General features: G+C 56.2%; 54 protein-coding genes and 2 tRNA genes (2 of these 56 cut by a window edge). 47 read left to right on the top strand and 9 right to left on the bottom strand.

Going from position 1 to position 57,671, the window contains the following annotated elements; all coding sequences use genetic code 11:
- From gspD to ACO0LO_RS01000, 6 genes are all read left to right on the top strand, one after another.
- Positions 1-1,353, top strand: partial view of a type II secretion system secretin GspD gene (gspD, locus tag ACO0LO_RS01025; RefSeq protein WP_422962330.1) — the 3' portion only. It extends 891 nt beyond the left edge of the window; the window shows 1,353 of its 2,244 coding nt (coding positions 892-2,244); the start codon falls outside the window, past its left edge; it ends in the stop codon at positions 1,351-1,353.
- Positions 1,350-2,780 carry a type II secretion system ATPase GspE gene (gspE, locus tag ACO0LO_RS01020; RefSeq protein WP_422962329.1) on the top strand — a complete coding sequence of 477 codons (1,431 nt, stop codon included), beginning with the start codon at positions 1,350-1,352 and terminating at the stop codon, positions 2,778-2,780. Before gspD ends, gspE begins: the two co-directional genes overlap by 4 nt.
- Positions 2,781-2,784: 4 nt before the next feature.
- Positions 2,785-4,005: a type II secretion system inner membrane protein GspF gene (gene gspF, locus ACO0LO_RS01015; RefSeq protein ID WP_422962328.1), complete on the top strand. Its 1,221-nt coding sequence runs from the start codon at positions 2,785-2,787 to the stop codon at positions 4,003-4,005.
- 83 nt (positions 4,006-4,088) lie between these two features.
- On the top strand, positions 4,089-4,652 hold the full coding sequence (locus ACO0LO_RS01010; protein ID WP_422962327.1) for a type II secretion system protein N: 564 nt from the start codon (positions 4,089-4,091) through the stop codon (positions 4,650-4,652).
- Between the two features lie 16 nt (positions 4,653-4,668).
- Complete coding sequence (locus tag ACO0LO_RS01005) at positions 4,669-5,466, top strand: uracil-DNA glycosylase (protein ID WP_422962326.1); 798 nt, start codon at positions 4,669-4,671, stop codon at positions 5,464-5,466.
- A 231-nt stretch (positions 5,467-5,697) separates the two neighbouring features.
- A complete protein-coding gene (locus ACO0LO_RS01000) occupies positions 5,698-6,933 on the top strand; it encodes an HD-GYP domain-containing protein (protein WP_422962325.1) in 1,236 nt (411 codons plus the stop codon).
- A gap of 52 nt (positions 6,934-6,985) precedes the next feature.
- On the opposite strand, the gene ACO0LO_RS00995 is transcribed toward ACO0LO_RS01000, so the two are convergent.
- Positions 6,986-7,966, bottom strand: a complete 981-nt coding sequence (locus ACO0LO_RS00995) for an NADPH:quinone oxidoreductase family protein (RefSeq protein WP_422962324.1) — start codon at positions 7,964-7,966, stop codon at positions 6,986-6,988.
- Positions 7,967-8,076: 110 nt separating this feature from the next.
- On the opposite strand from ACO0LO_RS00995, the gene surE reads away from it, so the two are divergent.
- The 5 genes from surE to rlmD all read left to right on the top strand — a co-directional run bounded on the left by surE (position 8,077) and on the right by rlmD (position 13,401).
- Positions 8,077-8,814 (top strand): 5'/3'-nucleotidase SurE, encoded by a 738-nt coding sequence (gene surE / locus ACO0LO_RS00990; protein ID WP_422962323.1) that lies wholly within the window; start codon positions 8,077-8,079, stop codon positions 8,812-8,814.
- Positions 8,811-9,740 (top strand): protein-L-isoaspartate(D-aspartate) O-methyltransferase, encoded by a 930-nt coding sequence (locus tag ACO0LO_RS00985; protein WP_422962322.1) that lies wholly within the window; start codon positions 8,811-8,813, stop codon positions 9,738-9,740. The genes surE and ACO0LO_RS00985 overlap by 4 nt, the downstream gene beginning before the upstream one ends.
- Positions 9,741-9,854: 114 nt before the next feature.
- The gene (locus tag ACO0LO_RS00980) at positions 9,855-10,814 is read left to right on the top strand and encodes a peptidoglycan DD-metalloendopeptidase family protein (protein WP_422962321.1); all 960 of its coding nucleotides are present in this window, start codon (positions 9,855-9,857) and stop codon (positions 10,812-10,814) included.
- A gap of 13 nt (positions 10,815-10,827) precedes the next feature.
- Entirely contained in the window at positions 10,828-11,868 is a 1,041-nt protein-coding gene (gene rpoS / locus ACO0LO_RS00975) for an RNA polymerase sigma factor RpoS (RefSeq protein ID WP_422962320.1), read from the top strand.
- Between the two features lie 198 nt (positions 11,869-12,066).
- Complete coding sequence (gene rlmD, locus ACO0LO_RS00970) at positions 12,067-13,401, top strand: 23S rRNA (uracil(1939)-C(5))-methyltransferase RlmD (protein WP_422962319.1); 1,335 nt, start codon at positions 12,067-12,069, stop codon at positions 13,399-13,401.
- A 90-nt stretch (positions 13,402-13,491) separates the two neighbouring features.
- Here the strand turns inward: rlmD and ACO0LO_RS00965 are convergent, their stop codons facing one another.
- A complete protein-coding gene (locus tag ACO0LO_RS00965) occupies positions 13,492-14,184 on the bottom strand; it encodes a Bax inhibitor-1/YccA family protein (protein WP_422962318.1) in 693 nt (230 codons plus the stop codon).
- A 265-nt stretch (positions 14,185-14,449) separates the two neighbouring features.
- Between ACO0LO_RS00965 and ndk the strand changes: the two genes are divergently transcribed.
- The 17 genes from ndk to ACO0LO_RS00880 all read left to right on the top strand — a co-directional run bounded on the left by ndk (position 14,450) and on the right by ACO0LO_RS00880 (position 31,220).
- Complete coding sequence (gene ndk / locus ACO0LO_RS00960; RefSeq protein ID WP_422962317.1) at positions 14,450-14,875, top strand: nucleoside-diphosphate kinase; 426 nt, start codon at positions 14,450-14,452, stop codon at positions 14,873-14,875.
- 84 nt (positions 14,876-14,959) lie between these two features.
- On the top strand, positions 14,960-16,117 hold the full coding sequence (rlmN, locus tag ACO0LO_RS00955; RefSeq protein WP_422962316.1) for a 23S rRNA (adenine(2503)-C(2))-methyltransferase RlmN: 1,158 nt from the start codon (positions 14,960-14,962) through the stop codon (positions 16,115-16,117).
- Positions 16,114-16,920 carry a type IV pilus biogenesis/stability protein PilW gene (gene pilW, locus ACO0LO_RS00950; protein ID WP_422962315.1) on the top strand — a complete coding sequence of 269 codons (807 nt, stop codon included), beginning with the start codon at positions 16,114-16,116 and terminating at the stop codon, positions 16,918-16,920. The genes rlmN and pilW overlap by 4 nt, the downstream gene beginning before the upstream one ends.
- Complete coding sequence (locus tag ACO0LO_RS00945) at positions 16,913-18,091, top strand: helix-turn-helix domain-containing protein (protein ID WP_422962314.1); 1,179 nt, start codon at positions 16,913-16,915, stop codon at positions 18,089-18,091. Before pilW ends, ACO0LO_RS00945 begins: the two co-directional genes overlap by 8 nt.
- Before the next feature lie 4 nt (positions 18,092-18,095).
- Positions 18,096-19,379 (top strand): flavodoxin-dependent (E)-4-hydroxy-3-methylbut-2-enyl-diphosphate synthase, encoded by a 1,284-nt coding sequence (gene ispG, locus ACO0LO_RS00940; protein ID WP_422962313.1) that lies wholly within the window; start codon positions 18,096-18,098, stop codon positions 19,377-19,379.
- Positions 19,380-19,489: 110 nt separating this feature from the next.
- Positions 19,490-20,851 carry a histidine--tRNA ligase gene (gene hisS / locus ACO0LO_RS00935; RefSeq protein WP_422962312.1) on the top strand — a complete coding sequence of 454 codons (1,362 nt, stop codon included), beginning with the start codon at positions 19,490-19,492 and terminating at the stop codon, positions 20,849-20,851.
- 12 nt (positions 20,852-20,863) lie between these two features.
- Positions 20,864-21,520, top strand: coding sequence for a YfgM family protein (locus ACO0LO_RS00930; RefSeq protein ID WP_422962311.1), 657 nt, complete (start codon positions 20,864-20,866; stop codon positions 21,518-21,520).
- A 12-nt stretch (positions 21,521-21,532) separates the two neighbouring features.
- Entirely contained in the window at positions 21,533-22,687 is a 1,155-nt protein-coding gene (gene bamB / locus ACO0LO_RS00925; protein WP_422962310.1) for an outer membrane protein assembly factor BamB, read from the top strand.
- 5 nt (positions 22,688-22,692) lie between these two features.
- Positions 22,693-24,036 carry a ribosome biogenesis GTPase Der gene (gene der, locus ACO0LO_RS00920; RefSeq protein WP_422962309.1) on the top strand — a complete coding sequence of 448 codons (1,344 nt, stop codon included), beginning with the start codon at positions 22,693-22,695 and terminating at the stop codon, positions 24,034-24,036.
- 173 nt (positions 24,037-24,209) lie between these two features.
- Positions 24,210-24,446 carry an RNA chaperone Hfq gene (gene hfq, locus ACO0LO_RS00915; protein WP_188568278.1) on the top strand — a complete coding sequence of 79 codons (237 nt, stop codon included), beginning with the start codon at positions 24,210-24,212 and terminating at the stop codon, positions 24,444-24,446.
- Between the two features lie 39 nt (positions 24,447-24,485).
- Complete coding sequence (gene hflX, locus ACO0LO_RS00910; protein ID WP_422962808.1) at positions 24,486-25,610, top strand: GTPase HflX; 1,125 nt, start codon at positions 24,486-24,488, stop codon at positions 25,608-25,610.
- A gap of 58 nt (positions 25,611-25,668) precedes the next feature.
- Positions 25,669-26,949, top strand: coding sequence for an FtsH protease activity modulator HflK (gene hflK / locus ACO0LO_RS00905; RefSeq protein WP_422962308.1), 1,281 nt, complete (start codon positions 25,669-25,671; stop codon positions 26,947-26,949).
- Positions 26,949-27,845 (top strand): protease modulator HflC, encoded by an 897-nt coding sequence (hflC, locus tag ACO0LO_RS00900; RefSeq protein WP_422962307.1) that lies wholly within the window; start codon positions 26,949-26,951, stop codon positions 27,843-27,845. The genes hflK and hflC overlap by 1 nt, the downstream gene beginning before the upstream one ends.
- Positions 27,846-27,971: 126 nt before the next feature.
- Positions 27,972-28,169, top strand: coding sequence for a DUF2065 domain-containing protein (locus ACO0LO_RS00895; protein ID WP_422962306.1), 198 nt, complete (start codon positions 27,972-27,974; stop codon positions 28,167-28,169).
- Positions 28,170-28,180: 11 nt separating this feature from the next.
- A complete protein-coding gene (locus ACO0LO_RS00890) occupies positions 28,181-29,332 on the top strand; it encodes an ATP phosphoribosyltransferase regulatory subunit (protein WP_422962305.1) in 1,152 nt (383 codons plus the stop codon).
- Between the two features lie 3 nt (positions 29,333-29,335).
- Complete coding sequence (locus ACO0LO_RS00885) at positions 29,336-30,649, top strand: adenylosuccinate synthase (RefSeq protein WP_422962304.1); 1,314 nt, start codon at positions 29,336-29,338, stop codon at positions 30,647-30,649.
- A gap of 25 nt (positions 30,650-30,674) precedes the next feature.
- Positions 30,675-31,220 carry a phosphoribosyltransferase gene (locus tag ACO0LO_RS00880; RefSeq protein ID WP_422962303.1) on the top strand — a complete coding sequence of 182 codons (546 nt, stop codon included), beginning with the start codon at positions 30,675-30,677 and terminating at the stop codon, positions 31,218-31,220.
- A 187-nt stretch (positions 31,221-31,407) separates the two neighbouring features.
- Here the strand turns inward: ACO0LO_RS00880 and ACO0LO_RS00875 are convergent.
- Positions 31,408-31,492, bottom strand: a tRNA-Leu gene (locus tag ACO0LO_RS00875).
- Positions 31,493-31,702: 210 nt separating this feature from the next.
- Positions 31,703-31,787, bottom strand: a tRNA-Leu gene (locus tag ACO0LO_RS00870).
- A 154-nt stretch (positions 31,788-31,941) separates the two neighbouring features.
- On the opposite strand from ACO0LO_RS00870, the gene rnr reads away from it, so the two are divergent.
- The 3 genes from rnr (at position 31,942) to cysE (ending at position 36,224) form a co-directional block, all read left to right on the top strand.
- Positions 31,942-34,452, top strand: a complete 2,511-nt coding sequence (gene rnr / locus ACO0LO_RS00865; protein ID WP_422962302.1) for a ribonuclease R — start codon at positions 31,942-31,944, stop codon at positions 34,450-34,452.
- Between the two features lie 131 nt (positions 34,453-34,583).
- Positions 34,584-35,330: a 23S rRNA (guanosine(2251)-2'-O)-methyltransferase RlmB gene (rlmB, locus tag ACO0LO_RS00860; RefSeq protein WP_422962301.1), complete on the top strand. Its 747-nt coding sequence runs from the start codon at positions 34,584-34,586 to the stop codon at positions 35,328-35,330.
- Positions 35,331-35,477: 147 nt separating this feature from the next.
- Complete coding sequence (gene cysE, locus ACO0LO_RS00855) at positions 35,478-36,224, top strand: serine O-acetyltransferase (protein ID WP_422962807.1); 747 nt, start codon at positions 35,478-35,480, stop codon at positions 36,222-36,224.
- Between the two features lie 28 nt (positions 36,225-36,252).
- Here cysE and ACO0LO_RS00850 read toward each other — a convergent pair whose 3' ends face one another.
- From ACO0LO_RS00850 to ACO0LO_RS00830, 5 genes are read right to left on the bottom strand one after another with little or no spacing between them, the layout of a single operon-like run.
- Complete coding sequence (locus ACO0LO_RS00850) at positions 36,253-37,074, bottom strand: UDP-2,3-diacylglucosamine diphosphatase (RefSeq protein WP_422962300.1); 822 nt, start codon at positions 37,072-37,074, stop codon at positions 36,253-36,255.
- 22 nt (positions 37,075-37,096) lie between these two features.
- Positions 37,097-37,585 (bottom strand): peptidylprolyl isomerase, encoded by a 489-nt coding sequence (locus ACO0LO_RS00845; RefSeq protein WP_422962299.1) that lies wholly within the window; start codon positions 37,583-37,585, stop codon positions 37,097-37,099.
- Between the two features lie 44 nt (positions 37,586-37,629).
- Positions 37,630-38,295, bottom strand: coding sequence for a peptidylprolyl isomerase (locus ACO0LO_RS00840; RefSeq protein ID WP_422962298.1), 666 nt, complete (start codon positions 38,293-38,295; stop codon positions 37,630-37,632).
- Positions 38,296-38,340: 45 nt separating this feature from the next.
- Positions 38,341-39,600 (bottom strand): L,D-transpeptidase family protein, encoded by a 1,260-nt coding sequence (locus ACO0LO_RS00835; protein ID WP_422962297.1) that lies wholly within the window; start codon positions 39,598-39,600, stop codon positions 38,341-38,343.
- Positions 39,600-40,634, bottom strand: coding sequence for a tetratricopeptide repeat protein (locus tag ACO0LO_RS00830; protein WP_422962296.1), 1,035 nt, complete (start codon positions 40,632-40,634; stop codon positions 39,600-39,602). The genes ACO0LO_RS00835 and ACO0LO_RS00830 overlap by 1 nt, the downstream gene beginning before the upstream one ends.
- Before the next feature lie 253 nt (positions 40,635-40,887).
- Between ACO0LO_RS00830 and cysS the strand changes: the two genes are divergently transcribed.
- The 16 genes from cysS to ACO0LO_RS00750 all read left to right on the top strand — a co-directional run.
- Positions 40,888-42,279, top strand: coding sequence for a cysteine--tRNA ligase (gene cysS / locus ACO0LO_RS00825; protein ID WP_422962295.1), 1,392 nt, complete (start codon positions 40,888-40,890; stop codon positions 42,277-42,279).
- Positions 42,280-42,284: 5 nt separating this feature from the next.
- Positions 42,285-42,926 carry a DNA-3-methyladenine glycosylase family protein gene (locus ACO0LO_RS00820; RefSeq protein WP_422962294.1) on the top strand — a complete coding sequence of 214 codons (642 nt, stop codon included), beginning with the start codon at positions 42,285-42,287 and terminating at the stop codon, positions 42,924-42,926.
- A gap of 91 nt (positions 42,927-43,017) precedes the next feature.
- On the top strand, positions 43,018-43,992 hold the full coding sequence (locus ACO0LO_RS00815) for an acetyl-CoA carboxylase carboxyltransferase subunit alpha (protein ID WP_422962293.1): 975 nt from the start codon (positions 43,018-43,020) through the stop codon (positions 43,990-43,992).
- Positions 43,993-43,997: 5 nt separating this feature from the next.
- Positions 43,998-45,434, top strand: coding sequence for a tRNA lysidine(34) synthetase TilS (gene tilS / locus ACO0LO_RS00810; RefSeq protein WP_422962292.1), 1,437 nt, complete (start codon positions 43,998-44,000; stop codon positions 45,432-45,434).
- An 84-nt stretch (positions 45,435-45,518) separates the two neighbouring features.
- On the top strand, positions 45,519-46,244 hold the full coding sequence (dnaQ, locus tag ACO0LO_RS00805; RefSeq protein WP_422962291.1) for a DNA polymerase III subunit epsilon: 726 nt from the start codon (positions 45,519-45,521) through the stop codon (positions 46,242-46,244).
- A gap of 671 nt (positions 46,245-46,915) precedes the next feature.
- The gene (gene flhD / locus ACO0LO_RS00800; protein WP_325398828.1) at positions 46,916-47,233 is read left to right on the top strand and encodes a flagellar transcriptional regulator FlhD; all 318 of its coding nucleotides are present in this window, start codon (positions 46,916-46,918) and stop codon (positions 47,231-47,233) included.
- Positions 47,234-47,286: 53 nt separating this feature from the next.
- Positions 47,287-47,838 (top strand): flagellar transcriptional regulator FlhC, encoded by a 552-nt coding sequence (gene flhC / locus ACO0LO_RS00795; protein ID WP_422962290.1) that lies wholly within the window; start codon positions 47,287-47,289, stop codon positions 47,836-47,838.
- Between the two features lie 21 nt (positions 47,839-47,859).
- Entirely contained in the window at positions 47,860-48,663 is an 804-nt protein-coding gene (locus ACO0LO_RS00790; protein ID WP_422962289.1) for a class I SAM-dependent methyltransferase, read from the top strand.
- Positions 48,664-48,825: 162 nt separating this feature from the next.
- The gene (gene motA / locus ACO0LO_RS00785; RefSeq protein ID WP_422962288.1) at positions 48,826-49,686 is read left to right on the top strand and encodes a flagellar motor stator protein MotA; all 861 of its coding nucleotides are present in this window, start codon (positions 48,826-48,828) and stop codon (positions 49,684-49,686) included.
- 22 nt (positions 49,687-49,708) lie between these two features.
- Complete coding sequence (gene motB / locus ACO0LO_RS00780) at positions 49,709-50,635, top strand: flagellar motor protein MotB (RefSeq protein ID WP_394778594.1); 927 nt, start codon at positions 49,709-49,711, stop codon at positions 50,633-50,635.
- Positions 50,636-50,685: 50 nt separating this feature from the next.
- A complete protein-coding gene (locus ACO0LO_RS00775) occupies positions 50,686-51,234 on the top strand; it encodes a chemotaxis protein (protein ID WP_422962287.1) in 549 nt (182 codons plus the stop codon).
- A 180-nt stretch (positions 51,235-51,414) separates the two neighbouring features.
- Entirely contained in the window at positions 51,415-51,780 is a 366-nt protein-coding gene (locus tag ACO0LO_RS00770; RefSeq protein WP_422962806.1) for a response regulator, read from the top strand.
- Between the two features lie 50 nt (positions 51,781-51,830).
- The gene (gene cheA, locus ACO0LO_RS00765) at positions 51,831-53,870 is read left to right on the top strand and encodes a chemotaxis protein CheA (RefSeq protein ID WP_422962286.1); all 2,040 of its coding nucleotides are present in this window, start codon (positions 51,831-51,833) and stop codon (positions 53,868-53,870) included.
- A gap of 73 nt (positions 53,871-53,943) precedes the next feature.
- On the top strand, positions 53,944-54,453 hold the full coding sequence (locus tag ACO0LO_RS00760; RefSeq protein ID WP_422962285.1) for a chemotaxis protein CheW: 510 nt from the start codon (positions 53,944-53,946) through the stop codon (positions 54,451-54,453).
- Between the two features lie 118 nt (positions 54,454-54,571).
- On the top strand, positions 54,572-56,317 hold the full coding sequence (locus ACO0LO_RS00755; RefSeq protein ID WP_422962284.1) for a methyl-accepting chemotaxis protein: 1,746 nt from the start codon (positions 54,572-54,574) through the stop codon (positions 56,315-56,317).
- Between the two features lie 189 nt (positions 56,318-56,506).
- A protein-coding gene (locus ACO0LO_RS00750) for a methyl-accepting chemotaxis protein (protein ID WP_422962283.1) crosses the window boundary here: on the top strand, positions 56,507-57,671 show its 5' portion. 386 nt of this gene lie beyond the right edge of the window; 1,165 of the gene's 1,551 nt are visible here — the first part of the coding sequence; it begins with the start codon at positions 56,507-56,509; the stop codon falls past the right edge of the window.

Genomic DNA, 57,671 nt, shown 5'->3' with positions numbered 1-57,671 from the left:
GCAGTCAAACTGGCACAGACCCTGCGTTCCATCATCACGCAGGACACCTCCTTGCCCAAGGATAGCGGCTCTACGTTGTCGCAGAATACGTCGTCAACGTCTGGCGGCGGTGGTAACTCGTCGTCGTTCTCGTCTTCTTCGGGCTCCTCCAGCAGCCTGAGCGGCGGTTCCTCGGGTTCGCTGCCATCGTCTTCAAGCAACACAGGTACATCGTCGGGTGGCGGCGCAGGCGGCTTCATCCAGGCGGACGCGGCGACCAATACGCTGGTGATTACCGCTAGCGAAGCCATGTACCGCAACATACGCGGCGTAATAGACCAGCTGGATGCGCGTCGCGCCCAGGTGTATATAGAAACGCTGATCGTTGAAGTGACGGCAACCAAGGCCAATGAATTCGGCGTGCAGTGGCTGGCGCTGACGGGCAACAGTAGCAGCAACTACCGTGTCGGTGGCGGCACGGCTTTTTCCACCGGCGGCGATAACCTGATCCAGTTAGCGGCCGGCGGCAAGGCTGCTGCTGCCTCAGTCAGCAATGGCCTGACGGTGGGGCTGTTCCGCCAGATCGGCGGCCAGCTTGGCCTCGGTGCGCTGGCGCATGCGCTGGAAAGCGCGGGCGGCACCAACGTGCTGTCTATTCCTACGCTGCTGACGCTGGATAATGAAGAGGCGCGCATCATTGTTGGTCAGAATGTGCCGTTCATCACCGGCCAGTTCACGACTTCGGCTGCCACGGGCGCGGCAGGCGTGAACCCGTTTCAGACGATAGAACGCAAGGACGTCGGTATCAAGTTACGCGTAAAGCCGCAGATTTCCGAAGGAGGCACCGTCAAGCTGAGCATCTTCCAGGAAGTATCCAGTGTGGATAGCGCCACCAACCCTGCCGGCATTATTACCAACCAGCGATCAATTGAGACCAATGTACTGGCAGAAGACGGCGACATTGTTGCACTGGGCGGCCTGATTGATGACAATTCCACCGAGTCCAACGAAAAAGTGCCGGTGTTGGGTGATATTCCTTTCGTCGGCAATCTGTTCAAATACCAGAGCGGCAAGCGTACCAAGACCAATTTGATGGTTTTCCTGCGGCCGACGGTACTACGCACTGGAGATCAGGGTACCAACGTATCGGTTGATCGTTATGACTACATGAAGGCGCAGATTGCTCCTGCAGAAGGCGGCGCCGCACCTTTGTTTCCGAACGTAGAGAAAGGTAGACTGATGGTAACGCCGTTGACGATACCAGCGAATAAACCGGCGGAACCGTTAGCAACAAAGCCGGCGCCGATACTCGTGCCGGTGCCAGTTCCGACTCCTGTTCCTTCCGATAACCCGGCGCCTGTGAACAAAGAATGATCGATAACCGTCTTTTGTCTTATGGTTTTGCGCGCGACTTTGCCATCCTGGCCAGCCGCGATGCAAACAATAGCGCGGCCCTGGTGGAGCTGTCGGTGTCTGCTCAGACCAAGCCGACCGCAATTGCCGAAGTGGGGAGGCGTTTCGGCAAGGTCAAGCTGAACGTGATGCCGCATGAAGAATTGCTGCAGGTGATCGCGCGCGCCTATGCCGGTTCCGGCGGCGATGCTGCCGATGTCGTCGGCGAGGTGGAATCCGATATGGATCTCGCCAAGCTGATGATGGATATGCCGGCGGTGGAAGACCTGCTGGAATCGGCAGACGATGCGCCGGTGATCCGCATGATCAATGCCTTGCTGACGCAGGCGCTGAGGGAAGGCGCGTCAGATATTCACATCGAGCCTTTCGAGCAGATTTCCATCGTGCGCTTCCGCGTGGATGGATCGCTGCGCGACATCGTGCGGCCCAAGAAGGCCGTGCATGCATCGCTGATATCGCGCATCAAGATCATGGCGCAACTGGACATTGCAGAAAAACGCCTGCCGCAAGACGGCCGGATTACGCTGCGCATAGGCGGCAGGCCAGTGGACGTGCGGGTTTCCACGCTGCCGACCGGCCACGGCGAACGCGCGGTGCTGCGTTTGCTGGACAAGGAAGCCGGCCGCATGGATTTGACCAGCCTGGGCATGAGCGACCATGTGCTGCCGCAGTTCGACAAGCTGATTGCACAGCCGCATGGCATCGTGCTGGTGACGGGGCCGACAGGCTCCGGCAAGACCACGACGCTGTATGCCGCCCTGTCGCGTGTCAACGCCGGCACCACCAATATTCTGACAGTGGAAGACCCTATCGAGTACGAACTGGCCGGGGTGGGGCAGACCCAGGTCAATCCTCGCATCGACATGACCTTTGCCAAGGCGCTGCGCGCCATTCTGCGCCAGGATCCCGACGTCATCATGATAGGCGAGATTCGCGATCTGGAAACGGCGCAGATTGCCGTGCAGGCGTCGCTGACGGGCCATCTGGTGCTGGCAACGCTGCACACCAACGATGCCGCCGCTGCGGTGACGCGGCTGCTGGACATGGGTATCGAGCCTTTCCTGTTGTCTTCTTCGCTGCTGGGCGTGGTCGCACAGCGCCTGGTCAGGAAGCTGTGTTCTCATTGCAAGCGTTTCGACGGCCAGTCCTGGCATGCGGTTGGCTGTGACCAGTGCGGGCAGACCGGCTACCAGGGACGGGTCGGCGTATATGAGTTGTTGTTGACTACCGACGCAATCCGGTCGCAGATACATCATCAGGCGGCAGAGGCGGAAATCCGGGCCGCGGCCCAGCGCGATGGCATGGCGACCATGCGCGAAGACGGCGAGCGCTGGCTGCAGGCCGGCATCACCACTCCCGAAGAACTGCTGCGTGTGACGAAAGAGTAAAACAGTGCCAGCATTCCGATATGAAGCCGTTGACGGCGGCGGCCAGACCAAGAAGGGCGTTCTCACCGCCGACAGCGCCCGCGCGGCGCGCGGAGACTTGCGCGCCCAGGGTTTGCTGCCGATTACCGTCGAGCTGATCACGACGCAGCTGGACAGCGCCGGCAAGCGCAAACGCAGCATGTTTGCCGAGCACTTGTCCACCGTGGAGCTGGCCTTGTTCACGCGCCAGCTGTCCAGCCTGCTGGAAGCCGGCCTGCCGCTGGAACAGGCCCTGTCTGCTTTGCTGGACCAGGCCGAGCGTCCTTATATCCGCGATCTGATTGCATCGATACGGTCCGAGGTCAACGCAGGTTCGTCGCTATCGGACGCGCTGAAGCAGCATCCCAACGATTTTGTCGATTTCTATCTCGGTCTGGTGGCGTCGGGCGAGCAGATCGGCCACCTGTCGCGCGTGTTGTCGCGGCTGGCGGACTACATAGAACGGCGCAATGCGCTGGTGCAAAAAGTCAAACTGGCGTTTACCTATCCGGCAATTGTTACCGTGGTCGCATTCGCGATCGTGATTTTCCTGCTGACCTATGTCGTGCCGCAGATTGTATCGGTGTTTGCCAATACCAAGCAGAAGCTGCCGTTCCTGACGGTGGCCATGCTGGCCATTTCAGATTTCGTGCGCAGTTACGGCCTGTTTGTCGCCGCGGCTGCTGTAGCAGTCTATTTCAGCTGGCGTTCTGCGCTGAAAAACGAGGCGATCAAATTACGCTGGCATACCTGGCTGCTGAACGTGCCGTTGTACGGCCGCTTCGAGCGCAGCCTGAATACCGCGCGCTTTGCCAGTACGCTGGCTATTACCACCGGTTCGGGCGTGCCCATCCTGCGCGCCTTGCAGACCAGCCGCGAGACGCTGGCCAACGTGGCGATGCGGATGCAGGTGGAAGAGGCGACGGCCAGCGTGCGCGAAGGCGTCGGCCTGGCGCGGGCGCTGTCTTCGCACAAGCATTTCCCGCCGATGCTGATCCACATGATACGGGCAGGCGAAGTGACGGGCGAACTGCCGGCCATGCTGGAGCGCGCGGCCAATACGCAGGAGCAGGATCTGGAGCGGCGCGCGCTGACGATGGCGGGTTTGCTGGAGCCGGTGCTGATCCTGGCCATGGGCGTCGTGGTGCTGCTGATCGTGCTGGCGGTGCTGATGCCTATTATCGAAATTAACCAGCTGGTCCGATAGGGCGATTTGCTCGGGCAGCTTGGGCAGCCCTGTAAACATCCGATGCCGACACTGACTATAAAAAAATATATGCAAGGAATGAAATGAAGCGCCTGCCTTTGTACGCCAGTTTTGCCGTGTTTATCGTACTGTGCATTTCACTCAGCTATTGGGGGCTGCGGATGTTCAGGCCACAGGTGCGGCCTTTGGCCATTCCCCAGGGTGCAGCTGTCTATGACCCCGCACCGGGCCAGTGGGGCAGCCTGTTCGGTTCATCGCAAGTGGCACAGGCTGCCAGCAATTACCAGTTGAAGGGTGTCGTCGTCGCAAAACGCGCTGAAGAAAGCGTCGCCATTATCGGCGTCAACGGCCAGGCGACGCTGGCGGTCGCTGTCAATCGGGAACTGTCGCCGGGAGTGAAGGTGACCGAGGTACACGATGGCTATATCATCCTGTCGGATTCCGGCGTCAACAAGCGCGTTGATCTGCCGCAGCCCAAGCCGGGTACGGCAATGATCTCCCCGGTGCCGGGTGCGCAATTCGTTGCACCTCCTCCGCAACAGGCCGTGCCCATGCAATCGGCTCCCCGCATGGGGCAGCCTCCTGCAATGCAAGTGGTGCCGCCGGCATCGCTGCCGGCAGCAATGCCTGGTGCACCTTTGCAATAATCAGCGAGATGCCGGCATGAAAAACAACGAGTTTTCCCCTTCCATCCAGCGGGCTCTGGAACTGGTCGATGCCTCCTGGCTACCGGCGGTGCAGGCGGGCCTGGCCGCAGTACAGGCGGCCAATCCTGCTTATTTGGCCGGCCTCATTGACGGCGAGTTCCTGCCCACTCATGGTCGCCTGTTTGCCGCGTTTGCGCTGCCTCTGGCGAAGGTGAGGCATGTGCTGATCGGCGAGGGGCCTTATCCGCGGGAAGACAGCGCCACCGGCTACTGCTTCATGGATGGCGCGGTAAAGGAATTATGGTCGCAAGAGCCGCAAGGAGGGCTTTCCAAGAAAGTCAACCGCGCGACGTCCCTGCGTAATTTCATGAAAATGCTGCTGGTCGCAGACGGCAGGCTGACGGTGGAAAATACGACCGGTCCGGCGCTGGCGGAAATTGCCGCGCTGGCGCGCCAGCCGGGGTCGGGCTTCATACAGACCTTGCCTGCGCTACAGGCCAACCTGGAGGGCCATGGCTTTCTGCTGCTGAATGCGTCGCTGGTGTTTCGCGCGGATGTTCCCCCCGCCAAGGATGCCAAAGCGTGGATGCCGTTTTTGCGGGAGATACTTGGCGCGTTGCTGGCCCATCACGGCGCCGCAAAAACGTTGCCGCAACTCGTGCTGTGGGGCAAAATCGCCGAGCAGCTGAAACAGGTTGAAGCCAGCCACTCCTTCCCGCATGTGCTTGCAGAACATCCCTACAATCTCTCCTTCATCGCCAATCGGGACATGCAGGCGTTTTTCGGCCCCATGCATCTGCTGAAGCACATCTGAGCGTTGGCGGCAGCTTCCCAGCCCCCTTTCATTCTCCCTTTTCAAAAAGCCATAGTTTGCACCGGCATGGTGCAAACTATGGCTTTTAACATAAGTTGACATGATTTTGCTATCGGTTGGCAGAAATTTGTATAATAATTGGCGCATGGAAACAAACTGCGCGTAGTTCATTATAAATATAAAGTATTGCGGCGGTATGCATCAGTTCAAAACATGACAGATCGGCTCAACATGTTAAAAAAAATTGATGTTAAGGAGTTGCGGGTGGGGATGTATGTCCATGAACTGGACAGCTCCTGGATCAATACCCCGTTCTGGCAGAAATCCTTCATGCTGGAAGACAAAGCGACGCTTGCCACCGTCTGGAAGACGGGTATCCGGCATGCATGGATCGATACGGGAAAAGGCCAGGATATACCCGTGGCGCTTGATGCCGTTTTAGCTGCGAGTCCCTCTGTCGAAGAAAAAATTCCAGTTACGGAAGTGAGCAAGCGGGCTGCCGTTTCCTTGCATGAGGAGTTGGGGCGCGCGGCGCAGATTGTCAATAAATCGCGTGAAGCCGTTTTTTCCATGTTCAACGAAGCGAGGATGGGCAAGGCTGTTGATGCGGAGGAGGCCATGCCGCTGGTGGAGGAAATCACCGCGTCGGTGATCCGCAACCAGGATGCACTGATCGGGCTGGCGCGCCTGAAAAGCAAGGACGACTATACCTACATGCATTCGGTTGCCGTGTGCGCGCTGATGGTGGCGCTGGCCAAGCAGCTGCGCCTGAGCCCGCAGGAGACCCGCGATGCCGGCGTGGCCGGGCTGCTGCACGACATCGGCAAGATGGCCGTTCCCGTCACTATCCTGAGCAAGCCGGGCAAGCTGACGGATGCAGAGTTCAGGTCCGTTAAAGCCCACCCGGAAGCCGGCTACAAGATGCTGCAGGGTGGGATAGGCGTCAGCGAAGCGGCAATGGATGTCTGCCTGCACCACCATGAAAAAATGGACGGCACCGGCTATCCCCACGGCCTCAAGGGCGAGGAAATCAGCCTGGTGGCGCGCATGGGCGCCGTCTGCGATGTGTACGATGCGATTACCTCCGACCGCCCTTATAAACAAGGCTGGTGCCCGGCGGATTCACTACGCAAGATGGCAGAATGGAGCAAGAACAAGCATTTCGACGAACGGGTATTCCAGGCCTTCGTCAAGAGCATAGGCATCTATCCGTGCGGCACGCTGGTGCGCCTGGAGTCGGGCCGGCTGGGCGTAGTGGTGGAGCAGCAGGTAGGAAAGTCCTTGCTGCAGCCCAAGGTCAGGGTGTTTTTCTCAAGCAAATCGATGACGTATATCGTGCCTGAACTGCTGGATCTGGCAGGCCCCGGGGTGCAGGACAAGATTGCTGCGCGCGAAGATGCCGCGAAGTGGGGATTGACGGATATCCAGCGTTTCTGGCTGGGTGAAGCTGCCGAACTGGTGCACTGACACGTCGAAAAAAAGCCATCGCTGCAACTTGCAGGCGATGGCTCTTCTTTACTTATTTTTCCGGTTGTATCACTACTTTACCTGTGACCTTGCGCGCCGCGATGTCGTTCAGCGCAATCGCGGTATCCGCCAGTGCGTAGCGGCCGGAGATATGCGGCCGTATCTTCCCTTCCGCCAGCCAGCCCATCAGTTCGCGCATTGCAGCCTGGTTGGCTTTTGGTTCCCGCCTTGCATAGTCGCCCCAGAATACGCCAACCAGCGACGCGCCTTTCAGCAGCGTCAGGTTCAGCGGCAGTTTCGGGATTTCACCATTGGCAAAACCGACAACCAGGTAACGCCCGCGCCAGCCTATCGAGCGGAATGCAGGTTCAGCATAAATGCCGCCGACCGGGTCGTAAATAACGTCCGGGCCTTTGCCATCGGTTGCGGCCTTGATGGCTTCACGCAAATCAGCTGTGCTGTAGTTGATCAGGATGTCGGCGCCGTGGTCTTTGCAGATGGCCAGTTTTTCATCGGAAGATGCCGCTGCGATCACGCGCGCGCCCAATGCCTTGCCAATCTCTATCGCCGCCAGTCCAACGCCGCCGGCCGCTCCGAGCACGAGCATGGTTTCGCCGGCCTTCAATTGCGCGCGGTCCACGACTGCGTGGTGCGATGTGCCATAGGTGAGGGTGATCGCTGCGGCAGTATCGAAATCCATTCCCGGCGGCATGGGCATTACCGCGTTGGCTGGCGCCGCCACCTGCTGTGCGAACGCGCCGTGGCCGATGAAGGCAATGACCTTGTCGCCTACTTTGACGTTGGAGACGCCTTCACCGATTGCGCGCACGATGCCGGACAGTTCGCTGCCAGGTGTAAACGGTAACTCGGGCTTGAACTGGTATTTGTTCTGGATGATCAGCACATCCGGGAAATTAACGCCCGCTGCCTTGACGTCGATTGCCACCTGGCCGGGGCCGGGCACTACGTCGGGCAACTCTTCCACTACCAGTGTGTCGGGCAATCCCCAGGCCTTGCAAACTATTGCTTTCATACGCTTGTCTCCTCGCTTAAAAATAGTACGGTCGTTTGTTTTTAACGATTATGCCTTAAAAAAATAATTGCTGTATAAAATTGTAATGAGGCATCAGGTAAAATGCCTGTATGAAAATCCTGATCAGCAATGACGATGGTTATCTCGCGCCCGGTATCGCGGCTTTGGCCGACGCACTGGCGCCCATCGCCGACATTACCATAGTTGCGCCGGACAGCAACCGCTCCGGTACGTCCAATGCCCTTACGCTGGACCGGCCGCTGTCGGTTTTTCGCGCGGCCAACGGCTATTATTTTGTCAATGGTACGCCTTCAGACTGTGTGCATATCGCACTGACGGCGATCATGCAGGACAAACCCGACCTAGTCGTCTCCGGCATCAACCAGGGGCAGAACATGGGCGACGATACGCTGTATTCCGGCACGGTGGCGGCTGCCACCGAGGGCTATCTGTTCGGGGTACCGTCGATCGCTTTTTCTCAGCTGGATAAAGGCTGGACAAACCTCGATGCAGCGGCCCGCGTAGCGCGCGAAATGGTGGAGCGCAAGTTCGATTCGCTGGCGCGGCCTTTCCTGCTGAACGTCAATATTCCCAACTTGCCGTATGAGCAAATCAAGGGAGTGCGTACTGCCAGGCTGGGCCGCCGCCACATGGCGGAAGGCGCGATCAGGGCGAAGGATCCGCATGGCCGCGACATCTTCTGGATAGGCCCCCCCGGCAAAGCCAGGGATGCAGGCGAGGGCACCGATTTTTTCATTGCAGCACAAGGCTACGTATCCGTGACTCCTTTGCAGATAGACCTGACCGATACCCGGCAGATGGACCAGCTGGGAGCAGACCTGGCATGAGCGGTAAAGACAAGCGTTTTCCTTTGCCTCTGTCATCCATCGTGGACAAGGGGCGCGGCATAGGGGCGTCGCATTCGCCAAAGACCGCGATGCCGCAGACGGCGATGCAAAACCAGAATGCGTCCAGGGGCTTGGCGCCTAAGCCGCTGACGGCAGGCATAGCCGGCGCCTACGGGAGCACAGGCACGCCCGCAGCCGCACGAGCAGCTGCGGACATCCGCGGCCTGCAACATTCTCAACATTCGCCGCAATCAAAGCCCCTGCCGCAGCAAGTGAGCGCAGGGTCCCGGCCGCTGGTATCGGACGCTGTGCGCCGGGCAATGGTCGCGCGCGTGGCGCAGCAGGGTGTCAAGGACAGCCTGGTGCTTGCCGCGATGGAAGCGGTGCCGCGGCACCTGTTCATTGAGTCAGGGCTGGTCAGCCAGGCATATATCGACGCCTCTTTGCCCATAGGACATCATCAGACCATCTCCCAGCCATATATCGTTGCGCGCATGATAGAAATCATGCGTAACGGCGGCACGTTGAACCGTGTGCTGGAAATAGGCACGGGCTGCGGCTATCAGGCGGCGGTACTGTCGCTGGTAGCCAAGGATGTCTATTCGATAGAACGCATCAAGGCGCTGCATGAATTGGCAAAAACCAATTTAAGACCGATGCGCATTGCCAATATTCGGCTGCATTATGGTGACGGCATGCTGGGAATGCCTCAAGTTGCCCCTTTTGACGGTATCATATTGGCTGCGGCAGGAATGGAAGTGCCGCAAGCCTTGCTCGACCAGCTCAGCATAGGGGGCAGGCTGATTGCGCCGGTTGGCGGCAGAAACCAGGTTTTGCAACTGGTACAGCGCGTGGCAAAAAACGAATGGAGCAGCACCGTCATGGAGCAATGCCATTTTGTTCCCTTGCACAAAGGCGTGATCTAGTTGGCTGTAGCAAAGACAGTCCTCTAGATGGATAAAGAAAGTCCCGATGAAGGGCTAGCGCTCCCAGGCGAGCGGCCCGTTTCATCCAATAATATGAAGTGACTAGCAATGAGAATGAAGAAAATACAGTTTATCGGTGTGGGTTTGATGATGGCTTTGCTGGCAGGTTGCCAGACCACAGGCAAGGCACCGGTGGTAGAGCGCGGCACGGAAAGCATTCCGGTGGAAACGCCAAAGGCGGATGCGGTGAAACCAGCCAAGCCGGCAGATACGCGCGGTACCTACGTCGTTAAAAAGGGGGATACGCTGTACCGGATCGCGCTGGACCATGGCCAGAGCTACAGCGACATTGTGACCTGGAATAACCTGAAAAATCCCAACGACATTAAAGTGGACCAGGTGCTGCGCGTTGCTCCACCGGATGGCGCGGCGCAGACCGGTAGCGTGACGGTCGGTAGCGGCGTGGAAGTGCGCCCACTGACGCCGGTGCCGGCAACGCCTGTGCCTTCGGCGAATAATAAAACCGGCCCGCGCGGCGACAAGAAGCCATATTCCGACACCAACCTCGCCGAATTGCAAAAGGCAGACAGCGCCGCTGCTGCCGGTGCTCCCGCCAGCGTCGCTGTAGCCAATATTCCGAAGCCGGATACGCCGCCGATAGCTCCCCCCGTCGTCAAGCCTGCGGAGGCGCCGGCATCGGATGCCGATGCGGTGGACTGGATGTGGCCCTCGGATGGTAAAGTTATTGCGACTTTTGACGAAGCAAAGAACAAAGGCCTGGATATTTCAGGTAAGCTGGGACAAGCGGTGTTGGCGGCCGGTTCGGGAAAAGTCATGTATGCCGGTAGCGGCATACGCGGATATGGTAATCTTGTAATTATCAAACATTCAAGCAATCTGCTGTCGGCATACGCGCACAACAAGTCCATCCTCGTGAAGGAAGGCGATTCGATCAGCAAGGGACAAAAAATAGCAGAGATGGGCAACTCCGATAGCGATGCAGTCAAGTTGCACTTTGAAATTCGCCAGCAAGGCAAACCTGTTGATCCTGCCAAGTTTTTACCGGGTCGCTAATTTTAGATAAAACATGCCCAATCCTACCAATTATCAAAGTCAGAATTCGGAAATGGACGATGACCTGGACCAGGTTGCCGATGCGGCGCCAGAGGAGCAGGCCGAGCTGTCCGATTTTTCCGACGGCGGCGATGATGCCAAGGAGGAGATGGGCGACAATCCCGCCGCGCTGATTGTTGCGCCGATTGATGAATTGAAGACGGTGCTGGCTGCGGAATTGTCAACCGACACGACGCAGCACTACCTGAACCAGATCGGTACCCGACCGCTGTTCGGTTCTGCCGAGGAGCTGCATTACGCGACACTGGCCAAGCAGGGCAATTTTGAAGCCCGCCAGAAAATGATAGAGCACAACCTGCGGCTGGTGGTCTCTATCGCCAAGCACTATATCAACCGCGGCGTGGCGCTGCTGGACATGATAGAAGAGGGCAACCTGGGGCTGATGCATGCAATAGACAAGTTTGAGCCCGAGCGCGGCTTCCGCTTTTCCACCTACGCTACCTGGTGGATACGCCAGAGCATAGAGCGCGCCATCATGAACCAGGCGCGCACGATACGCCTGCCGGTGCATATGGTGCGCGAGCTGAACCAGATATTGCGGGCGAAGTACCATCTGGAGTCGCAGCAGAGGGACGGCCGGGATGCGGCGCTGGAAGATATCGCGCACCTGGTGGACAGGCCGATTGACGAGGTGCAGGACATCCTGGCCTTATCCGAGCATGCCACTTCACTGGATACGCCGCTGGACAATGATCCGCAATCCAGCCTGATGGACATGCTGCCCGGTGATAGCGACGACGGGCCGGACATCAAGGCCGAGCATCATGAAATGACGATACTGGTGCGCGACTGGCTGTCCAAGCTGCCGGACAAGCAAAGGATTGTGATCGTGCGCCGTTTCGGCCTGGATAATGACGATCCTGCCACGCTGGAAACACTGGCGGACGAAATGGGCATCACCCGGGAAAGGGTGCGCCAGATACAGCAGGAAGCGCTGGTGAAGCTGAAACGTTCCTTTGCTTCACGCGGCGTGGGCAGGGATGCGCTTTTGTAAAATGCACCGGTAGCTCCCCATGGATGCTGCCTGCATTTTGCCGGTTTGCCGGCAGATACGTCTTGCCGCATCTCATCACGGTGGGTTCTCCACGCAGATTCCCTTATAATTCCGGTTTTCTTGCAATTCCTGTTGCAGGCTTTCTTACAAATAATATAAAACAGCGCCTAACTCCCATGAGGGGTGCTGCAGGCAATCATGAATACTATCAATATCCGCTCTTTTGACATGGACGCGCGCGGCGTGGGCCATTTGCTGAATGAAGACGGCAGCCAGGGCAAGGTTGTTTTTGTCGAAGGCGCTCTGCCGGGTGAAACAGTGGGCTTTCAGACCTTCAAAAAGAAAGCCAGCTGGGAGGCCGCGACGATGACTGCCTTGCTGAAAGAGTCGTCCCAGAGGGTGCAGCCTAAATGCGAATTCTTCGGCACGTGCGGCGGATGTTCAATGCAGCATCTGGAGCCGAATGCGCAGGTGGCGATGAAGCAGCGGGTGCTTGAGGATAATCTGTGGCACATCGGCAAGGTGAAGGCAGAAATCATGATGCGCCCCATCTATGGGCCTACCTGGGGCTACCGTTATCGCGCGCGCCTGTCGGTGCGTAATGTGCGTAAGAAAGGCACGGTGCTGGTCGGTTTCCATGAAAAGAAATCGCGTTACGTGGCCAATATGGAAAGCTGTGAGATCCTGCCGCCAAACGTATCGCAGATGCTGATGCCTTTGCGCGGTCTGATCGCTTCGCTGTCTATCGTCGAGCAGGTGCCGCAGATCGAACTGGCAGTCGGCGAGGGTGTCACTGCGCTGGTGTTGCGCATCATGGCGCCGCTCAGCGCTGATGACGAGTCGCTGTTGAGGTCTTTTGCGGACCAGTATCAGGTGCAATGGTGGCTGCAGACCGGCGGTCCGGATACGGCCGAGGTGTTTTATCCGACGACTCCCGACCTGCATTACACCTTGCCGGAATTTGGCGTGAAAATGCCTTTCAAGCCGACAGATTTTACCCAGGTCAATCACCATATCAACCGCGTGCTGGTGGCGCGCGCACTGCGTTTGCTGGACGCTCGCAAGGATGAGCGCATCGCTGACCTGTTCTGCGGCCTGGGCAATTTCACGTTGCCGATCGCCACCATGGCGAAAGAAGTGGTTGGTATAGAGGGTAGCACCGCGCTGACGGAGCGTGCGCTGGGTAATGCAAAAGCCAACGGACTGGACGCCAAAACCTCATTTGGCACCCGCAATCTGTTTGAAGTTACGGCGGAAGATTTTGTCGCCCTGGGCAAGTTCGACCGCTTCCTGATCGATCCGCCGCGCGACGGCGCGATGGCCGTCTGCCAGGCGCTGATCGATCTCGGCAAGTTCGCGCCGCAGCTCAGGCCGAAGAGGATCGTCTATGTGTCATGCAGTCCCTCCACGCTGGCGCGCGACGCCGGCATGCTGGTGAATGAAGGGGGGTATCGACTGACGCATGCCGGTGTGGTCAATATGTTCCCGCATACCTCGCACGTGGAGTCGATGGCGGTGTTTGACCTGGCATAACCGGTCGCAAATAAGGTTTAATCGCTCATGGATTAAAAAAGAGCCGGCATCATCATGCCGGCTCTTTTGCTTGGTGCTTGATATCGATCGTTAATCGCGGTTGCCGCCGAAGATGCCGAGCAGGGACAGCAGGTTGACGAAAATATTGTAGAGATCCAGATAAATATTCAGTGTCGCACTGATGTAATTGGTTTCGCCGCCATTGATCACGTTCTGGACGTCATACAGGATGTAGGCGGAAAAAATGAAGATTGCAATTACGGACATCGTCAATTGCAAGGCGGGTAATTGCAGGAAGATATTTGCAACTCCCGCTACGATCATGACCAGCAGGCCGGCAAACAGCCATTTGCCCATGCCTGAAAAGTCGCGCTTGGATACTGTTGCAATGGTCGCCATGACGCCGAAGATGGTCGCGGTGCCGCCGAACGCCAGCATGACAAGAGACGATCCATTGGAATAGCCCAGCGTGCGGCTGATCAGGCGCGACAGCAGCAGGCCCATGAAAAAAGTAAAGCCCAGCAAAATGGCGACGCCAAGTGCAGATTGCTTGGTTTTTTCTATGGCGAAGATAAAGCCGAATGCGATCGCCAGGATTGCAAACATGGCAATGCCAGGGTTGTTAGGGAAAAAAGCAAACTGCAGTTGTACTCCCAGCCATGCACCAAAGACGGTTGGAATCATCGACAAAGCGAGTAGCCAGTAGGTGTTGCGCAGTACGCGATGGCGCACTAATGCCGGATTGGCGCCAAATTCATAGGATTGTTGGACGGGTTGGTTCATTGCATTCTCCTTAAGGCGATCTATCCTGTGTGCATGGCATCAATATTGATCTTATGGATGAGTGTTTTGCCATGTGTATTTGGAAGGTTACCACGTAATCAGTATTTCCCGCGGCGGGCATTTAGTGCTAAATTGCAAAAGAATGCCTGCTGGTAATTATGATAATCGACGGGCTCCCTAGAAAGGCATGTTTCGTGGTAAAATCTAAGGTTAGATGAATTCTTGAGTTTTTGTCTTAACCCTTTCATTTTATTGGAGTTTTTAGATGGCTATCGAACGCACATTGTCTATTATTAAGCCTGATGCAGTTGCAAAAAACGTCATTGGTCAAATTTACAGCCGTTTTGAAAATGCAGGCTTGAAGATCGTTGCCGCTCGCATGATCCATTTGTCCCGCGCTGAAGCAGAAGGCTTCTACGCAGTACACGCTGCACGTCCTTTCTTCAAGGACCTGGTTGACTTCATGATCTCCGGCCCTGTCATCATTCAGGCGCTGGAAGGCGAAAACGCCATCCTGAAGCACCGCGACCTGATGGGCGCAACCGATCCTAAGAAGGCAGAAGCAGGCACTATCCGCGCTGATTTTGCAGACTCCATCGATGCGAATGCAGTGCACGGTTCCGATGCGGCAGAAACAGCGGCTGTTGAAATCGCTTATTTCTTCCCGGCTTTGAACGTTTACTCACGTTAATCATTGCGTTAATCAATATCAGTAATTAATGTACGTCGTCCTGCCTGCCTATCATGGCGAGGCGGGACTAGAAAGAAGAAGCAAATGACGGCACTCACCAATCTGTTGGACCTGGATCCCGCGCAACTCGTCGCTTATTGCGGCGAGTTGGGTGAGAAGCCGTTTCGCGCAAAACAATTGCAGCGCTGGATACACCAGTTCGGCGCCGGCGATTTTGAAACAATGACCGACCTTGCCAAATCCTTGCGCGAGAAGTTGGCGACGCGTGCCCATATTACCTCTCCCGCCATCATCAGCGACCATACCTCGACGGATGGGACACGCAAGTGGCTGCTGGATGTAGGGCAGGGCAACGCTGTTGAAACAGTATTTATCCCGGAAGAAAACCGCGGCACCCTGTGCATTTCCACGCAGGCGGGCTGTGCGGTCAACTGCCGTTTTTGTTCTACCGGCAAGCAGGGCTTCAACCGCAACCTGACTGTCGGTGAAATCATCGGCCAGTTGTGGATGGCCGAATTTGAACTGCGCAGGACCAAGGGTATTGCGCCCGGCCCCAAGGGCGAACGCCAGATCACCAACGTGGTGATGATGGGCATGGGCGAGCCGCTGCTGAATTTTGAGCCGACCGTGACTGCCTTGCGCCTGATGCTGGATGACAATGCCTATGGCTTGTCGCGCCGCCGCGTGACGCTGTCCACCAGCGGCGTGGTGCCGATGATAGACAAGCTGTCCAAGGAATGCCCGGTAGCGCTGGCTGTGTCGCTGCATGCATCCAATGATACCTTGCGCGATGGGCTGATTCCGCTGAATAAAAAATATCCGCTGCGGGAATTGCTGGATGCGTGCAGGCGTTACCTGGACTACGCGCCGCGCGATTTCATTACGTTTGAATACTGCATGCTGGATGGCGTCAACGATAGCGACCAGCACGCGCGCGAGCTGGTGGCGCTTGTCAAGGACGTCCCATGCAAGTTCAACCTGATCCCGTTCAATCCTTTCCCGGAGTCCGGCCTGAAGCGTTCGCACAACCCCAGGATCAAGGCTTTTGCGCAGGTGCTGATGGATGCCGGTCTGGTGACCACCATACGCAAGACCCGTGGCGATGATATCGATGCGGCCTGCGGCCAGCTGGCCGGCGAGGTGCAGGACCGGACGCGCGTGCAGGAGCGCATGCAGAAGATGGCGGAGTACAAAAAGAAGTTTGGCGAAAATTTTGGCAAAATCGTGGAGATCACTCAGTGAAAATTTTTGGAATGCACTACCGTTTTGTATTCGGCGCAGTTTGCTGTGCGCTGGTCTTATCCGCATGTGCAACCAAATCCACGCTGGAGGGCCCGAAGAATGACGGCCTGTCCGGCACTGAGAATATGGACAAGCAGAAGCGCGCGTCGATACGGATGCAGCTCGCCATCGACTACTACCAGCAGGGCCAGCAGAAGGTGGCGCTGGAAGAGATCAAGCAGGCGCTGATATCGTCACCTGATCTGGTCGATGCGTATAACGTGCGCGGCCTGATCTTCATGGACATGGGTGAAAAGAATCTGGCCGAAGACAACTTCCTGTATGCATTGAAGCTGGCGCCGAATAATTCCGACGTGGCGCAGAACTATGGCTGGTTTCTATGCCAGAACGGCCGCGAGAAGCAGGCAATGGCTTATTTTGAGCAAGTGCTCAAAGACCCCAAATATACCGGTGTCGGCAAGACGCTGAATACCGCCGGCATCTGCAGCATAAAAATGAAAGACGATGCGGCGGCCGAGCGCTATTTCATGCAGGCCTTCCGTGCTGATCCGTCCAACCCATCGGTAAACATCAATTTGTCCAAGATGCTGTTTGAGCGCGGCGACTATGAAAAAGCGCATTTCTATATCGAGCGCATGGTCAAGGCGGAACAGCTGACGCCGGAAACACTGTGGCTTGCCATCAAAATAGAAAACAAACGCGGCGACCAGCTTTCCGTCAGCAGCCTGGGAACCCAGCTAAGGCGCCGTTACCCCAATTCCAAAGAATACGACTTATTGCAGCGAGGAGCTTTTAATGAGTGAGGTAGGTCCGAATTTGTTACCGGAACAATTGAATACCTCGGAGCCTGAACTGGACCCGGCGGCAGAAGAAGCGTCCGTAGCCGACGTAGTTGAAATGACCGTTGTGACGCCGGTCGCCGTTGCGGACCTTTCCGCCGGCGGGCAGCTGGCCGCGGCCCGTCATCAGAGAAACATGTCGGTACAGCAGGTCGCCGACCAGTTGAAGCTGTCGCCCCGTCAGATCGCGGCGATGGAAGCGAACCAGTTCGATGCCTTGCCGAAAGCAGTCATCGTGCGTGGTTTTGTACGTTCTTACGCCAAGTTGTTGAGAATAGAAGCTGAGCCGATTATCGCCTTGCTGCCACAGGATGCAACACCGGCCGGCGCCCAGGTCAGCGCGTTAAAGCCGGCCATGGCCACGCCTTTCATGGAGTCCCGCCTGCCGCTGCTGGGCCGGCCGGATGCGAACAACAATAAGTACATCTGGGGTGCGGGTTTTTTAGCTGTTGCGGCGATCGCTTTTTTTGCCTTCCAGAAGTTTGAGCATACCGGCTTCCTGAAGGACTGGCTGCCTGCGGCTACCCCGTCTGCAGCTAGCGCCAGTTCCAGTGTTACTAGCGAGTCTGCTGAAAACGCCGTCGTACAGCCGGCCGTACCGGCGACCGGCGATGAGCAGCAGTCCAGCGTTGCTCTGCCCATTGCTACCGGGCAGGAGGCAGGCAGTAAAATTGCCGATGCCGACAGTGCGGCGGCCAAGCCTGACCCTGAAAAAAAAGCCCCTGAGCCTGTAGCGCCTGTTGCTGTATCGAATGCCGCTGTGCCCACTCCGGTAGCGGCTGCGCCGGCATCTGCCGCCAATGCGCTGGCCAGGCCGGCAGCGGCCCCTGTACCGGCCGGCCAGCTGGCCGCCGCACCCGTGGCCGCTAATGTGCCTGCTGCTGTTGCTGCAGATCCCGCCAATGCGATGAAATTGAAATTCCGCCAGGATTCATGGATACAGCTTAAGCGCGCCAACGGTACTGTCGTGACATCCCACCTGGCCAAGGCCGGCACCGAAGAGACTTTCGATGTGAAGGAGCCTTTGCAACTCAGGCTGGGCAATGCCAGCGGCGTGGATGGCCAGTTGCGCGGCGCGTCGATGGATATCCAGGGCAGCAAGGATAGTAACGTCGTTAACCTGAATGTGAAGTAAGAGTATGACGTCTTCTCCATTTGCAATAACTTCCGGCCCTATTGCGCGCCGCACGAGCCGCAGCGCAAAGATCATCTATGGTAAGCGTGAAGTGATCATCGGCGGTAGTGCACCAGTGGTAGTGCAGTCGATGACCAATACCGATACCGCAGATGCGATCGGCACCGCTATCCAGATCAAGGAGCTGGCGCGCGCCGGCTCGGAACTGGTTCGCATCACGGTCAACAACGCCGAAGCCGCCGCTGCAGTCCCTGCTATCCGTGAGCAGTTGGACCGCATGGAAATCGATGTGCCGCTGGTCGGCGATTTCCATTACAACGGCCATACGCTGCTGAAAGATTTCCCTGATTGTGCCCGTGCCTTGTCCAAATACCGCATCAATCCGGGCAACGTCGGGCAGGGTGCCAAGCGCGATACGCAGTTTGCACAGATGATAGAGATGGCCTGCCTGTACGACAAGCCGGTACGCATAGGCGTTAACTGGGGTAGTCTGGACCAGGCACTGCTTGCACGCATCATGGATGAAAATGCGCAACGCGCGGCGCCGTGGAGTGCCCAGTCTGTGATGTATGAAGCGCTGATTACGTCGGCAATAGAAAATGCGGTCAGGGCTGAAGAACTGGGCCTGGCCGGCGACAAGATCATTTTGTCCTGCAAGGTGTCCGGCGTGCAAGACCTGATTGCGGTTTACCGCGAGCTGTCCAAGCGTTGCGACTATCCGCTGCACCTGGGTCTGACCGAAGCCGGCATGGGCAGCAAGGGTATTGTAGCCTCCACTGCGGCGCTGTCGGTATTGCTGCAGGAAGGCGTAGGCGACACGATACGTATTTCGCTGACGCCTGAGCCGGGCGGCGATCGCTGCAAGGAAGTGATCGTAGGCCAGGAAATTTTGCAGACCATGGGCCTGCGAAAATTCACGCCGATGGTGATTGCCTGCCCAGGCTGTGGCCGCACCACATCCACCGTGTTCCAGCAGCTGGCGGATGATATCCAGACTTTCCTGCGCGATCAGATGCCGCTGTGGAAGAAACAGTATCCCGGTGTGGAAAACATGAATGTGGCGGTGATGGGCTGTATAGTGAATGGCCCCGGGGAATCCAAGCATGCCAATATCGGCATCAGCTTGCCGGGAACCGGCGAATCGCCTGCAGCACCGGTTTTTATCGACGGCGCCAAGGCAATGACGCTGCGCGGTGACAACATCGCAGAAGAATTTCATGCCATCGTGCTCGACTATGTCAAAAGCCATTACACGCCGGCACAAGAAACTGCAAACGCAGTTGCTTAGTGCGCAGGCAGTGCAACCATACATCCAGTTTCAGCAAACCGGAACACACTAAAGCAGCATGAACAAAATGCAGCATTGCCTGCTGCAATATCAGAATCGGGTATTCAAGAATGTCGGAAAATAAGAAAATTGAAAAAATCGTCGGCGTCAAAGGGATGAATGACATCCTTCCCGCTGACGCGCCTTTGTGGGAGCTGTTTGAAAATACCGTGCAGTCGGTATTGAAGAGCTATGGCTTTCAGCAGATCAGGACGCCTATTGTCGAGCCCACGGCGTTGTTTGCGCGTGGCCTGGGCGAAGTGACCGATATCGTCGAAAAGGAAATGTATTCCTTCGAAGACACGATGAACGGCGACAAGCTGACGCTGCGCCCTGAAAACACCGCTGGTGTGGTGCGCGCCGCGCTAGAGCACAACCTGATCTACGACGGCCCAAAACGCCTTTGGTACAACGGCCCGATGTTCCGCCATGAGAAACCGCAGCGCGGTCGTTACCGCCAGTTTCATCAGGTTGGCGCGGAGGCGGTTGGCTTCAGCGGCCCGGACATTGATGCCGAGCTGATCATGATGTGCCAGCGCCTGTGGGATGACCTCGGCTTGCAGAATATCCGGCTGGAGCTGAATTCCATCGGCAACGCGGCGGAGCGCAACCTGCACCGCGCAGATTTGATCGCCTATTTTGAACAGCACAAGGATGTGCTGGATGCGGAAGCGCAAAGGCGCCTGCATTCTAATCCTCTGCGCATCCTGGACACTAAAAACCCGACCATGCAAGAGATGGTCAACGGCGCGCCTAAATTGCTGGATTACCTGGACGAAGAGTCCAAGGCTCACTTCGAAGGCGTGCAAAAGATACTGCGGCATAACGCGATACCGTACACGATCAATCCACGGCTGGTGCGCGGCATGGATTACTACAACCGCACCGTGTTTGAATGGGTAACCGACGAACTGGGTTCGCAAGGCACTGTCTGCGGCGGCGGCCGGTATGACCCGTTGATCACCATCTTCGGCGGTAAGCCTACTCCAGCCTGCGGTTTTGCGATGGGCGTGGAGCGTCTGCTGGAACTGATGAAGGCGGCGGGCGAAACCCATGCGCCCAGCCAATGCGACGTTTATCTGGTGCACCAGGGCGATGAAGCGCAGATGCAATCTTTTGTTCTGGGAGAGCGTTTACGCGATGCAGGGCTGGATGTTGTGTTACATTGCGCCACTGCGGCATCTGTCGGCAGCTTCAAGTCGCAGATGAAGCGTGCGGACGGCAGCGGCGCTGCCTATGCAGTCATCATCGGCGAAGATGAAGCGGCGGCCAATACCGTGACGGTAAAGGCCCTACGCTCCGAAGACATGGAAAACAACCAGGTCAGCGTGCCTTTCGATACCGCGGTCGACTACCTGGTGGACCAGATTACCGGCGCGGCGGATGCGGCGGATTGCTGCGACGATCCAAATCATATTCATATTCATCACTAGACTTATAACAACATGGCATACGATCTCGAAGAACAAGAGCAGTTAGACACGCTTAAAGCATGGTGGAAGCAATACGGCAATCTGGTTACCTGGCTACTGATCATCTGCCTGACGGCATTTGCCGGCTGGACCTACTGGAATAATTACCAGAGCGGGCAGGCACTGCAGGCTTCCCAGTTGTATGAGGAGTTGCAAAAAGCCGCGCAAGCCAAGGACAATGCCAAGGTGCAGCGCGCGGCCGGCGACCTGATCGATAAATTCGGCAAGACAGCCTATGCGCCCATGGCGGCGCTGTCTGCGGCAAAAAGCGCGTTCGATGCGAACGACCTGAAGGCCGCCAAGGCACGGTTGCAATGGGTCGTCGACCAAAGCGGATCGGATGAATACAAGGCGCTGGCCGGTATACGCCTGGCCGGCATTGCGCTGGATGAAAAAGCCTATGACGAAGGCCTGAAACTGCTGGCCGGCGATTTTCCAGCAGAATTCGCGGGCGAAGTAGCAGACCGTAAAGGCGATATCTACACGGCTCAGAATAAAATGACCGAAGCACGCACTGCGTATCAGACTGCACTGGAAAAGACCAATGAGAAAAATCCGGGACGCCAGTTGATACAGTTGAAGCTGGAAGCCATAGGCGGTACGGCTGCAGCCAAAGTGGCAAGCAAATAAAAGGGGTTATACATGCGTTTTTCTACCAAGATCGTTGGTATTGCAGCATTGCTGGCGATGGCAGGATGTTCCACCATTTCCAAATACAATCCGTTTTCCAGCAAGGAAAACAAGCACCCCCCTGCAGAGCTGCATGAGTTCAAGCAGACCATGGCCGTCAAGCAGGCATGGTCCGCTTCTGTAGGCAGTGCAGATATCTATGTGTTTGCTCCCGCGCAGGGAGGCGACTTTATTTATGCCGCCGGTGCGGACGGCACCCTGGTCAAGCTGGAAACAGGCAGCGGACGTTCGGTATGGCGTATCAATGCCGGCATGCCCCTGACCGCCGGTGTCGGCGCCAACGCTGACACAATTGCGGTGGTGGGTCAAAAAGGCTTTGTGATGGCGTTTGACAAGGATGGCAAGCAGCGTTGGAAAGTGCAGGCTTCCAGTGAAGTGCTATCCACTCCCGCCGTAGGGCAGGGGTTGGTCATTGTGCGTAGCGTGGACAACAAGATTTCTGCGTATGATGCAGAGTCAGGCGCCCGTAAATGGATGGTGGACCGTCCCTTGCCAGCGTTGACGCTGCGTACCGTGCCCGGCATCGCTATTGCAGACCAGCTGGTCGTCGTTGCCTTGCCCGGCGGCCGCATGGCGGCAATGTCAACAAATAACGGCGGCCTGCGCTGGGAAACCGCCGTTGGCGATCCCAAAGGGGCAACCGAGCTAGAGCGTGTTGCCGATGTGTCCGGCACGCCTTTCGTGGCCGGCCGCGAAGTATGTGCCGTATCCTATCAGGGCCGCGTCGGCTGTTTTGACTTGGTTTCAGGCGTAGTGCGCTGGACCAAGAATTTTTCCAGCGAAGTCGGCATCAGCGTCGATGAGCGCTTTGTCTTTGCGGCGGATGACCAGGGTGCTGTTTCTGCGTTCTCCCGCGGCGCGGGCGCCAGCGAGTGGAAAAACGACAAGCTGGCGCATCGCCGCCTGTCGGCGCCGATTTCTTTCGGCCGTTCGGTCGCCGTCGGCGATTCTTTCGGCTATGTCCATTTTCTCTCCAGGGAAGATGGTTCTTTCATCGGTCGTATCAGTACCGATGGCAGTCAGATAGTTTCAGCGCCTCTGGTGGCTGGCTCTGATTTGATTGTCCAAACCAAATCAGGGGCAGTGGTTGCGTTGGCAGCCGAGTAATTGAAATGAAGCCGGTTATTGCACTTATAGGCCGACCTAACGTCGGCAAATCCACGCTGTTCAATCGGCTTACTCGTTCTCGGGATGCATTGGTTGCGGACCTTCCTGGCTTGACCAGGGACAGGCATTACGGCGAAGGCCGTGTGGGCGAAAGACCTTTCCTGGTGATAGACACCGGCGGTTTCGAGCCGGTAGCCAAAGAAGGCATCATGCACGAAATGGCCAAGCAGACCAAGCAGGCGGTCGCTGAGGCTGACGTGGTCATCTTTATCGTCGACGGCCGCCAGGGCCTGACGCCGCACGACAAGACCATCACCGACTTCCTGCGCAAATCGGGCCGTTCGGTAATGCTGGTGGTGAACAAGGCCGAAGGCATGAAATATACGGCGGTGACGGCCGATTTCTACGAACTGGGCATGGGTGATCCGTATGTGATTTCCGCTGCCCATGGAGATGGCGTGGTGGATCTGGTGGAGGAGGCGCTGGATATCGCATTCGCGCAGCGCCCGCCCGAAGAAACCGAGCCGGAAGACATCGTCCGGGGCATCAAGATTGCAATCGTGGGCCGGCCCAACGTTGGCAAATCCACGCTGGTCAATACCTTGCTCGGCGAGGACAGGGTTATTGCGTTCGATATGCCGGGCACCACCCGTGATTCGATCGAGATCCCGTTCGAGCGCGACGGCAAGCACTACACGCTGATCGATACCGCCGGTATCCGCAGGCGCGGCAAGGTATTTGAAGCCATCGAGAAGTTTTCGGTCGTCAAAACGCTGCAGTCGGTTTCCGAAGCCAATGTCGTACTGCTGCTGCTCGATGCGCAGCAGGATATCTCCGAGCAGGATGCGCACATTGCCGGCTTCATCCTGGAATCCGGCCGTGCGCTGGTGGTCGGCGTGAACAAATGGGACGGCCTGCAAAGCGACAGGCGCGACGAAATCAAACTGGATATCGACCGCAAGCTGAGCTTCCTGTCGTTTGCCAAGTTCCACTATGTGTCGGCGCTGAAATCGACCGGCATTGCGCCGCTGATGAAATCCGTCGATGCTGCCTATGCGGCGGCAACGGCCAACCTGTCCACGCCTAAACTGACGCGCGCGTTGATTGAGGCGGTGGAGCACCAGCAGCCCAAGCGCAAGGGTTCAATACGCCCTAAACTGCGGTATGCTCACCAGGGTGGACAAAATCCGCCTGTCATCGTTATCCATGGCAATGCACTGGAAGCAATCGGCGATGTGTATAAAAGGTACCTCGAAAAACATTTTCGTGAAACTTTTTCACTGACGGGGACTCCATTACGTATCGAGATGCGATCGGGTAAAAATCCTTTCGCAAAAACCGAAAAGTAAGTGGTGCAGCGGTTCCGGGCGGCGGTTTGCGAAAGCAGCGCAGTCCGGTAGCGGCAAGTTTCTGGCACCAAAATGGAAAATCGATTACAGTTATATCGTAATCAACTTCTGGGACACTTGAGATTTTATAAATTGTCCCCAACTCCTGAACACAACAACACAATGGAGCTGTTATGAGCAACAAAGGGCAACTGTTACAAGACCCGTTCTTGAATGCACTGCGTAAAGAACATATTCCCGTTTCCATCTATCTGGTGAACGGCATTAAACTGCAGGGCCATATTGAATCTTTTGACCAATATGTCGTATTGTTGCGCAACACCGTCACGCAGATGGTTTACAAGCATGCGATTTCCACTGTGGTGCCAGCCCGCGCCGTAAGCATTAACCTTGAATCTGAAGCTGAGTAATCATTTGGTTTGTTGCAACCTGGAAAAATGTCTTTGACTATGCGCGCCGCTTTAGTCGGTGTTGACTTCGGTAAAGACGATTTTGCCGCTAGCATAGAAGAGCTCTCTCTGCTCTCCCAGTCTGCGGGGGCAGAGCCGATTACAACCATCACCTGCAAGCGTTCCAGCCCCGATGCCGCATTGTTCGTCGGCTCCGGCAAGGCGGACGAGATTGCGCATGCGGTGGCCGATGCCAATCTGGATATCGTCATCTTTAACCATGCGCTATCTCCGGCGCAGCAAAGAAATCTTGAGCGTCATCTGAAAGTGCGGGTGGTTGACCGCACCAGTCTGATTCTGGACATATTTGCGCAAAGAGCGCACAGCCATGAAGGCAAGGTACAGGTTGAGCTGGCCCAGTTGCAGCATCTGGCAACCCGCCTGATACGCGGCTGGACTCATCTGGAACGGCAAAAAGGCGGTATCGGCCTGCGGGGTCCCGGTGAGACACAGCTGGAAACCGATCGCCGCCTGCTGGGCGACCGTGTGAAGGCGCTCCGGGCCAAGATGGACAAGCTGCACAAGCAAAGGGAGACGCAAAGGCGCTCGCGCGGCAGAAGCCATACCTTTTCCGTCTCGCTGGTCGGCTACACCAATGCAGGCAAGTCTACTTTATTCAATTCCCTGACCAAGGCCGGCACTTATGCGGCAAACCAGTTGTTTGCAACGCTGGATACTACGTCGCGCCGCCTGTACCTCGGTGATGCCGGCAATGTCGTGATATCGGATACGGTAGGTTTTATCCGTGAACTGCCGCATCAGCTGGTGGCGGCTTTCCGCGCGACGCTGGAAGAAACCATTCATGCGGACCTGCTGCTGCATGTAGTGGATGCCAGCAGCCCTGTCAGGCTGGACCAGATAGAGCAGGTGAACCAGGTATTGAAAGAAATCGGCGCCGATCATATTCCCCAGTTGCTGGTATGGAACAAGATTGATCTGGCAGGCATGGAGCCGGGTTTGGAGCTGGGCGAGTATGATAAAATCCACAGGGTTTTTCTGAGTGCTCAAACCGGCGCTGGAATGGACATGCTAAGGCAGGCAATCGGTGAGTTTGCAAAAGAAGATGCGTTGAAACGTGTGAATCCTGTCCCGGCAGCAGAGTTGGACGACGTGCGTTTTAGCTAAAATAATTACAGTACGGCTTACTTGTAGTCCAACCTTTTATTCATTGGAAAACGACAGAATGGTTGTTTCATTTCTAAAAAAAATTGGTTTGACGCTTTCGTTGAACGATCCCCAATGGGGGCGCGGTTCAAAAAACGATAACCAGGATGGAAAAAAGCCGGCGGAAGGCCCGCCCGATCTGGAGCAGCTCTGGCGCGATTTCAATCAGCGCCTGAACCGCCTGTTCGGTAAAAAAGGCAATGGCGGCGATGGCGGCGGCGGTGGTGGTTTCACGCCGGATGCCGCAGGCGCAAAATTAGGCTTGGGCGTTATCGTTGCCGTGCTCGCGTTTATCTGGATGGTCAGCGGATTCTTTATCGTGCAGGAAGGCCAGACAGCAGTCATCACCACCTTTGGCAAATACAGCCATTCCACGGTCGCCGGTTTTAACTGGCGCTGGCCTTACCCTATCCAGGGCCATGAAATCGTTAACGTGTCGCAAGTGCGCACAGTGGAAGTCGGCTACCGTTCCAATGTAAAAAACAAGCAGCCGAAAGAAGCGCTGATGCTGACCGACGATGAAAACATCATCGACATCCAGTTTGCGGTCCAGTACACGCTGAAGAGTGCGGCTGAGTGGCTGTATAACACGCGCGATCCCGAAGAGGCGATGCGCCAGGTCGCCGAAACGTCCATCCGCGAGATCGTCGGCAAGAGCAAGATGGACTTCGTCCTGTATGAGGGCCGCGAGAAAGTCGCGCTGGATGTGCAGACGCTGATGCAGCAGATCCTGGACCGGTATAAAGCCGGCGTGCAGGTCACCAACGTGACGATGCAGGGCGTGCAGCCGCCGGAGCAGGTGCAGGCCTCGTTCGACGATGCTGTCAAGGCAGGGCAAGACAGGGAGCGCCAGAAGAATGAAGGCCAGGCCTATGCGAATGACGTCATTCCGCGGGCGCGTGGCGAAGCTTCCCGCCTGCTGCAGGATTCCGAAGGTTATAAATCCCGTGTAGTCGCGAATGCCGAAGGCAATGCCGAGCGCTTCAAGCAGGTGCTGACCGAGTACCAGAAGGCGCCGGCGGTGACCCGTGACCGTATGTACATCGATGCCATGCAGCAGATATTTTCCAATACAACGAAGTTGATGGTGGATACCAAGAATGCTAACAACATGATTTACCTGCCTCTGGATAAACTGATTTCGCAATCCGATCCGGCGAAAGCTGCACAGCCCGCACCCGCGCCGGTCGTACCTTCCGGCAGCCAGCTGACGGACACCGTGCCCACGGTAGAGATGCGCTATAACAGGGATGCCCGCAGCCGTGATTCCAGGGATTCACGCGACAGGGAGAGCCGATAATGAACAGGCTGATATCCACGATCATTGCGATCGCGATCGCGTTGATGATCCTGTACTCGACTATCTTCGTCGTTGACCAGCGTTCCTATGCCATCGTGTTTGCGCTGGGCGAAGTCAAATCCGTCATCAGCGAACCCGGCTTGCATTTCAAGCTGCCGCCGCCGTTCCAGAACGTGTTGATGCTGGACAAGCGCATCCTGACCATTGATTCTCCGGAAACCGACCGTTTCATCACGGCGGAAAAGAAAAATATCCTGGTCGATACCTATGTCAAATGGCGTATCACCGCGCCGCGCCTGTACTTCGTCAGCTTCGGCGGCGACGAACGTCGCGCGCAGGACAGGATGTCGCAGATCGTCAAGGCAGCGCTGAACGATGAAATTACCAAGCGCACCGTGCGCGAAGTAATCTCCGGCGAGCGCGGCAAGGTGATGGAAGCGATTCGGACCAAGGTCACAGAAGAATCCAAGCAGATCGGCGTTGAAATCATCGACGTGCGCCTGAAGCGCGTGGACTATGTGGACCAGATCAACAATTCCGTCTACGACCGCATGAAGTCCGAGCGGGCCAGGGTGGCAAATGAATTGCGTTCCACCGGCGCTGCCGAGTCTGAAAAAATCCGCGCCGATGCCGACAGGCAAAGGGTGGTGATTTTGGCGGAAGCGTATCGGGAAGCGGAAAAAATGCGCGGCGCCGGCGATGCGGAAGCGTCGCAGATTTATGCGCAGGCGTTTGGCCAGAATCCCGAGTTTTACAAGTTCTACCGCAGCCTGGAGGCTTATCGAGCCAGCTTTAAAACGAAAAACGACGTATTGGTGGTAGACCCCAATTCCGAGTTCTTCAAATATTTTAAAGCGCCTGGAGCTGGCTCAGCAGGAGCAACAAAAGGGAAGTGACAATTTGAGGCTATCCGGACGCTGATGCAGCAATCCGGGTTGGCGAATATTAGGCAGGCGGCAATCTTTTGATTGCTGCCTGCTTACGTCTGTTCCGGTCTTTTGTTTATCTTGAGGGGCATAATAGTGGCGATCCTGGCCCTGGCATTTGGTTTGATGCTGATCCTGGAAGGCCTGCTGCCGTTCGTATTTCCGCGGCAATGGCGTAAGACCTGGGAACGTATAGCGCAATTTTCTGATGGGCAAATCCGTTTTCTCGGTTTATTGCTGGGTGGCTGCGGTTTGCTGATCGTTGTAATTGTTTCTTTTTTGACTGATTTCTGAATATATTTCTCATGCCGAATTGGCTTTTACCCGAAAATATCGCTGATGTCCTGCCGTCCGAGGCGCGCAAGATAGAAGAGCTGCGCCGTGTACTGCTGGATAACTTCCGGCTGTATGGCTACGAACTCGTGATGCCGCCTATGCTGGAATACCTGGAGTCGCTGCTGACCGGCGCCGGCCAGGACATGGATTTGCGCACGTTCAAGTTGGTGGATCAGATGTCCGGCCGCACCATGGGTGTTCGCGCCGACATGACGCCGCAGGTGGCCAGGATAGACGCCCATTTGCTGAACCGCGCGTCGGTAACCCGCCTTTGCTATGCCGGCAGTGTGCTGCAAACGCGCCCGTCAGGCCTGCATGCAACCCGCGAGCCTATACAGATAGGTGCGGAGATATATGGCCATGCAGGGCTGGAGGCGGATGCAGAGGTTCAGGAGCTCGTGCTGGCCTCTCTGGCGCTGGCCAATATTTCTGAAGTACGGCTCGACTTATGCCATGTAGGCGTGCTGCGCGCCTTGCTGGCAGATGATGCAGAAGCGAAAAAGCATGAGTCCCGCTTGTTTGCATTGCTGCAAGCCAAGGACACCCCTGCGCTGGATGCCATTTCCCGGGATTTTTCGCCGGTGGTCAGGAAGGCATTGCTGGACCTGCCAGGCCTGTACGGCGATATCTCGGTGCTGCAGCGCGCCCGTCAGGTGTTGCCGCAGCTTGCTGGAATTGCAACGGCGCTGGACGAACTGGAATACCTGGTGACGCTGGCCGGTAGCGCGCAGGTAACGATAGATTTGGCTGATCTGCGTGGTTACCACTATCATAGCGGGGTAATGTTCAACGCGTTTGTGCCGGGACTGCCGAACCCCGTCGCGCGCGGCGGCCGGTATGACCACGTTGGCGAAGCCTTCGGCAGGGCGCGCCCTGCAACAGGTTTTTCGCTGGATTTGCGCGAGCTGGCACGGCTGATGCCGGTGGCGGAGCGTAAGGATGCGATCCTGGCGCCGTGGAGCCGCGATGCAGCCCTGCGTCAGAAAATTGCCGAACTCCGCAAAGCGGGTGAAATTGTTATTCAAAGCTTGCCGGGGCATGACAGCGAGCAGGACGAATTTGACTGTAATAGGGCAGTCGTATTTGATGGTGGAAACTGGATTCTTAAAAACGTAGGCTGAGTGATGTCACAAACTAAAATCGCAAAAAACGTCGTTGTCATTGGTACCCAGTGGGGTGATGAGGGCAAGGGCAAAATCGTCGACTGGCTGACGGACCACGCGCAAGGCGTCGTGCGCTTTCAGGGAGGCCACAATGCCGGCCATACACTGGTCATCGGTGGCCAGAAGACTGCATTGCAGCTGATCCCTTCGGGTATCATGCGTGCCGGCGTGGCCTGCTACATCGGCAACGGCGTCGTGCTGTCCGTGCCCGATCTGCTGCGCGAGATCGACAAGCTGCAGGCCGTCGGCGTGGAAGTCGCTTCGCGCCTCAAAGTGTCTGAAGCCTGCCCGGTCATCCTGCCTTACCATACGGCGTTGGATGCTGCCCGCGAAGCAGCGCGTGGCGCAGCCAAGATTGGCACTACCGGCAAGGGCATAGGCCCTGCGTACGAAGACAAGGTTGCACGTCGCGCGATCCGCGTGGCCGACCTGCTCAACGCAGAGCGTTTCGCCGAAAAGCTGAAGGAAAACCTGGATTACCATAACTTCGTGCTGGTGAACTACCTGAAAGCTCCTGCCGTCGATTTCCAGAAAACTTTGGACGATGCGCTGGCCCTGGTGCCACGCCTGCGCCCCATGGTATCCGATGTGTCCAGCGATCTGTATGCTGCACATAAAGCCGGCGCCAGCCTGCTGTTTGAAGGCGCCCAGGGCAGCCTGCTGGACGTGGACCACGGCACTTATCCATTCGTCACTTCCAGCAATTGTGTGGCAGGTAATGCCGCCGCCGGCAGCGGTGTGGGTCCGAACATGCTGCACTACATCATGGGTATCACCAAGGCTTACACGACCCGTGTGGGCTCCGGTCCTTTCCCTTCAGAACTGCCTACCGACCAGGGCGTCGGCAAGCATCTGGCGAGCGTCGGCCATGAGTTCGGCACGGTCACCGGCCGCGCCCGCCGTTGCGGCTGGTTCGATGCTGCGCTGCTGAAGCGTTCCATGCAGATCAACGGTGTGTCCGGTATGTGCCTGACCAAGCTGGATGTACTGGACGGCCTCGAGACATTGAAATTGTGCACCGGCTATATCGTGGACGGCAAGGCTGTCGATATCTTCCCGGTCGGCGCCGAAGAAGCGGCACGCTGCGTGCCCGTCTATGAGGAAATGCCGGGCTGGACCGAGTCCACGGTCGGCGCCAAGAGCCTGGATGCATTGCCGGTTGCCGCCCGCAATTACATCAAGCGCATCGAAGAACTGGTCGGCGCCCCTGTCGATATGATCTCCACCGGTCCGGACCGCGAAGAGACTATCGTTTTGCGCCACCCATTTGTATAAGCCAGAGAGAAAAAGAAGGTAAAGTATGAATACGCCAGTTTCAGACGATAAGCATCTGTGGGTCAGCTGGGATGCCTATCACCGCTCAATTGAGCAGCTTGCTTCGAAGGTGCATGAATCAGGCTGGAAGTTTGACCAGGTGCTGTGCCTTGCGCGCGGCGGCTTGCGCCCGGGAGATATTTTTTCTCGTATATTCGACGTGCCGCTGGCGATCCTGTCGACCAGCTCGTACCGCGAAGAATCGGGAACAGTACAGGGCCAACTGGACATCGGTAAATATATTTCGATGACGCGTGGGGCGCTGGAGGGTAAAGTGCTGGTCGTGGATGACCTGGTCGATTCCGGCGTGACGCTGGAAAAGGTGCTGCATCACCTGCGCGAAAATTTCCCGGCGGTGACCGACGTTAAATCGGCAGTGATCTGGTGCAAGGGATGCTCGTCCATCAAGCCGGATTATTACCTGGACTATCTGCCCAGCAATCCATGGATACACCAGCCGTTTGAAGAATACGACAGCATCAGGCCGCATCAGTTGAACGCCTGGTTGAAAAAAGGCGCTGCGAAAGAGTAGCAATACAGAACGGAAGCAAATGAAAGTTTGCTTCCGTTTTTTTTTAGTCTGCGCACCTGAAAATTGAGTTGCATCTGCAGATGGGCAGAGGCGTGGCCGGTGGGGCGAGTGCAGGGAAGCAAGTGCTGTGGAACGGAAATGAAAAAGCCCGCTGATCTTTAACAATCAGCGGGCTTTCAATATAGCTTGGTGCCCACGGAGGGACTCGAACCCCCACACCCGAAGGCACATGGACCTGAACCATGCGCGTCTACCAATTCCGCCACGTGGGCAACGAAAGGCGAGATTATAAACCATTTTCAGGAAACGTCTACAATTATTTTCAATCATAGCGGCGCGCCGGAAATATGCGGAAAAGAGAAGGGTGGGGCGGCGAAAGACTTCGGGACAAGATCGCCGCAGTGCAGCGATTGAAGGTAGAATTGTTGCGACAATGAAAAAGCCCGCTGATCTTTAACAATCAGCGGGCTTTCAATAAAGCGTGGTGCCCACGGAGGGACTCGAACCCCCACATCCGAAGACACATGGACCTGAACCATGCGCGTCTACCAATTCCGCCACGTGGGCAGCGAAGAACAACATTATAGATGATCTGTTAGAGATGTCAAGAGATTTGCTTCTAATAAAACAAGAATTGTTAGGTGATTATTGCACTGTCCGGTAAACTAGGGATGCCGCGTTGGTCGGCATGTATTTCAACTATAGAGAACACTTTCCGCTTTTGAATAAACATTCATACCCCATTCCCAGCCGCGAGGAAATTCTCGGCATACTGCGCACCTCCACGGGCAAGCAGACAGTGGAAACGATTGCAGGCAAACTGGGCGTCAAGCCCGAGGAGTTTGATGGCATGGTGCGACGACTGAACGCGATGGAAAGAGACGGCCAGATCAAGCAGGACAAGTCAGGCAATTACGTGCTCGCCAACCAGGACAGCTTTATCACCGGCCGCGTCAACAGCCACAGGGATGGCTACGGCTTCCTGATCCCGGAAGACGGTAGCGAAGACCTGTTCCTGCCCGAGCGTGAAATGCAGCGCGTATTGCATGGCGACAAAGTCACCGCGCGCATTGTCGGCACCGACAGGCGTGGCCGCCTGGAGGGGGGCATAGTAGAAATCCTGGAGCGTGCCAACAGCCACGTCATAGGTCGTCTGCTGAATGAAAACGGCGTCTGGATTGTCGCCCCTGAAGACAAGCGCTTCAGCCAGGACATCCTGCTGGCCGGTTCGCCGGGCAAGGCCAAGTCGGGCCAGATCGTCAGCGTGGAGTTGACTGAGCAGCCGACCAAATACGCGCAGGCAGTAGGCAAGATCGTTGAAGTACTGGGCGATGTCGATGACCCCGGTATGGAAATCGAAATCGCGGTCCGTAAGTTCGGCGTGCCCCATGAATTCACGGCAGAAGCCAAAAAGGCTGCCGAAAAGCTGCCGTCACAGATACGTCCTGCCGATCTGGAAGACCGCGTGGATTTGCGCGATATTCCCTTTGTCACCATTGATGGCGAGGATGCGCGCGATTTTGATGATGCTGTCTACTGCGAACCGGTCAAGGTTGGCCGCACGAAAGGCTATCGCCTGCTGGTCGCGATTGCCGACGTCAGCCATTACGTCAAGCCCAATGATGCGCTGGACCACGATGCGCTGCTGCGTAGCACCTCGGTTTACTTTCCGCGCCGTGTCATACCGATGCTGCCTGAGAAGCTATCCAACGGCCTGTGTTCGCTGAACCCCGATGTGGATCGCCTGACGCTGGTATGCGATATGGTCATTACGCCGGATGGCGAAGTCACTGCCTACCAGTTCTATCCGGCCGTCATCCATTCCGCCGCGCGCTTCACCTATACCGAGGTGGCTGCGATCCTCGGCAATACCAAGGGGCCTGAGGCCAACAAGCGCATGGTGCTGGTGCCACACCTGCTGCATCTGTATGAGGTTTTCCATGCGCTGCTGCGCGCCCGCCATGCTCGCGGCGCGATCGACTTTGAAACAACCGAAACCTATATCGTCTGCAACCCGTCCGGCAAGATAGAAAAAATCCTGCCGCGCACCCGTAATGATGCGCACAAGCTGATTGAAGAATGCATGTTGGCAGCCAACGTCTGTGCTGCCGATCTGCTGATGGAATACAAGCATCCCGGCACTTACCGCATCCACGCCAGCCCCACCAAGGAAAAGCTGATGCAGGTCAGGACTTTCCTGAAGCAGGTCGGCCTGTTCCTGGGTGGCGGCGATACGCCTTCAGCGTCCGACTATGCGGAACTGATGAAAAAAATCAAGGGCAGGCCGGATGCGCCGCTGCTGCAAACCATGTTGCTGCGCTCCATGCAGCAGGCGGTATACAGCCCGGACAACATCGGCCACTTTGGCTTGTCCTACGACGCCTACGCCCATTTCACCAGTCCGATCCGGCGCTATCCCGATCTGCTGACGCACAGGGCCATCAAGGCCATCCTGCAAGGCAAGAAGTATGAGCCCAAGGGGATAGACCCTAGTCTGTTGAACACCACCATTTCCAATGCAGCGCGTAAGCAGCAGATATTGGACAAGGCGGCCGGCAAGAAAAAGCCGGAAAAAGATCTGACGGTCTGGGACGCGCTGGGTGTGCACTGCTCCGCCAACGAGCGCAGGGCCGACGAAGCATCCAGGGACGTAGAAGCCTGGCTGAAGTGCTACTTCATCCGCAACAAGATAGGCGAAGAATTTACCGGCACGATTTCCGGTGTCACGCAGTTCGGCATCTTTGTGCAACTGGACGATATCTATATCGAAGGCCTGGTGCATGTCACCGAGCTGGGCGCGGATTACTTCCAGTATGACGATGCGCGGCATGAGCTGCGCGGCGAACGCACCGGCAAGCGCTATCAGCTGACTGACCGCGTTACCGTCGAAGTCAGCCGGGTGGATCTGGATGCGCGCAAAATCGATCTGTCCATCGTGCAGCCTACCGGCATGCGGCCGCCATTGGCGGCGGATACGCGCGGCTCAGCGGCCGAGCGTGGCAAGCAGTCCGGTGTGGCGGCGAAGGCCGGCGCCAAACAGGGTAAGGGCGTTGCTACGACCAAAAATGTAGCGCCGGTCAAGGAAAAAAGCAGTGGCGGCAATAGCGCTTCCAAAACCAGGGCCAAGGCATCTCCCGCCAAGCCTTCGGTGCGCCAGCCTGCAGCCAATACGCCTGTGGGCAAGCGCGCCACCAAGGCGGCAGCATCCAGGACAGGGAAGAAAAAGCGTTAACAGCAAGTAGTGAGTAAAGAAGCCGCCGCAGCCAGCAACTTTAGCGAATGGCAACTGGAAGTGGCAGGCAGCGGCTGGCAGCGGCAAGCAGAGTAGTACGCAGTAAATTATCAAGATAGTGAAGAGCAATAATGAAAAGTAAAATGATTTTCGGCTTCCATGCCGTGACGTCCCGCATACGGCATGAAGCCTCGTCGGTGGAAGAGATTTATGTGGATTCCGGCCGCTCCGACGGCCGCATGCAGGAGCTGCTGCACGCAGCCAAGGCAGCAGGGGTGCGCATTATCCAGACCGATGATCAGCGCCTTTCCAATATAGTCGGCACGCGCCGTCATCAGGGTGTCGTCGCCAAGGCCGGCGAGCTGTCGCTGGCACGCAACCTGGATGAGCTGCTGGACGCCATCGAAGGCCCTCCTTTACTGCTGGTGCTGGATGGCATTACTGATCCGCACAACCTCGGCGCCTGCCTGCGGGTGGCTGACGGGGCCGGTGCGCATGCGGTGATTGCACCCAAGGACAGGGCTGTCGGCCTGAACGCCACCGCGGCGAAAGTCGCCAGCGGCGCCGCTGAGACAGTGCCTTATATTACCGTCACCAATCTGGCGCGTACGCTGCGCGAGTTGAAAGAGCGCGATATCTGGCTCGTCGGCACCACCGATGAAGTGGAAAAAAATATCTATGATGTCGATTTCACTGCGGCCGGCGGCAGCGCGCTGGTCATGGGTTCAGAGGGCGAGGGTATGCGCCGCCTGACCCGGGAAACCTGCGATATGCTGGTCAGTGTGCCGATGTTCGGATCGGTGGAAAGCCTGAACGTTTCGGTCGCCTCCGGCATCTGTCTCTACGAGGCCCGCAGGCAGCGCCTGGTGCGCAAGTAATTCCTAAAACGCATTTCATCCATCGCATCCTGCTCCCGCTGATGAAATGAGTTTCCATTCCTTTGTTGCATAAGCATATTCGGGGAGGCCTGCAGGCTTTCCCCGAACGCGCTAATATGCATGTCCGATTTTCTCTTTCCTGTCCCCATGTTCAGCCGTTTGCGTGACGATATATCCAATATCATCCAGCGAGATCCTGCCGCCCGCAATGCATGGGAGGTCGTCACGTGCTATCCCGGCTTCCAGGCAATCATGATGCATCGCTGGGCAAGCTGGTGCTGGAAGCGCGGACTCAAATGGATGGGGCGTTTTACTGCTCACGTGGCGCGTGTGCTGACCGGTATAGAGATTCATCCTGGCGCGACCATAGGCCGCAGGGTCTTCATCGACCATGGCTTCGGCGTGGTGATAGGGGAGACCGCAGAAGTCGGTGATGACTGCACGATCTATCAGGGCGTGACGTTGGGTGGCACATCGCTGTCAAAAGGCGCCAAGCGTCATCCTACGTTGGAGCAGGGCGTGATCGTCGGCGCCGGCGCCAAGGTGCTGGGTGGCTTCACTATCGGCGCGGGCGCCAAGATCGGCTCCAACTCGGTAGTAGTCAAGCCTGTGCCTGCAGGTGCAACCGCAGTCGGCAATCCTGCCCATATCGTTAAAAAGGAACCGGCTGCGGCGGGAATGGGGGCGACGCAGCTTTTCTCCGCATACGGTGTCACCGCCAATGGCGACGATCCAGTGTCCAAGGTGTTGCACAAGCTGATAGACCATGCCGCGGCGCAGCAGGAGCAGATAGAAAAATTGAGTGCGGCGCTGTCGGCTGCCGGCATCGCTTGCGACGCCAGACCCGAGGCCGTAGCGATAGATCCGACGCAGATCAATAGTCTGGTGGATTAGCCGGCTTCAATTGCCCGCTATGTGCCTGCTATGGGTGAGTGAGGGTGTGCGGGTATATCCCTTGTTCATCGACAAGGGCGCTGCCATCCAGTGCGTGCCTGACGATATCGCCATTCCCATAAATTGCCAGCCAGCCGCCGCGTGCGGGTTCGCTTTCGCAATCCCAGTCCGGCAACACGTAGCGTTGCTGTCCTTGTGGATAGCGGTGTAGTGCCGGCCTGTGCGTGTGACCATGGACCATCAGCATGGTGCCGCTGTCTGCAAACAATGTGGCGATCGCGCCCGGATTGACATCCATGATGGCGACTGTCTTTTCCTTTTGCTCCATCTTGCTGTCTTTGCGCAGGCCCTCAATGATGGCCTTGCGCTGTGCCAGCGGCATTGCCAGGAATTGTGCCTGCCACGCCGGTTGCCTGACTTGGGCGCGGAATGCCATATAGGGTGCGTCGTCCGTACATTGGGCGTCGCCATGCGTGATGACGATGCGTCTGCCGGCTACGTCGATAATGCTTGGGTCGGGTAGCAAAATAGCGCCACTGGCCTCGGCAAAGGCGCTGCCGACAAGAAAATCGCGGTTGCCGGCGATCCAGAATACCTGGGTGCCGCTGTCGCTGAGCGCGCGGATCGCATCGACAACCAATCGGTTATAGGGTGTGGCAATGTCGTCGTCGCCGGCCCAGTATTCAAACAGGTCGCCCAGAAGATAAAGCTGCCGGGCCCGCACCGCTTGTTTCAAAAAAGCAAAAAAAGCGCCGGTGGTGACCGGTAGCGAAGGGCGCAGATGGATGTCGGAAGCAAAAAGCGCAACCGGATCCGGTTGCGCATTTGCTTCGCCATGCAAGGTTTGCACTATTGTAGGCTCGCCTGTTGGCTTAGATGACTTCCGCTTTTTCGATGACGACGTTTTCTACAGGAACGTCCTGGAACATGCCCGTGCGCGTAGTCTTGACGGCCTTGATCTTGTCCACGATGTCGGTGCCTTCAGTCACGGTGCCGAATACGCAGTAGCCCCAGCCGTCCTGCCCTGGATAGTCCAGGAAGCTGTTGTTCTGCGTGTTGATGAAGAACTGGGCGCTGGCGGAGTGCGGATCGCCTGTGCGTGCCATGGCGAGTGTGTATTTCGCATTCTTCAGGCCGTTCTTGGCTTCGTTTTCGATAGGCGCGTTGGTCGGTTTCTGTTTCATGCCGGGTTCAAAGCCGCCGCCCTGGATCATGAAGCCGTCGATCACGCGATGGAAGATGGTGCCGTTGTAATGGCCGGCTTCCACATAGGAAATGAAATTTTCCACGGTTTTCGGCGCTTTTTCAGCGTCCAGCTCGATTTTGATGTTTCCGTGGTTGGTGGTCAGCAGTACGGCCATGATAAGTATCCTTCAGAAGTTAATAAGCTTTTTATGATTGTATATTATTTGATGATTTTGGCTGATTCGATGATGACAGGCTTGACCGGGATGTTCTGCATCTCCCCAGCGTCCTTGACTTCAACGGCCTTGATCTTTTCGACCACGTCCATGCCCTGTATCACCTTGCCAAAAGGCGTGTAGCCGGCGGTGGCCAGCAAGGCTTGCGAGCGCGGCAGGGTCTTGCTCACGCCGCGGCGGGTCACCTCGACAGGATCGCCATCCGGCAATATCTGGTGGTTCAGAAAATCGTTGTCTGCCACATTGATGAAAAACTGGGCAGTGGCCGAATTAAGGTCGTTGGTGCGCGCCATGGCGACTGTGCCCACATCATTTTTCAGGCCTTTGTCCAGCGCGTAGCGTGCTTCCAGCGCGATCGGCTTCTGTACCGGCTTTTCCTTCATATTTTTGTCGTAGCCACCGCCCTGGACCATGAAGCCATTGATGACGCGGTGGAAGATGGTGCCTTTGTAATGGCCCGCCTTGACGTAGCGCAAGAAGTTGTCCACGGTTTTAGGCGCCGCTTCAGGGTACAGTTCCAGCACGATATCACCCATGCTGGTTTTCAGTTCCACTTTTGGGTTGTCGGCAGCGGCAGCGGGCAGGGTATTCAGGGCAAAGGCGGAACCGGCGAGCACGGCTGCCAGCAAATGACGGCGGGTAATTGACATAGGTCTTCCTTTATTCATGGTTGCTTATCGGATAACGCCAGGGGGTTACACCAGGCCTTCATAAATGATTCTCCACCGCGAGGCTTCCTTCATCCAGTACTGGCGCTTGCGGATGCTGCTTTTGATCTTTCCTACCGAGGTTTCCTGGGTGAAAGTGCAGACGATCAACTCGTCCTTGCCGGGATACCTGAACTGCGTCACTTCCGTCAGCTTGATCGACGGATGGTGCTGCGCATCGAATTGCTGCTGCTTGCCAAACCAGGCATTGATATTGTCGCCCTGTGCATTTTTGAAATTGCGGGAATAGTTGGCAAGGAAGCGGTTGGCATCCGTACTTTCTGCATCGAGCCGCCAGTCGTCCAGCAACTTATTGGCAACCTGCTTGTCGCTGGCCCATTTTGCCTTGCTGACGAATTCTACCTGTTCGCTGATGATCACCGGTGTTTTGCCGACATCGACTGCCGCTGATATTTTCAGGAAATCCGGGTTGGTCAGCACCACGCAGCCATCGGATGCCAATGGCGGCCGGCTGAAATTGGCGGAAGGCATGCCATGCAGCCAGATGCCGGAACCGCTGCGGCCATTGACCTTATCCCATTCATTCGGATAATTGATCGGTAGCGCACCAGGGCCATAGAAGTCCGGCAGCTTTGCGCCGGCCAGCCGGCTGGTGATGTAGTAGATGCCTATCGGCGTCTTCTGGTCACCCTCGCTGCTTTTATTGATGCCGAACCGGCCCTGGCTGACATAGTAGTCCGTCACAAAGCGCGGCTGGCCGCCGTTGTTTTCGTAAAGGTAAAGCCGGGATTTTTTCGCATCCACCACCAGCGCCAGTTTCTGATCGTCGCGCAATTGCAGGATGGCGCGCGGGATCAGGTTGGGGTCGGGCTTCTGGGAGATGGATTTGATGCGGACCATCGCCTCATCGCGCAGGTCCTTGAGCTTTTCCGCCGGCGCATTCTTGATGGCGCCGAACGCCGTCACCGGCTGCGTATGCATCAGCAGCAGATCACCGCGTATCAGATGGCCTAGCTGAAAATGCGGATAGGCTTCCACCAGCTCGTCCGCCTTGGCTTGCGCCAGACGCAGATTGTTGGCAGAAAGGCTTTTGTAGACCTCAATCAGCAATGCATCGGGATTGGGCAGGGCCTGGCCGGACTCCGGAGGCTGGGAGGCTGCGCGGGTCTTGGCAAAAGCCGGGGAGGGCGGCAGGGCCGCCGCCGTCAGCAACAGGAAAAATGCGCAAAGAGCCTGCTTTCCGAACTTGCAGCGGATCGGAAGTGTATTTAAAGCAAAACGAAACATCAGCTACCCGCGCGCTCCTGCTTGATCTGCCATTTGCCGTCTTGTTTGGTCAGCACCAAAGTTTTACGGCTGTTGGCAGTCAGTTGATCTGAACTATAAATTTGCCTGAATTTGACGGTCGCCGTATTGCCGTCGATGCTAACTTGCGGCGACTCAATCTTGACGGTGATATGGCCCTTGCCTTCGATGCGCAAACGGCGTTCGTCAGCCCAGTTTTTGCGCGGCTCGCCCTTGGGCGTCTGGAAATCCTTGCCGTAGTACGCCAGGTAACTATTGGTTTCCTTGTTACTCCAGGCCTTGGCCCAGCCGTCGACGGCTTTTAGCACGTCATCCTGCTCGCCGCTGTTGGCCGGGGCTGCCTTGGCAGGTTTGGGCTCGGCTTTGGCGACTTCTGCCTTTGCCGGTTCAGGCTCTGCCTTGACCGGTTTTGTTGCCGCAACGCTGGCAGGGGTTGGTTTGGTCACAGGCGCGGGCACTGGCTTAGTCGCGGCTGGTGCAGGCGCAGGTGCTTGCGCGACGATGGTTTTCGGGGTATTGGCCCCGCCGGTGCCATTGCCGATCAGGTTACGCACCATCGTCAGCTTGAGTTTTGCGCCGGCATTGCCGGAGTCCAGTTGCAATGCCTTGTCATAGGCCTGGCTGGCCAGTTTGGCATAGACGTCGCCAAGATTTTCGTGTGCGGTACCGTAAGTCGGGTTGGTGCGTATTGCCATTTCCAGCGCTGCACGCGCCTTGTCGTACTGCCCGGTGGACGCATACAGCACCGCCAGATTATTGTAAGGCTCGGGCAATTCGGGATAATCGTCAGTCAGTTTTGAAAAAACCGTAATCGCTTCCGGTGTCTTGTTTTGTTCTGTCAGGATCAGGCCCTTCAAAAAACGCATCTGCGCATCTTTTGGCTTTTGGGCCAGCACCGCATCGACCTTTTGCATTGCTTCCGCATACTGGCCGGCGCGCAAAAACTTGCTCGCTTCGGCGGCATCGTCAGCCAGGGCCGGAGCCGCGGCCAGTGACAAACCGGTAAACAATCCCAAGGCGGCAAAAACGTTTCTTATGTTTTTTATGGTAGGGCGCATAGAGGTTGAGCTTTTGTTTAAGCTTCGTTTCATAAGGGAACAGAGGAACATCGGTTCAGCAATGTTATACTGCAAATAAAAGCGACATCTTATCAAATAAGTGCAGACAAAAGGGTTTTTGAGGCGCAATAGGATACAGAGCCGGAAAGATTTTCGGCAGATATTGTTCCCTCCACTCAAAAACCGGTAGATCAAACCCCACACGCAGCTCATGAGCAAGCAAAAAATATATAACACATTAAGCCGTGAAAAACAGGTATTCACCCCGATAGAGCCTGGAAAAATCCGTATGTACGTCTGTGGCATGACAGTCTATGACTATTGCCACCTCGGCCATGCGCGCGTGATGGTCGTATTCGACATGGTGCAGAGGTGGCTGCGCAGTTCCGGCTACGATGTCACCTATGTCCGTAATATCACCGACATCGATGACAAAATCATCAAGCGCGCGGTCGAAAACGGTGAAACCATTTCCGAACTGACTGGCCGCTTCATCCAGTATATGAACGAAGATGCCGCCGCCCTGGGTGTGCAGCCGCCGGATCACGCGCCGCGCGCCACGCAATATGTGCCGCAAATGCTGAACCTGATACAAAAGCTGGAACATAATGGTTTGGCGTATAAGGCCGACGACGGTGACGTCAATTTTTCGGTACGGGATTTTGAGGGTTACGGCAAGCTGTCCGGCAAAACTCTGGACGATCTGCGTGCCGGCGAAAGGGTGGATGTCAATACCGGCAAGCGCGATCCCCTGGATTTTGTGCTGTGGAAGGCGTCGAAGGAGAGCGAGCCGGAAGAAGTTAAATGGAATTCTCCTTGGGGAAGCGGCCGCCCGGGCTGGCATATAGAATGCTCGGCCATGTCGGGCGAATTGCTGGGAGAGCAGTTCGACATTCACGGCGGTGGCCAGGATCTTCAGTTCCCGCACCACGAAAATGAAATCGCGCAGTCCGAGGGCGCGCACAAGCATACCTTCGTCAATTACTGGATGCACAACGGCTTTGTCCGGCTGGACAATGAAAAAATGTCCAAGTCCCTGGGGAATTTTTTCACGATCCGTGACGTGCTGAAAAAATACGACCCTGAAGTAGTGCGTTTCTTTATTCTGCGGGCACATTACCGCAGCCCGTTGAATTATTCCGATGCGCACCTGGACGACGGTAAAACCGCGCTGACACGACTGTATACGGCGCTCAAGGAAGTTGCGCCAGACGGGCTGCCGCTGGATGCCAGCGAAGCGCATGCGCAGCGTTTTGCCGATGCCATGCTGGACGATTTCAATACGCCGATTGCCATATCGGTCTTGTTTGACCTGGCCAATGAGGTGAATAAAACAAAATCACCCGTACTGGCCCGTCAGCTGAAAGCACTCGCTGCGACAGTGGGCCTGCTGCAAAGGGCGTCTGTAGATTTCCTGCAGGCAACCCCATCTGTTGTGGATGGAAAATATGATGTTATGATTGCGGCAAAAATCGAAGCGCGGGCCCAGGCCAAAAAAGCAAAAAACTTTGCCGAATCTGACCGCATCCGTAATGAATTACTTGCTGACGGGATCATTCTTGAAGATAAAGCTGGTGGCATCACCGAATGGCGCAGGGCCTGAGCAACATGGATAATCCCGTGGATACGGCCGGCCGGGCGCTGGTTCCTGAGTATTGGGAAGATGCCAAGGTCGAGCTGATGAAGCGCGACCGGATCATGCGCAAGCTCATCCCCCAGTTTGGCGACCTTTACCTGGTAGGCCGGGATGATCCGTTTACGACACTGACCCGGTCTATCGTCGGCCAGCAAATTTCCGGCAAGGCTGCAGATGCCCTGTGGCAGCAATTTTTGGAATTGTCGCCAAAGTGCGTGCCGGTTCAGGTGTTAAAATTGGGCACCGACAAGCTGATTGCCGCGGGTTTGTCCAAAAGGAAGACTGAATACATCCTCGATTTAGCGGATCATTTCAAAGAGAAACGATTGCATGTCGATAAATGGGTGGAGATGGCCGATGAAGACGTTATTTCAGAGCTGATACAGATACGCGGCATAGGACGCTGGACAGCGGAGATGTTTTTGATATTTAATCTGCTCCGTCCAAATATTTTGCCTTTGGATGATCCCGGTTTGCTCAAAGGTATAAGTATTAATTATTTTTCAGGTGAACCCGTCTCTCGCAGCGATGCCAGGGAAGTCGCCGCCAACTGGGAACCGTGGCGCACCGTTGCCACCTGGTATTTGTGGCGCAGCCTCGACCCATCGGCATGAGCTTGCATGATGTCGAGGAAGCAGATGCACCTGCATTGACGTAAACATTCAGCATTATTTTTCAACTCGTGTTGAATTTGAAGGAGGCACGATGACTAAAACGACATTTCTGGGCTTTGAGCAATCTATTGCAGAGCTAGAGTCCAAAATCGAAGAATTGCGCTTTGTGCAAGACGATTCAGCGGTGGATATCTCGGAAGAGATCGACCGCCTGTCCAAGAAAAGCCAGATGCTCACCAAGGACATCTACGCTAAGTTGACCCCTTGGCAGGTTTCCCAGATTTCCCGGCATCCGCAGCGTCCATATACGATGGACTATGTGAACAACATCTTTACCGATTTCCATGAGTTGCATGGGGACCGCAGTTTTGCCGATGACCAGTCGATCATCGGCGGCATGGCGCGCTTCAACGGCCAGGCCTGCATGGTCATGGGTCATCAGAAGGGCCGTGACACCAAAGAGCGTGCTATGCGCAACTTTGGCATGCCCAAGCCTGAAGGCTATCGTAAGGCGATGCGCCTGATGAAACTGGCCGAAAAATTCAATCTGCCTGTATTCACCTTTGTGGATACCACTGGTGCCTGGCCCGGTATCGATGCGGAAGAGCGTGGCCAGTCTGAAGCCATCGGTCACAACCTGTATGTGATGGCGGAGCTGAAAGTGCCGCTGATCACCACCATCATCGGCGAAGGCGGCTCCGGCGGCGCGCTGGCGCTGGCAGTCGGCGATGCCGTGCTGATGCTGCAATATGCAACTTATTCCGTGATTTCCCCGGAGGGCTGTGCTTCCATCCTGTGGAAGACATCCGACCGTGCTGCCGATGCGGCAGAGGCGCTGGGTCTGACGGCGCACAGGCTGAAAGCCATGGGCCTGATCGACAAGATCATCAATGAACCTCTGGGCGGCGCGCATCGCGATCCAAAACAGATGTGCGCATTGGTCAAGCGCGCGCTGGCTGACACGCTGCGCCAGTACCAGGGAGTCAAGACCAAGGATCTGCTGACCGCTCGTCATGAAAAATTGATGGGCTATGGCAAATTCAAGGAAACCAAACTGGCGGAATAGCCTGAGTGAAAAGCCATACCGCAGGTTTGCAGCAGCAATTCGACACACGCCTAGAGTTTATTCTTTCCAGTTGCAGCGGCCAAGGCTGCCTTCCCGATGCCCAGGTGCGGGAAGGCACGTCGCGAGCGCAGACGCATCAATCCATTGCAGTTGCTTATAGCGGAGGACTGGATTCCTCCGTGCTGCTGCAGCTCGCCCGTGAATTTTGCACCAGCCGCGGCATCGATCTGTTTGCCTTCCATGTACACCATGGCATCAGCCCCAATGCCGGCAGCTGGCTGCTGCATTGCAAGGCGCAGGCGATGCATGCCGGCATACCGTTTGATTCCGCGCTTATCCAGGTAGACTCCGCATCCGGTGAAGGCGTAGAGGCGTCGGCCCGCAGCGGACGTTACCGCGCCCTTGGCGACATGTGCCGCGCCCGCAGCATACCTTTGTTGCTGACTGCGCACCATCAGGATGACCAGGCCGAAACGCTGCTGCTGCAATTGTTGCGGGGCTCCGGTGTGGCCGGCTTGTCCGGCATGGACCTGTACAACAAGGCGCCGCAGCTCCTTGGCACGGATGCCGTGGCAATTGCCCGGCCCTTGCTGGAGCAAAGCCGGCAGGCACTGCAGGAATTTGCAACAGCACGGGAAATCCCCTTTGTCGAAGATGAGTCCAATGCGGACAGCAAATATGCCCGCAATGCGCTGCGTCTGCAGGTGATGCCCATCCTGGCGGCCATTTCGCCCGGATTTACCGAGCGCATCGCCAGAAGCGCCCGCCACGCGCGATCTGCCCACCGTATGCTGCTGGAGCTGGCGCAGCAGGATGTGCATGCATGCACCGTGGATGGAGGCCTTGACATCAATAAAATGCAAGGCTTCAGTGATGACCGCATCGACAACCTGCTGCGTTTCTGGCTTTCCGAAACGGGCGTGCGCATGCCGACCACAGCCAGGCTGGCGGAGATGCGCAAGCAGCTGTTTGCTGCGCGCGATGACGCCAGGATTACCGTCACGCATGACGGCACGGGCATACACCGTTACGAAAACAGGATATATGCATCCCGCCATCTGCCGACCGATGTTCAGCCCCCGGCGCCGGTCCACTTCCAATGGGCAGGTGAAGATGAATTGCATTTCCCCGGATTCGGCGGCAAGCTGCACTTTGAGCGGGCGGACGTTGGCCTGGATAGCGAATGGCTGCGGCAGCAAAGTCTTACCTTGTGCCTGCGCGAAGGCGGCGAGCGGCTCCGGCTGGGGCTAAACCGTCCTAGTCGCGATATCAAAAGCCATTACCAGACTTTGCGTATCCCTTTCTGGCAGCGCCTGCGCCTGCCTTTCGTGGCGATAGGAAGCGAGTTGCTGTTTGCTGCCGGCGTTGGCCTGCATGCGGAGCACTGTACAGACAGCGCTTCAGATGCAATACAGCTGCGCTGGGAAGCCGACACGGCCTGAGTGCGACCTCGCCTGCATGGATAGCATGAGTGACTTTTTTAATGAATGGCGGCGTGACAGCCGCAGATTTCCGGACCATACCAAATGACGCGACAAATTGTCCTCGATACCGAAACCACAGGCCTGAATCCAAGATCGGGCGACAGGATCATAGAGATAGGCTGTGTGGAACTGGTCAATCGCAAGCTGACGGGCAATAATTTTCATCGCTACGTCAACCCGGAGCGCGATTCGGAAGAGGGCGCGCTGGCAGTCCATGGATTGACGACGGAATTCCTTCGCGACAAACCTAAATTTGCCGAAATCATTGATGAGCTGCGCGATTATGTCGCGGGCGCCGAAATCGTTATCCATAATGCCCCGTTCGACGTCGCTTTTCTGAATGCGGAATTCGCCTTGCTGGAGTTGCCTGAATTTACCCGGCATGTCGGTCAGGTGGTTGACACGCTGGTGCAGGCCAAGGAACTGCACCCTGGCAAGAAAAATTCGCTGGATGCCTTGTGCAGCCGCTACGGCATATCCAATGCGCACAGGAAGTTGCATGGCGCGCTGCTGGATGCGGAGTTACTGGCCGATGTGTTCCTGGCGATGTCCAGAGGGCAAAATAGCTTGACGATGGAGATGCAGGTTGAGGACGGCGGCCAGCAGGCGGGCGACCTGGCTCTGGATATCCCTTTGCCGGACGTGATAGTCGTTCTGGCATCCGATGCAGACATCGAGGCGCACAACGCGTTGTTGACCGGCCTGGATAAAGACTCCAAGGGCAAAACAATATGGCGCATGGAAGCCGGCGCTCCTGCCGCCGGTTAAATACCTGTGGCCAGTGGCCGCGCAGCAAGGATTGAAAATAGGGCGAATTTTTTTCGCCCTATTTTTTATCTTTTTTGTCTTTATGCCAAGGGATCATGCTTACATTTCCATTTCAGCGCCTATTTTTCAGGTGTTTTTATTTCTTCGATTCAAGAGAACAATAGCTTTTGTCAGACCAAATCGGGATTTTATTGTTTTTTTGATTATATTTTTCCAGCATAAATGCAACAGCAGTTACAGTTTCGACACAAATTTAAATAAATTTTGCATTCAGACCCTAAAGTTCTTGGCCTGCGGCACCGTTATAAATGACAGGTAAAAAGAATAAAAATATTTTTCGATTTACCCTAAAGTTCTGCAATTTGCTGCCGTTAATGTATTTGAGAGAGACGATATCCGCATGCGAATATTTGCTAACTCGTTGATTTAATATGGAATTTTCTTCTGAGGTCAAAGTTAAGAAAATTCTTCAAAAAATTTAATTTCTGCTTAGATTTATTTAGTGCAGATGCCAATATATAGCTTGTAGGGAATTTCCCTACGGGCTTATTCTGTTTTTCCTGTAAAAAAATACCGAGTTCTACCTATACACCGACGTTTTCCTAAGTCCCACAATGTATCTCACTGGCAACGAAATCAGCGCCAGGATAACAGTTTCGGGGGTAGGTAAAATGACACAGAACGATATGATGGCTGAGATTCGCGACGCAAATCTGAGTTACCTGATGCTCGCACAGCAAATGATCCGTGCCGACAAAGCAACTGCGATCTTCCGCTTGGGCATAGGCAAGGAAATCGCCGATCTGATCGAAGGCTTGAATAATGCCCAGATCTTGAAGCTGGCCGGTTCCAACATGATGCTGGCCCGTTTCCGCTTTGAAGATAGCGCGATCCTGTGCATGCTCACCAACTATAACAAAGAACGTGCACTGGCGCATTCGCACGCCGCTATCCTGATGGCAGGCCAACCGGTTGAAGAGATTCATTAATTCCCGGTTACGGTAGCATCCATCGGCAGAACGTGTAAATCAAGGTGATAAAAATGGCAAATAAAAGTGTAGTGAATGAAGCGCATGAAATCCAGTTGGCGATCGATCTGGTCAATCTTGGTGCGAGACTACAGCTTTTGGAATCCGAGACTTCCTTATCTCGCGAGCGTTTGCTGAAAATATACAAGGAATTGAAGGGCGTTTCCCCTCCAAAAGGGATGTTGCCGTTCTCTACCGATTGGTTTGTGACGTGGCAGCCGAATATTCACTCTTCGCTGTTCATGAATATCCATAAATACCTGCAGGACCATGCGGGTATTCGCGGCATTGACGCAGTGGTCAAGGCCTACCGGCTGTATCTGGAGCAGGCGCCCGTAGCCGCTGGTGAAGAGCCTGTGCTGTCGTTGACCCGTGCCTGGACCCTGGTGAGGTTCTTTGACGGAAAAATGTTAACGTTTGCAAAATGCCGCAAATGCAACGGCCAGTTTGTTGCACATACGCTGGATTTGCATGATGATTACGCGTGCGGTTTGTGCCATGTGCCATCCCGTGCCGGTAAAACCAAGAAATCCAGGGAGTCGGAAGCGATGGCCATGGTGGCATAATGTTTGTAGCGTGGGGAATATTTGGGCGTTCAATCCGATCATGACGAAGCTGATTCTCCAGTAGCAAACACAAAGGCAATGCTGCCTGCGCTGCATGCATTGCTGATACAAGTCTTCTCCCTGCTTCTTTGCAGCGCGGCCGTTTTTATTCTTGCCGCTGCATTCAGGTTTCAACCCCCGCTGTATGTCGCTGTCATCCTTCAGGCCGGTCTCGCTGCCGGCATCGCCTGCCTGCGCGGCATGGATTGGTGGTGGTGGTGCATACAGCTGCTGTTCCCACCCGCAATTGTTGTATTTCTCGCTGTCGGCTTTCCACCTTCCTATTTCCTGTTCGGCTTCCTGTTTTTGCTGTTGTTATTTTGGTCCACTTACCGGACCCAAGTTCCCTATTACCCCTCCCGGGCCTCCCTTTTTCCTTTTGTGCGGGACTTGCTGCCTGTCGGGAAAGCGGTGCAGTTCATCGACATCGGCAGCGGCCTCGGTGGACTGGTAATCAGTCTGGCAAAAGCTCGGCGCGATGCCGGTTTCACGGGCGTGGAGATCGCGCCTTTACCCTGGTGCATCAGCTACTTACGGGCAAAACTGAGCCGCTCAAACGCTCATTTTTTGTTGCAAAATTATATGGAACTGAACCTGCAATCCTATGATTTTGTGTTTGCCTACCTGTCGCCGGCGGCTATGCCCGGGCTATGGCAAAAAGCGAAATCTGAGATGCGCGCGGGTGCCATGTTGCTCAGTTATGAGTTTGTGATTCCCGGTGCGGAGCCGGATTTGTGCATAAATACGGGGGATAACGCTCCCATTCTTTACGCTTGGCGCATATAATGCCAGCTATGAAATGTATTTTTTGGGCAATTTTTCACTTAAATTAAGGCATTTTATCGATAGACCGTAGATTCTCTCGCGGAGCATGTTTCCAGCGCCGGACTAAATCAAATGCTTCAGCAGGTATAAATTGTTGTTTCTCTTTTTTAGGAGTCATCGGTCGTGTTAGTTATCGTCGGCTATATTGTAGTCATGGGGTCCGTTTTCGGCGGATTTGTGATGTCCGGTGGGCACGTTGCGGTGTTGTTCCAGCCGCTGGAGCTGCTCATGATCGGTGGTGCGGCAGTCGGTGCCGCGCTGGTGGGGAATAATTCCAAGTCCCTGAAGGCCTCGTTGAAGGCGCTGCCTGGAGTGCTGAAAGGCTCTAAATTCAATAAGCAGCTCTATATGGAGCTGATGACCATGCTGTTCGACGTGCTGACCAAGGTTCGCAAAGAGGGTCTGATGTCGATCGAGGGCGATATCGAAAAGCCGGAAGAGAGCCCCCTGTTCAGCAAATATCCTGCCGTGCTCGGCGACCATCACATGATGGAATTCATCTGCGATTACCTGCGCCTGATGGTGTCCGGCAATATGGATGCCTTCCAGATCGAGAACCTGATGGACAACGAACTGGAAACCCATCACCACGAAGGTGCAATCCCTGCCCATTTCGTTGCCAAGCTTGGCGACGGCCTGCCTGCCTTCGGTATTGTTGCGGCGGTAATGGGCGTGGTGCATACGATGGAGTCGGTCGGCATCCCGCCGGCAGAGTTGGGCATCTTGATTGCCCATGCGCTGGTCGGTACTTTCCTCGGTATCTTGCTTGCCTACGGTTTCGTTGGCCCGCTCTCCACCCTGCTGGAACAGCAGCTGGATGAGTCTTCCAAGGCGCTGCAATGCATCAAGGTGACGCTGCTCGCCAGCCTGAACGGATATGCGCCGGCACTGGCGGTGGAATTCGGCCGCAAAGTGCTGTACTCAACCGAGCGGCCGACCTTCTCGGAACTGGAAGACCATATTAAACAGTCTAAATCGAAATAATCAGCTTGATTAGAGGTGCGTGATGGCGAATGAAGAACTTCGGCCAATTATAGTTAAGCGGATCAAGAAGACTGCCGGCGGCCATCATGGCGGCGCCTGGAAAATTGCGTATGCCGACTTCGTGACGGCGATGATGGCATTCTTCTTGCTGATGTGGCTGCTGGGGTCGACCGCGAAGGGCAACCTGCAGGGTATTGCCGAGTATTTCCAGACGCCGCTGAAAGTGGCGATGGCCGGGGGCGAAGGCAGCGGCGATAGTTCCAGCGTGATCAAGGGCGGCGGCAAGGACCTGACCATGAGTACCGGCCAGGAAAAGCGCGGCGACGTGGCTGCTAAAAAGAAAACCATCAACTTGCAGGCAGCGGAAGCCGCGCTGGCCAAGGCAGACGCTGAACGCCTGAAGACCTTGAAAGCCAAGATCGAGGCGGTAATCGATGCCAATCCTACACTGAAGCAGTATAAAAACCAGCTGCTGCTGGACTTGACGACCGAAGGCCTGCGTATCCAGATGGTGGATGAACAGAACCGGCCCATGTTCGCATCGGCCAAGGCGGAGCTGCAACCGTATACGCGCGAGATCCTGACCGAGATCGGCAAGGCCTTGAATGACGTGCCTAACCGCATCAGCCTGTCCGGGCATACCGACGCGGCGCCTTACGGCAGCGGCGAAAAGGGGTATAGCAACTGGGAACTGTCGGCCGACCGCGCGAACGCGTCGCGCCGGGCGCTGATCCTCGGTGGCATGGACGAAGCGAAAGTGCTGAGGGTGGTAGGGTTGTCTTCATCGGTACTGTTCGACAAGACCGATCCGCTGAACCCGATCAACCGTCGCATCAGCATCATCGTAATGAACAAGAAAGCGGAAGAAGCGGCAGAGACGGATGGCGGCTCCATAGAGGTAACGACGCCGGCCGATCCGGGCGCCGGCGTATCCGTTAAAGCGAACTAGCTGCATGACGAAGCACCGTCTGAACAAATCGAGAAACTGGGATGCCTGATATGCCGAAAAAGAAAACCTTGGGCCCTCAAGTAAAACGGCTGCTGACCGGTGTTTCAGACCACGGCAATGAACATCTGCTTGAGGTGGAAACCGACCTGGTGCAGACCACGATACTGCTTGCCGAAGCCATCGAAAAATTGGGCACGAGCTTCCTCGCGCTACATGCCGCCATCTCTGCCCAGCAGCAGGAAATTGACCTGCTGATTTCTTCCGGAACGGCGTCGGATGCAACCGTGGACAAGCTGAAAGTGATCCAGGGCGACATTACCCAGCACATCAATTCCGCGGTGACCAGCCTGCAGTTCCAGGATTTGACAAGCCAGCTCATTTCGCGCACGGTGCAAAGAAGCGCCGGCTTGCGCGAGGTATTGAGCACCCTGGGCATCATCGGCGGCGATATCCCCCAGGATGGCGGAAGCGACGAGATTGCCGTGCTGCTGAAAGAGATCACGATGCGGCTGGAAACGCAGAGCCAGGAATTGAAGGGCTTGCTACGCAAAGCGGTAACGCAAAAGCACCTGGACAGCGGCGATATAGAATTATTTTAGCCAGCAGGCCGAAGTGCCGCAAAGGCACGCAAGCAGATTGCGCAAAGGAGCCTTTGGCAGCACTTGAGCCAGCGGCTACGTAAGATTCCGATCAGGTCCGTGCAATGACAAGCCCGAACGGATTGGTAGGTGGAGTGATAAATCTAGGCGAAAGCCTTAAATTTGCATAATGGAGTAATGATGACCAAGACAATATTAGCGGTGGACGATTCCGGTTCGCTGAGGCAGATGGTGGCGTTCAGCTTGAAAGCCGCGGGTTATCAGGTAATTGAGGCCGTAGACGGACAGGATGGCCTGGAAAAAGCGCGCAACCAGGTAGTCGATCTGGTGCTGACCGACCAGAACATGCCCCGCATGGACGGCCTGACGCTGATCAAGTCCTTGCGCGGCCTGCCGAGCTACCAGCGGGTGCCTATCCTGATGTTGACGACCGAGTCCAGCGACGACATGAAAGCCAAGGGCCGCGCGGCGGGCGCCAATGGCTGGCTGGTAAAACCTTTCGATCCGCAGAAGCTGACGGAAGTGGTCAAGAAAGTGATTGGTTGACTATCGATGGATAGTTTGCGACCAATCAGAGTACATCACGGAGTGAGATAATGACCATTGATATGAGTCAGTTTTATCAAGTCTTTTTCGACGAGGCAGAGGAGCTGCTCGCCGAAAAAGAGAAGTTGTTACTGGCTGTCGACGTTTCATCTCCGAGCGAAGAAGAGCTCAATGCCATATTCCGTACCGCCCATTCAATCAAGGGAGGCGCATCTACTTTCGGTCTGACCGATATGTCGGAAGTGACCCACATCCTGGAATCCTTGCTGGACAAGATCCGCAAGGGCGAAATGGCACTGACATCCGAGCACGTGGACGCCTTCCTGGTCGCGAAAGATATTTTGAAAATGCAGCTGGACGGTCACAAGCTGGGGTCCCCGGTGGACCAGGACGCTGTTGCCGATGTGCGCATGCTGCTGCAGTCGCTGTCGCAGGACGTGGTGCCGCTGGTCAAGCCCCCGGTCAGTTACGTTGAACCGCTGATTGACCATGCTGCACAGAATTACTCTTCGCTGTTTACGATAGGCCTGCCCAAACTGCCGCCCGACGATGTGGCGGCGCTGATGGCTGAACTGGGCCTGCTGGGCTCCATCAGCAAGGCAGACGGCAGCGACGGCAAGTTTGTGCTGACGCTGAAGACCAGCGAAAGCCAGGACGATATCGTTGCCATCTGTTCTTTCATTATGGACCCGGACGATCTGAAGATCACGATGGAAAAGATCGCCGCGCCTGCTGCGGACGCCGGCTTGTCGGAAGATGAGCTGGGCTATGGTTTTTTCGAACCGCTGGAATCCATGTTCCCGCCGGAGAACCCGTCTGCCCAGAATGCCGCGGCTGGCGCTGCAAGCGCGCCTGCAGTAGCGGGCACACCGACGGCAGACAAGAAAACACCAGTAAAAAAAGAAGCAGAAAAACTGACGGTGTCGCAGGAATCGTCAACCATCAGGGTGGGCATAGAAAAGGTGGATCAGCTCATCAACCTGATCGGCGAACTGGTCATCACGCAAGCCATGCTGGAGCAGCGCACCAATCACCTGGACCCTATCCATCACGAGCGCCTGCTGAGCAGTGTCGGCCAGTTGACCAGGAATACCCGTGACCTGCAGGAAGCCGTAATGTCCATCCGCATGATGCCGATGGATTATGTATTTTCACGCTTCCCGCGCATGGTGCGCGACCTTGCCCACAAGCTGGGCAAGAAGGTGGAATTCATTACGTATGGCGCGTCCACCGAACTGGATAAGGGCCTGATTGAACGTATCGTCGATCCGCTGACGCACTTGGTCAGGAACAGTATCGACCACGGCATAGAGATGCCGGAAACACGGGCCGCTGCGCGCAAAAGTGAAACAGGAAAACTGTCATTGTCTGCGGTGCATCAGGGCGGCAATATCGTCATTGAAGTCAGCGACGACGGCGGCGGCCTGAACCGTGAGCGGATACTGGCAAAGGCGAAACAGAATGGGATCGCCGTCTCCGATACGATGACCGATAGCGAAGTGTGGCTGCTGATCTTCGCCCCAGGATTCTCCACTGCCGAAACCGTGACCGATGTATCCGGCCGCGGCGTGGGCATGGACGTGGTCAAGCGGAATATCACGCAGATGGGCGGCGTAGTGGACGTCCGCTCGGCCAAGGGATTCGGTACGACGATTACCATTTCCCTGCCGTTGACGCTGGCGATCCTGGATGGCATGTCGATCAAGGTCGGCGAGGAGATTTATATCCTGCCGCTGGGCTTTGTCATGGAATCGCTGCAGCCTGCACCGGAAGACGTCAAGGAAATCAGCGGCAAGGGCCGTGTGGTCAAAGTGCGCGATGAATATCTTCCGCTGATTGCCCTGTATGAGGCATTCGATATCCAGCCGAAGTTTGCCAAGCCCTCCGAAGGCATTGTCGTCATTGTCGAAGTGGACGGAAAAAAAGCGGCACTGTTTGTCGACGACCTGGTTGGCCAGCAGCAGGTAGTGGTGAAAAATATCGAATCCAATTATCGTAAGGTGCCCGGTATTTCCGGTGCAACGATACTGGGTGACGGCGGCGTCTCGCTGATTCTGGATGTGGCTGCCTTGTTGCGCTCCGCCAGGTGACTACGCCAGTCAGCGAATGAAGATTCAACTGAAGAATTCAGGCTAATGAAGTTTTGTTTACCGGGGAATGAAGATGACACAAAATGCGCAGGCATCTGGCAGTAGTAGCGAAGGTTCGGGGCTGGATATTGCAGGCCAGGAGTTCCTGGCTTTTACTTTGGGCAGGGAAGAATACGGCATTGACATCCTGAAGGTGCAGGAGATCCGCGGTTACGAAGCGGTGACCCGCATTGCGAATGCGCCGGACTTCCTGAAAGGGGTGATCAACCTGCGCGGGATCATCGTGCCGGTGGTGGACATGCGCATCAAGTTCAACCTGGGTGAGCCGACGTACGACCAGTTCACGGTAGTGATTATCTTGAATATCGGCGGCAGGATAGTCGGAATGGTGGTGGACAGCGTATCGGACGTCACGACGCTGCTGCCGGAGCAGGTGAGGGCGGCGCCGGAAATGGGCACGACCTTCAGCACCGATTTTCTGATTGGGTTGGGCACGCTCGAAGAGCGCATGCTGATCCTGGTCGACATCGATAAATTGATGTCCAGCCCCGAAATGGGCCTTGCCGAGCAAATGGCCGCCTGACGGATTTGCTTCGACTTACCCGGCATTGCCGGGCAAGCCGGCTTTACGGCAGCACAAAAGTGGTTTCATAAAAGTAGTCCACAATAATAATAAAAATCATAAACAGGAGATATTGGCGATGAATTTACGCGACATTCGTATTGGCGCTCGTTTGGGAATAGGCTTTGGTTTAATTTTAGGCGGACTGATTTTGTTGCTGGCTCTGGCAACCACGCTGTCAACTCAAAACCGGGCGGCAATGGTCGATGCAGTGAGTGCGGCTGCCAAAAAACAGGCCTTGGCCAATGCAATGAAAAGTGCCTTGCTGGAAGGCGGTATTGCGATGCGCAATATCGGCATACAGTCCGATGTCGGCGAAATGCAGAAGCAGGACGGCGTGGTGAAAGAGCAGCGTACTCGCTACGAGAAGGCCAAGACTGAATTGTCCAAATACGGCCTGAGCGACGATGAGAAAAAAATCGTCGCTGAACTGGGCAAGATCGACCAGGATATCGAAAAACCCTTTAAAGATGCGGTTGGGCAGGCTCTGGCTTTCAATTCCGAAGGCGCCGTCAAGATCATTTCCGGCGTTATTGATCCGCTGAGCGTACGATCGATGGTAGAAATCAGCAAGCTGGTTGCGCTACAGGAAAAATCCTCCGCCGAATCAGTCGACGCTTCTGCCGCCACCGGCAAGAAACTGTCTTTTGCCCTGTATGGTGTACTGTTGCTGGCACTGGTGCTGAGCGCCGTGTTCACGCTGATCCTCACCCGCAGCATCACCCGTCCTTTGCAAACGGCACTGGAACTGGCAGAGAAAGTCGCCAGTGGCGACCTGACTTCGCAGGTTGAGGCCGAGGGCAAGGATGAGGTTGCGGCTTTATTGCGGGCATTGAAAGCGATGAATGACAGCCTGGCCGCGACGGTCGGTAAAGTGCGGGTAGGAACTGAAACCATCACCGTGGCCTCTCAGGAAATCGCCTCCGGCAATGCCGATCTGTCTTCCCGTACCGAATCGCAGGCCAGTTCGCTGGAAGAGACTGCTTCCTCCATGGAAGAACTGACCAGCACGGTCAGGCAGAATGCCGACAATGCGCGCCAGGCAAACCAGCTGGTGGTATCGGCCAGCGGTGTGGCCGTCAAGGGCGGCGCCGTGGTGGGACAGGTCGTTACTACCATGGGCTCGATCAAGGACAGCTCGCGCAAGATCGTGGACATCATCGGCGTCATCGACGGCATCGCCTTCCAGACCAATATCCTGGCGCTGAATGCGGCAGTAGAAGCAGCGCGTGCCGGCGAGCAGGGCCGCGGTTTTGCGGTGGTTGCATCCGAAGTGCGCAACCTGGCGCAGCGCAGCGCCGGTGCGGCGAAAGAAATCAAGACGCTGATCAGCGACTCGGTCGACAAGGTGGACCAGGGCAGCAAGCTCGTGGATGAGGCCGGCAAGACCATGGATGAAATCGTCACCAGCGTACAGCACGTGGCCGACATCATGAGCGAGATCACTGCGGCCAGCCAGGAGCAGAGTTCCGGTATTGAACAGGTCAACCTGGCGATCACGCAGATGGATGAAATGACGCAGCAGAATGCCGCGCTGGTGGAGCAGGCTGCTGCTGCAGCGGAAAGCATGGAAGAGCAGGCGGTTGCGCTGGCCGAGGCCGTCAGCGTGTTCAAGCTGGCAGCAGGGCCGTCGTCGGCGCAATTATACTCCGCGCCGGCAAGGCCAGCCGCCAGGGTGGGCAGTGCCTCTGCCGGCATCACTGCGAAGGTAGCGAAGCCTGCTCCCAAGCGCGTCTCGATGGCGTCAGCGCCGTCCGGAAAACCCGCCAGCCAGAGCAAGACCCCGGTAAAAGAATCAGGTGCGGATGAGTGGGAAGAGTTTTAAGCTGGGCAAAGTAAAGAGAATTTGGCTGATATGCCGGCTCATTTGCAAAATAAGGCGAGTTGCATGCCGATGTTGCAGAGTTGCCTCTATCAGCCACCGTTGCAGAACTGCAGGAATGGATAGCAGGCTCGCGTTCATCTGATATTGCTCTCCATGTCGCAGGTGTGATGTACTGTCAGTGGAGAGCGTATGCACAGATTTTCTGTATTCACCCAATGCCTTGTTTATGGCGTGCTCGGCCTGATTGCCAGCTTGCTGGTAACGGCTTGTGCCGGATGGGCCGGTGTGGACAGTTCACCCTACCTGGTGGTCTTCGTGGCGTCTGCCGCGGGCATCGCAATTCCGCTTGCCGCCTATTATCGCAATGTGTCGTCCAACTCCGGTTTTTCAAAAAAGATAGCCGAAGAACTGGACCACATCATGATAGGTTCGGCAGAGACTTCTTATTTCGTCGATTCGATCAAGAAAAAAATCTCGCAGGATGTCGGCACCACCAACACGGTTGCCGGCATCACCGATGACGTGGCAAAAAGCACGCAGGAAATCGCAGACAGCGCCGTTAAGGCGTCCGACTCTGCCACCCAGTTGCGTAGCGATAGTGCTGCCGGCAAAAGCGAGGTCGATGCCCGCATCCAGCAGATCAACAGCGTTCGCCAGGAGGCTGATCAGGCATCGGCAGGCATGGCCGTGTTGCAGGAAAAGTCCAAGCGCATTCACGTCATTGCGGATGTCATCAATGAAATTGCAACGCGCACCAACTTGCTGGCGCTAAATGCCGCGATCGAGGCGGCCAGGGCAGGCGAGAACGGTCGCGGCTTTGCCGTGGTGGCGGGCGAAGTGCGCGAGCTGGCGCAGAGAACTAAAACCGCTACCGACGATATCCGCGTCATGCTGAGGGAAATCAATGACGAGGCCGAACATGCATCGCTGGGCATGTCGCGGCTGGCGGACCGCGTGGTTGAAACGGCCAATGGCATACAGAAGGTGCACTCGTACTTCAATAACATCGAAAAATCGGCGGACCATTCCGAACACCAGATCAAGCTGATCGCGGAGTTGGCGAAAACGCACGTCAAAGACGCACAGTCCATTTCTGTGTCAATCGGTAAAATCCGTGAAGGCATGATTGCGACCGAGGCCAGCCTGCCGCAGGTGATCGCTTCCGCAACCGGCTTGTCGGAGTTGTCGGAAGTGTTGTTTAACGAAATAAGTTCGTTAAATATTGTCACCCAGCATGATCCTGTGAGGAAAGCTGCGCTGGCAACCGTTATAGTGATAGAAAAGTTGTTCGCCGATGCGCTGAAGTCGGGGCAAATCAGCATGAGTCAATTATTTGACCGCAGCTACGCGCCGA

The organism is Undibacterium sp. TJN25 (genome assembly GCF_049339885.1).
In the GTDB taxonomy this organism is placed as follows: domain Bacteria; phylum Pseudomonadota; class Gammaproteobacteria; order Burkholderiales; family Burkholderiaceae_D; genus Undibacterium.
The sequence above is the reverse complement of the archived record's forward strand: the minus strand, read 5'-3'. Positions and strand labels throughout refer to the sequence as shown.

Coding starts and splice junctions, on each gene's coding strand:
- gspE (WP_422962329.1), top strand. CDS start 1,350: ATGATCGATAACCGTCTTTTGTCTTATGGTTTTGCGCGCGACTTTGCC.
- ACO0LO_RS01010 (WP_422962327.1), top strand. CDS start 4,089: ATGAAGCGCCTGCCTTTGTACGCCAGTTTTGCCGTGTTTATCGTACTG.
- ACO0LO_RS01005 (WP_422962326.1), top strand. CDS start 4,669: ATGAAAAACAACGAGTTTTCCCCTTCCATCCAGCGGGCTCTGGAACTG.
- ACO0LO_RS01000 (WP_422962325.1), top strand. CDS start 5,698: ATGTTAAAAAAAATTGATGTTAAGGAGTTGCGGGTGGGGATGTATGTC.
- ACO0LO_RS00995 (WP_422962324.1), bottom strand. CDS start 7,966: ATGAAAGCAATAGTTTGCAAGGCCTGGGGATTGCCCGACACACTGGTA.
- surE (WP_422962323.1), top strand. CDS start 8,077: ATGAAAATCCTGATCAGCAATGACGATGGTTATCTCGCGCCCGGTATC.
- ACO0LO_RS00985 (WP_422962322.1), top strand. CDS start 8,811: ATGAGCGGTAAAGACAAGCGTTTTCCTTTGCCTCTGTCATCCATCGTG.
- ACO0LO_RS00980 (WP_422962321.1), top strand. CDS start 9,855: ATGAAGAAAATACAGTTTATCGGTGTGGGTTTGATGATGGCTTTGCTG.
- rpoS (WP_422962320.1), top strand. CDS start 10,828: ATGCCCAATCCTACCAATTATCAAAGTCAGAATTCGGAAATGGACGAT.
- rlmD (WP_422962319.1), top strand. CDS start 12,067: ATGAATACTATCAATATCCGCTCTTTTGACATGGACGCGCGCGGCGTG.
- ACO0LO_RS00965 (WP_422962318.1), bottom strand. CDS start 14,184: ATGAACCAACCCGTCCAACAATCCTATGAATTTGGCGCCAATCCGGCA.
- ndk (WP_422962317.1), top strand. CDS start 14,450: ATGGCTATCGAACGCACATTGTCTATTATTAAGCCTGATGCAGTTGCA.
- rlmN (WP_422962316.1), top strand. CDS start 14,960: ATGACGGCACTCACCAATCTGTTGGACCTGGATCCCGCGCAACTCGTC.
- ACO0LO_RS00945 (WP_422962314.1), top strand. CDS start 16,913: ATGAGTGAGGTAGGTCCGAATTTGTTACCGGAACAATTGAATACCTCG.
- ispG (WP_422962313.1), top strand. CDS start 18,096: ATGACGTCTTCTCCATTTGCAATAACTTCCGGCCCTATTGCGCGCCGC.
- hisS (WP_422962312.1), top strand. CDS start 19,490: ATGTCGGAAAATAAGAAAATTGAAAAAATCGTCGGCGTCAAAGGGATG.
- ACO0LO_RS00930 (WP_422962311.1), top strand. CDS start 20,864: ATGGCATACGATCTCGAAGAACAAGAGCAGTTAGACACGCTTAAAGCA.
- bamB (WP_422962310.1), top strand. CDS start 21,533: ATGCGTTTTTCTACCAAGATCGTTGGTATTGCAGCATTGCTGGCGATG.
- der (WP_422962309.1), top strand. CDS start 22,693: ATGAAGCCGGTTATTGCACTTATAGGCCGACCTAACGTCGGCAAATCC.
- hfq (WP_188568278.1), top strand. CDS start 24,210: ATGAGCAACAAAGGGCAACTGTTACAAGACCCGTTCTTGAATGCACTG.
- hflX (WP_422962808.1), top strand. CDS start 24,486: ATGCGCGCCGCTTTAGTCGGTGTTGACTTCGGTAAAGACGATTTTGCC.
- hflK (WP_422962308.1), top strand. CDS start 25,669: ATGGTTGTTTCATTTCTAAAAAAAATTGGTTTGACGCTTTCGTTGAAC.
- hflC (WP_422962307.1), top strand. CDS start 26,949: ATGAACAGGCTGATATCCACGATCATTGCGATCGCGATCGCGTTGATG.
- ACO0LO_RS00890 (WP_422962305.1), top strand. CDS start 28,181: ATGCCGAATTGGCTTTTACCCGAAAATATCGCTGATGTCCTGCCGTCC.
- ACO0LO_RS00885 (WP_422962304.1), top strand. CDS start 29,336: ATGTCACAAACTAAAATCGCAAAAAACGTCGTTGTCATTGGTACCCAG.
- ACO0LO_RS00880 (WP_422962303.1), top strand. CDS start 30,675: ATGAATACGCCAGTTTCAGACGATAAGCATCTGTGGGTCAGCTGGGAT.
- rlmB (WP_422962301.1), top strand. CDS start 34,584: ATGAAAAGTAAAATGATTTTCGGCTTCCATGCCGTGACGTCCCGCATA.
- cysE (WP_422962807.1), top strand. CDS start 35,478: ATGTTCAGCCGTTTGCGTGACGATATATCCAATATCATCCAGCGAGAT.
- ACO0LO_RS00845 (WP_422962299.1), bottom strand. CDS start 37,585: ATGGCCGTACTGCTGACCACCAACCACGGAAACATCAAAATCGAGCTG.
- ACO0LO_RS00840 (WP_422962298.1), bottom strand. CDS start 38,295: ATGTCAATTACCCGCCGTCATTTGCTGGCAGCCGTGCTCGCCGGTTCC.
- ACO0LO_RS00835 (WP_422962297.1), bottom strand. CDS start 39,600: ATGTTTCGTTTTGCTTTAAATACACTTCCGATCCGCTGCAAGTTCGGA.
- cysS (WP_422962295.1), top strand. CDS start 40,888: ATGAGCAAGCAAAAAATATATAACACATTAAGCCGTGAAAAACAGGTA.
- ACO0LO_RS00820 (WP_422962294.1), top strand. CDS start 42,285: ATGGATAATCCCGTGGATACGGCCGGCCGGGCGCTGGTTCCTGAGTAT.
- ACO0LO_RS00815 (WP_422962293.1), top strand. CDS start 43,018: ATGACTAAAACGACATTTCTGGGCTTTGAGCAATCTATTGCAGAGCTA.
- dnaQ (WP_422962291.1), top strand. CDS start 45,519: ATGACGCGACAAATTGTCCTCGATACCGAAACCACAGGCCTGAATCCA.
- flhD (WP_325398828.1), top strand. CDS start 46,916: ATGACACAGAACGATATGATGGCTGAGATTCGCGACGCAAATCTGAGT.
- flhC (WP_422962290.1), top strand. CDS start 47,287: ATGGCAAATAAAAGTGTAGTGAATGAAGCGCATGAAATCCAGTTGGCG.
- motB (WP_394778594.1), top strand. CDS start 49,709: ATGGCGAATGAAGAACTTCGGCCAATTATAGTTAAGCGGATCAAGAAG.
- ACO0LO_RS00775 (WP_422962287.1), top strand. CDS start 50,686: ATGCCGAAAAAGAAAACCTTGGGCCCTCAAGTAAAACGGCTGCTGACC.
- ACO0LO_RS00770 (WP_422962806.1), top strand. CDS start 51,415: ATGACCAAGACAATATTAGCGGTGGACGATTCCGGTTCGCTGAGGCAG.
- cheA (WP_422962286.1), top strand. CDS start 51,831: ATGACCATTGATATGAGTCAGTTTTATCAAGTCTTTTTCGACGAGGCA.
- ACO0LO_RS00760 (WP_422962285.1), top strand. CDS start 53,944: ATGACACAAAATGCGCAGGCATCTGGCAGTAGTAGCGAAGGTTCGGGG.
- ACO0LO_RS00755 (WP_422962284.1), top strand. CDS start 54,572: ATGAATTTACGCGACATTCGTATTGGCGCTCGTTTGGGAATAGGCTTT.